The sequence below is a fragment of the Pseudorhodoplanes sp. genome (genome assembly GCF_046289595.1).
Taxonomy (GTDB): domain Bacteria; phylum Pseudomonadota; class Alphaproteobacteria; order Rhizobiales; family Xanthobacteraceae; genus Pseudorhodoplanes.
Map to the genome: position 1 here is coordinate 1 of NZ_JBKBVB010000004.1, position 54,557 is coordinate 54,557.

Genomic DNA, 54,557 nt, shown 5'->3' on the forward strand with positions numbered 1-54,557 from the left:
CGGCACCGGGCGTCGAGAAGATTTACAAGCTGTCGTCGAACGAAAGCCCGCTCGGCGCGAGCCCACAGGCCATCGAGGCCTACAAGTCGGTCGCCAACGAGCTTCAGGATTACCCCGACGGCGCCGCGACCGCCTTGCGCGAAGCCATCGGCAAGGCCTATGGCCTCGATCCAGACCGCATCATCTGCGGCGCGGGCTCCGACGATCTGATCAACCTCCTGGCGCGCGGCTACCTCCAGGACGGCGACGAGGCGATCCACACCACGCATGGCTTCCTGATGTATCCGATCGCGACGCTCGGCGCCGGCGCAAAGCCCGTCGTCGCCGCGGAGAAGAATTTCACCGCTGATGTCGACGCGATCCTCAAGGCGGTGACGCCGAAGACCAAGATGGTGTTTCTCGCCAATCCGAACAATCCGACCGGCACCTACATCCCGTTCGACGAGGTGAAGCGCCTGCAGGCCGGCCTGCCGCCGCATGTGCTGCTCGTGCTTGACGCGGCCTATGCCGAATATGTCAGGCGCAACGATTACGAGGCCGGGATCGAACTGGTCGCCACCACCGAGAACGTGGTGATGCTGCGCACCTTCTCGAAAATCCACGGACTTGCGGCCTTGCGGCTCGGCTGGATCTATGGACCTGCGCATATCATCGATGCGCTGAACCGGATCCGCGGGCCGTTCAACGTCAATGCGCCCGCGATTGCGGCGGGCATCGCCTCCATCAACGACAGCGCACACATCGAGAGGGCGCGTGCGCATAACGAGAAGTGGCTGGCCTGGCTCACCGAAGAGATCGAGACGCTCGGCATCAGGGTGACACCGAGCGTCGGCAATTTCATCCTGCTGCATTTCCCGGAAACGCCGGGCAAGACCGCGGCCGAGGCCGACAAGCTCCTCACCTCGCGCGGCGTCATCATGCGCGCGGTGCGGGCCTACAAGCTGCCGAATGCGTTACGCATGACCGTCGGCAGCGAGGACGCCAACCGGCTGACGGTGAAGACGCTCGCCGAATTCATGGGCAAGTAAGTCACGGCCATGGCCGAAGCTTGCGTTATCTCTCGCCTTGCCGTCATCGGCGCCGGCCTGATCGGCGGATCGGTGGCGCGTGCGGCGAAGGCGGCCGCTGCGGCACAAACGGTCGTGGTGACGGACGCGTCGGCCGAGGCGCGAAAACGGGTGCGCGAAATCGGGCCGAGCTTCGCCGACATCGTCGCCGAGACCAGCGCCGATGCGGTGCAGGATGCGGACCTTGTTGTGATTGCAGTTCCGGTTGGCGCCTGCGGCGCGGTGGCCGAGGAGATCGCGGCCAGCCTCAAGCCCGGCGCGATCCTGTCGGATGTCGGCTCGGTCAAGGCTTCGGTCGCGCGCGACATGGCCCCGTTCGTGCCCAAGGGCGTGCATTTCATTCCCGCGCATCCGGTTGCAGGCACCGAGAATTCCGGGCCGGATGCCGGCTTTGCGGAGCTGTTCGTCAATCGCTGGTGCATTCTGACTCCGGTCCAGAACACCGATCCGGCCGCAACCGAAACGCTGCAGGCGTTCTGGGAGAAGATCGGCGCCAATGTCGCGGTGATGACGCCCGAGCACCACGATCTCGTGCTCGCCATCACCAGCCACCTGCCACATCTGATCGCCTACACCATCGTCGGCACAGCCAATGAACTCGGCGACGTCACGGAATCCGAAGTGCTGAAATTTTCTGCCGGCGGCTTTCGCGACTTCACCCGCATCGCGGCCTCCGATCCGACGATGTGGCGCGACGTATTCCTGCACAACAAGGACGCCGTTCTGGAAATGCTCGGCACCTTCAACGAGGATCTCTCCAAGCTGACCCGCGCGATCCGCCGCGGCGACGGCGAGGCGCTGTTCGAGCATTTCAGCCGGACGCGCGCGATCCGCCGCGGCATCGTCAATATCGGTCAGGACTCGGCTGCGCCGGATTTCGGCCGCCCGCATGGGCCGCTGCCAATCGCGCCGATCGCACGGCCCTACGCGTCGGACGATGATTGATTTGTCCGGACGCTCCGTTCATCCTCGCCAATGCGGGGCTCAATCGTCTCAAGCATTGGATTCCTGCGTGCGGGGGAATGGACGGCGTACGAGGCCGCTGTCGAAATCTAAAACAATGGCGGGGTCTGGCCGAGCTTGACCGGGCCGAGCGTTGCCACGCCGTCCTTGAAACGTAACGGTATCTTCGTGGCGCGGCGGCCCTCCAGCTCCACCTGTTCACCGAGCAACTGCACCGCGCTCGCAACCGCGCCAGGCGCCATCTGGTCGAGCAGATTGAGCGCTGCGCCCAGCCGCTGATTGCGGCTGCCGCCCTGCCGCGCCAGGGCTTCGACCCCGAGCGCCGGCAGGATTTTCTCGATACCGACCGCGGTGACGGTCAGGTCGCCATCGAGATAGCCCTGCTTCGTCAGCTTGAGACTGCCGGAGGCGACCGCAAGCGCGTCACCCTGTTTCAGGCGCACATTGCGCACCTCGATACGGCCGTCGGCCTGCTGGATTTCGCGAAAGCGCGCCGACCACGGCTTCGGCTGGAAATTGCGCAAGCCCACCAGCCGGGTATCGCCGTCAAAATCGAATGGCTTTGCCGCCAGTGGATGCCAGGACGGCGCGGTAGCGGCCTTCAGCGATCCGGCGATATCGATCACCGGATTGTCCTGCGCCGAGCCGGACGCCATGCGGCCGTGCAATTGCGCCTGATCGGCGGAGAAAATCCGTTCCGGCTTGCCGGAGGCGGCGCCGTTGCGGTCGAGCGTCATTTTGTCGACGGCGAAGGAGACGCGCTGCGGATTGCGCGGGGTGCCGCGCAGGCTGACGCGGCCGAGCGACCAGTTCGCCGTCATTGCAGGCGGCTGGCCCGGATCGGCGACCGTCAGAGGCGCCTGAATCTCCGCGATCACCAGCGTCGGCTGATAGACCTGCACCGCGGCCAGAATATTCGCCGCCGACAGCTGGAGCGGCGGCTGCGTCTTGGCGAGTTCCGCACCCGCCTTGTTGCAGCGGAATTCGATCCGGAACGGAAAGCCGCCCAGCGACTGAGAGCCGCATGCATAAACCCGGCCGCTGCGCGCCTCGCGCTCCATCCAGCCGGCAATGGTGGTGCGGGCGCGGTCGGCCGCGTAAAACCAGAATCCGCTCCAGCCGGCCGCAACAATCACCACGAGTAGCGCGGGAACGAGCCATCCGAGCGAACTGACGCGCCTCTGCGGCGGGGGATATGCATCCATGAGTCTTGTCCTGCCCCCTTATAGGCGGTCTCAAAGGCGCCGAATACGGCGTTTCGATGTTCCAGATGCCGTGCTAATTGCAGTCTATACACGCCAATGAAGCTGACCCTCGATCAAATCCCTGAAGATTTATGGGTGTTCGGCTACGGCTCGCTGCTGTGGCGGCCGGGCTTCGCCTTTATCGAGAAGGTGCCGGCGCGGGTGACCGGCCTGCACCGCTCGCTCTGTGTCTATTCCTTCGTTCATCGCGGGACGCCGGAAAGGCCCGGCCTCGTGCTCGGGCTTGATCGCGGCGGGGCCTGTCGCGGCCTCGCCTACCGGGTCGCCGCCGCCGATCGCGAGGCGACCGTCGCCTATCTCCGCGAACGGGAGCAAACCACCGCGGTCTATCTCGAGGTGCTGCGCGACGTCACGTTGCTCGGCAATCCCGAACGCAGGGTCGAGGCGCTGACCTATGTGGTCGATCGCGGCCATCCGCAATATGCCGGCAAGCTGTCGCTCGATCAGCGGCTGCATCTGATCCGGCAGGGACATGGACGCTCGGGTCCGAACCCGGAATACGTACTGGCCACGGTGGCCGAACTTGAGCGGCTGGGTTGCCGCGATGCGGAGTTGCATGCGCTGGCGGAGCGGCTGAAGGGAGTGGGACATTCCGCAGAGCCTGGGACTGCTCATTCCCGCGAAGGCGGAAATCCAGACCGGCCAAAATAGGCCGCTCAAGTTTCCATCATCGCGCCGGGTCTTCGCTTCCACGGGGACGGGGACGAGCGGAGCGTGATGATTCGCCCGACGCGCGCTTTCCCATCGCCACGAGCTCCGCTGTCCTGGTCTCGATCGCGTCCTGCAGCCGGTTGTAGAAAGTCTGACGGTCGAGCCCTGTCTCGATCGGCGGCAGAAACTCGACCCGCACCACGCCCGGATAGCGCCGGAAGGAGCGGCGCGGCCAGAACAGGCCCGAATTCAGCGCCACCGGCACGCAGGGCACGCCAAGCTCCGTATAGAGAAAGGCGACGCCGAATTTATAGTTCGGCTCGGCGCCGGGCGCGCGCCGCGTGCCCTCCGGAAAGATGATAATTTCACGCCCCCTCGCCGTTTCCTTCTTTGCGCGCTCGGTCATCGCCGCCAGCGCCTGCGAGCGCTTGCCGCGGTCGACCGGGATCATTTGCGCCTTGGCGGCGTACCAGCCGAAGAATGGAATCCAGAGAAGCTCGCGTTTGAGGATATAGGCCGGATCCTTCAACACGGTGATCAGCGCGAAAGTCTCCCACATCGACTGGTGCTTGGACGCAATCAGCGCCGCGCCTTGCGGGATATTCTCAAGACCGCGGAATTCGCAGCCGATATTGCAGACCGCCTTGAGCAGAAAGAGGTTCACCCGGCTCCAGCTCCGCACCATCGTGAGCAAAGCGCGGCGCGGCAGGACGAGCGTCGGCAGCGCCGCGACAAAATAAGCGAACAGCACCAGGTAGAAGAGCGCGTTGAAGAGAACGGAGCGGAGAATGATCACAAGCACAGTCCGGGATGGGTCACGCAATAAACCGCTCGAATAGCGGCATATGGATGCGCGCCAGGGCGGCGACATACTTCACATATTCGGTGAACAACAGGCGCAAGGTCGGCCCATGCGTCCAACCCGCCTTCAATTGATCGCTGACCACCGGGAATTCGATCAGTTCGATCTCAGGGAGCTGGTTCGACAATTCGGTCATCGCGCGCGGCATATGGTAGTTCGAGGTGACGACGATCAGCGACTTGAACCCGCGATCCATGACCCAGCGCCGCGTCTCTGTGGCGTTGGTAATGGTATTCACCGCGGCATGATCGAGATCGACGCAGCAGGCGATGATCGTCTCGTGCTCGGGACGCAGCCGCGCAATCTCGCGTTCGCTGGTCATCGGGTTGACCCCGGAGATCAGGAGGCGCTGGCCGCTGCCCCGCGCCAGAAGATCGATCGCATCCTCAATCCGCGACGCGCCGCCGGTCAGAACCACGATCCCGTCGGCCTTGTCGGACCAGGCGGCCTCGGACGTGGGCAGCCGGTAGACGAACCAGGCAAATCCCGCCCCAAACAGGAGCGAGGCCGTCGACCCAAGAATCAGCAGCCAGCCTGCCGCCCGGACCAGCCATCCCGGACGGGACTGGGTTCGCACAGATCTCGAATGTGATTCGGCTGACGGCATCGGTCTCCACCCCATACCAGAATAATGCCAATTGGGGCTCCGCGATGAAGGTGAAGCCTCAGATCGACGCAATCGTCTGGTTGACGGTGCGTCGCGAAGCTTCGGAGGCCACAGCGGCGATCACCACGATCTGGACAAGGATCACCAGATAGCCGGTCGTTCCGAGCGAAATCGAGCCGAATAGCGCCGCAAACTGGTCCGCCCCGGCCGTGCCGCGAATGATGGCTTCGAACGGCCGCAACAGGGCAAACAGCAGGATCGCGGCGGCGCCGCCGATCAGCCCGCCCTTCAGGCCCAGCCACAGGAAATGCCGCTGAAACTGGCCGGCGATGAAGCGGTCCTGCGCGCCAATGAAATGCAGCACCTCGATGACCGGCCGGTTCGCGGCCATGGCGCCGCGGGTCGCGAAATTGACGCACAGGATCGTCACCGCGATGACAAGACCAAGCACGATGATACCGCCAACCATGATGAAATCGGCAAAGGCGCGCATGCGGTCGATCCAGCCGCGATGATCGTCGACCGATACCCCATCGACTTTCTCGGCCAAAATCTGGCGCAAAGCCGCCGCGTCGAAATCGGCGCCGGAGGCGAGCTTGACCACGATGACGCGCGGAACCGGCAATTCATCGAGCGATAGGGCACTGCCGAGCCACGGCTCCAAAAGGCGCGCGGATTCGGTCTGCGAATAGGGGCGGACGTCCGAGACACCCCTGAAATTTCGGGCGATCGCAACGGCTTCCCGCACCGCCGCCTCCAAGTCGCGGCCCTGCACCGGTCGGATCTGAATGGTGACTTCGCGCAAAATCTCGGTCTGCCAGTCGGCGGCGTTCATGCGCACCAGCATGACGGCGCCGGTGGTCAGCGATGCCAAGAATGTCATGATCGCCACCACCGCCACCAATGCCCGCCCGCCGATCGACTGATGCGGCACGATCGGCGATTCCATCCTGGGGAGCGGCACGCCAGGCGCCGCCGGCGAATCTCGGCCCGGATCTGCGCCGGTCTTGTGCGCGCGTGCCATATGGCCTCAATCGTAGAGATGCAGACGCCCGCCATGCAGCACCAGGCGACGGGCGTCAAACTGATCCATCAGTGCAATATCGTGGGTCGCGATCACGATCGAGGTTCCCGACCGGTTCAGTTCCTGAAACAGATGCAGCAGCCGTTTGCCAAGGCTCGGATCCACATTGCCGGTCGGCTCGTCGGCCAAAAGCAGGTGCGGCCGTGCCACCACCGCGCGCGCGATCGCCGCGCGCTGCTTCTCGCCTCCGGACAGCACCGGCGGCAGGGCAAACATCCGATCGCCAAGGCCGACCCACTGCAGAAGCTCAATCACCTCGTGGCGATAGCTTCGCTCCTCGCGCCCCATGATGCGGAACGGCAGCGCCACATTCTCGTAGGTGGTCATGTGATCGAGCAGACGGAAATCCTGGAACACGATGCCGATCCGGCGGCGCAGTGCCGCAAGGCGGTCGCTGTCGAGCGTTGAGGTGTCCTGCCCGAACACCGTGATCAGGCCCCGGGTCGGCTTGAGCGACAGGAACAGCAGCTTGAGCAGGGAGGTCTTGCCTGCGCCGGAAGGTCCGGTCAGGAACTGGAATGAATTCGGCTCGATGCGGAAGGTCAGGTCGCGCAGGATTTCCTGGCCCATTCCATACCGCAATCCGACATTCTCGAAACGGACCACGCCGCTCTCCGATGATTCAAGACCGCCGCTCCGCTGCGCGCGGGGCAGCGGCCCCGAAGATACGCCCGTCGAGCACAGACCGGTATGGTTTCCAATCCGTTAACGAACCGCTGCTAGCGTCGCGCCTTGGAAAACCAGGCGATCCGAATCAGCGATGCTCATAGTTTGCCCGCATTGCGCGACGTCCTACCGGGTTAGGCCGGAAAGCGTCGGCGAAAACGGCCGCAAGGTCCGTTGCGTCAGCTGCCACAATGTATGGTTCGAGGAGCCGCGCCAGGCTGCGGCGCAGGCCGCGGGCATCGCCGAACCCGAAGCCTTTGAGGTACCGCAGATCCGCCCGCCGCTCGACGATGTCGTCGACATTGGCGATCCAGATCGCGGAGCGTCCGCCGACCCGCACGACCCCGGCGCCGGCAGCGTTCCATACGAAAACGCCCCTCCGATCGCTCCGGGGCAGGCCGACGCCGAATCGCCGGTACCGGATTCGCCAAACAACGTCGAAAAGCTTGCAGCCAGGCGCTCCGCCAAACAGCAGGTCATGCGGGGGAAAGCGAATCTATCGCGTCACACCCTGCCGGCCCTGATCTGCGCGATGGGCCTCCTTTTGCTGTGCCTGGTCGCCGCGAGGCAGCAAATCGTGCGTTACCTGCCGCAAACCGCTTCGCTGTATGCGAGCATCGGCCTGCCGGTCAATCTGCGTGGACTCGCATTCGCAAATATCAGGACGGCCCGCGAGGTCGAGGACGGCGTGCCGCTTTTGATCGTCGAAGGCGACATCGTTGGGACCACGGGCCGGCACACCGAAGTTCCGCGGCTGCGCTTCGCCGTCACCGATGCCGGTGGCAAGGAAATCTACGCCTGGACCGCGCGCCCGGCGCGCAACCTGCTACCGCCTGGCGAGACATTGCCGTTCCGCTCGCGGCTGGCTTCGCCGCCGGCAGAAGCCAGCGGCATCACTGTCCGATTTTTCAACCGGCGCGACGCCCAAGCCGGATTCATGTGAGGGAAGAATGGCCCGCATCCTGCTCGCGGAAGACGAAGAATCACTGCGCGACCTGGTGGCGCGCGCGCTCATTCAGGACGGGCATGAGGTCGTGGCCAATTGCGACGGTGCGGCGGCGCTCGACGCCTTGCTGCGCGATGAGGGCCGCTACGACCTGCTGCTCACCGACATCAAGATGCCGATCATGGACGGCATCGCCCTCGCACTCGCCGCCAGCCGCGATTATCCGGCGTTGCCGATCCTGTTAATGACCGGCTATGCCGACCAGCGCGAACGCGCCTACGGCCTCGAACTTCTCATCCGCGACGTCATCCAGAAACCGTTCACGCTGGCGACGATCTGCGGCGCGGTGCGGGACGCGCTCGCGGTACCGCAGATGCATTGACACAAGATTGCCGGCATGCGCGACGGCTGCTGCTCTGCAGAAGGCCAAGAAAACGCTCAGAACCCCTTCAGCAGACGCTCGATGTAATCCAGCTCAAGCTGCGGCCGCATCGGATCGGCAAAGCGGCGGCGCAGTTCATCGAGGATGCGGCGGGCGCGCTGAATGTCGATCTCGCCCGGCACCTTGACGGTTTGATCGTCGCTGTAATCGCGGCCCTGGCGTAGCGGCCGCCCGAGCGGATCGGTGTCCTGCTGGGCCCGCGCCGGACCCTGGCGTCCCGGCTGGCCCGGCCCTGGCCCCATGCCAGGCTGCTGCATGGCCTGCGCCATACCTTGAGCGCCGCGCCGCAGCGCCTCCAGCGCGCGGCCCTGCGATCCTACCGCACCCTCCGAGTCGCCGTCGCCAAGCTGGCCTTCAGCCTCGCCCATGGCCTCACCGGCCTTGCCGAGCTGATCCATCCCGTTCTGGCCCTGTTCGCCCTGCTGGCCCATGCCGCGCTGACGCAATTGCTCCAGCAATTTCTGCAGCTGCTCGCGCAGCGCCTGCTGGTTCTGACGCAACTCGCCCATGCCCTGCTGGTTCTGCTGCTGGCCCTGCTGGCCGCGCTGGCGGTCGCGGCGCTGATCCTGACCCTGCCGGAAGGTCCGGTCGCGCAATTGCTGCTGTTCGCGGATCATGTTGCCGAGTTCATCCAGCGCCGACATCATGTCGTCGGAATCCTGATCGCCCTGCTGGCCCGGACGCGCCATCTGCAGATTTTCGAGCATCTGCTGCAATTCCTGCAGCAGCCGCTGCGCGGCGTCTTTGGCGCCGGACCGGGACAATTGCTCGATCCGGTCGAGCATATTTTTCAGATCCTGCGAGCGCAGCTGGCGCGCATTCGGGTCCATCGGACGCGCCATCTGCTGCTGCGGATTCTTGCGCATCTCCTCGGCGAGCGCCTGCAGGAATCTATCGAGGGCGGCGCGCAGGTCGTCGGTCAGCTTCTTTATTTCTTCGTCGCTCGCGCCGCGTTCCAGCGCCTCACGCAATGCCTCCTGCGCTGCTCGCAATGCGGCCTCGACATCGGAGATATTGCCGTCCTCGATCTTCGTCGCCATGTCCCACAGACGCGCCACAACCTCGCGCAGTGAATCGTCGGACTTGGCGCGCGTCAGCTGCCAGTAGATCGAGCGCAAACCGAGATAGACTGACGCCTCGATCTTGAACACTTCGGGCGCCATCGCGAGCGCATCGAGCGCGGTCAGCACATGGGGCTTGGCTTCGGCGTCGAGCGCGAGCGTTCGCCGCTGCTCGATCAGCGCGCGCGCCATCGGCTTGGTGAAAACCCGTTCCGGAAGCCGCATGTCGAAAGGCTCGGACCGTCCCTCGTTGCCTCCCTCGTCCATCGCCCGCAATGTCAGCGCCACCTCGGCGCCCGCCCAGGGATGGCCGGACAGATCGCGAAGCGTCTGTCCGATGCCGCTTCGGGTACGGGCCTGCGGCAGCGTCAGCGGCATGTCGGGCGCATCAAACAAGGGACGCGCCGGCTTGAAGCCGCCGGGTTTGACGCCAAACGAGTCAAATTTCTGCGGCTTCAGTGCGAACAGGGCGCGCGCATCCACCACGCCATAATCGTCCTCGACCCGGTAATTCAGCATGAGCGAACCGCGCGCTTGCGGCTCCGGATCCCTAGTAAGCGCGATGCTGGGCGCGCGGTCGGGCACGGCGACAAAAGTCCAGGTCACAGGATCGCCAATACCGCGCAACGTCACCTCGCCCTGTTCGGCGATCACATAGCGGAATTCCTCAGTGCCGGCCGCTGCCGGCTGGGCGTGAGCCTGAGCCTCGCCCTTGTCCTCAACTTTGACGCCGCCATTCGCGGTCACATTGAGTCCGCTGGCTCCGCTGACCCTGATAACCAGGATCGAGTTTGCCGGAACGGTGACCGGCTGGGCGGCCCGCACCGGCTCGCCCCGCCGTAATCCCGGCAAGATGACCGGTGGGCGCTGCGTATAAGGCGGCGGCGCCACCCAGGCATCGACCCGGTAATTCGGCGGTGTCACCGCACCGTACCAGTTGAAGGCCGCAGCGACCCGACGATCGCGATCGCCCCCCGCGGCAAAGAAAGTAGCGACACACGCCAGCAGCACCAGCGCCCGGACGGCGACCGGATCGCGGGCCGAGAGCTTCGGCATCGGCCATCCGGCGCGCAGCTGCCGCGCCGCGGCAAGCGCGCGCTCGACATGCGCGCGCCACAGCGCCTGGGTCAACGGGTCGCTGGAGGAGGCCGCCAGACGATCTGTCATGGCGACTGCGGGCCGGTGCGGCAGGCCGCTGCGGCGGTCGAGGCGCTGCAGGCCGTCGGCCAAAGTGGGGATTCGCACAAAAATCAGCGGCGAAAGCGCTGCAAGCGCCAGGAGCCCGAAAATGGCGACGCCGATGGCTCGCGCCAGCGGCGGCAGCCACAGCCACAGGCCAAGCCAGGAAAGCGCCAGAAACAGGCCGCAGACTGTCAGAAAAGCCGCGAGTGGCGGCCAGACCTGCTCCCACAACAGCGATAGGCGGGCGCGAGCAACACCCCGCGTCAACAACCGGTCCGCCTCGCGCTGGGACGAAAGCGCCGTGTAATCAGAACCCTGCGTCGGCTTTTCGGTCAACGGCCTGTTCCTTTGGGAATCTGCGGTCGTTTAAGCTTATCACGCCTCTGCCGGCTACCTAGTCACGAAACGCCGGCTACCTAGTCACGAAACCAGGAAGTACGAAGCAAGGAGCAGGCCATCGTCGCCTGCTTGGCCTGCCGTTACTTCGGCTCCGCCTGGAGCCAGGGCGGCGACCGATCGAGCCCGATCAATGCGTCGGCTTCGAGGCGCGGCCGGACCAGCGACCAGGCGTCTCCCCGGACCAGCACCTCCGGGATCAGCGGACGGGTATTGTAGGTTCCGGCCTGAACCGCGCCGTACGCGCCGGCGGTCATCACGGCAAGCAGGTCGCCGGCCTTGGGTTCCGGCAGATCGCGATTGAGCGCGAGATAGTCGCCGGTCTCGCAGACCGGGCCGACCACATCGGCGCGGATCCAGGGCGCACCGGGGAGCGGCCGCACCGGGATGACATCGTGATGGGCTTCGTACAACGTCGGGCGGATCAGATCGTTCATCGCCGCATCGACGATAACGAAAGTCTTGGCCTCGCCGTGCTTCACGTAGATCACGCGGGTCACCAGGATGCCGGCATTGCCGACGATCAGCCGGCCGGGCTCAAAGATCAGCTTGCAATCGAGCCCGCGCGTCGCGTCCTTGACCACTTTCGCATAGGCTGCGGGATCGGGCGGCGTCTCCCCGCCCTCGCGATAGGGAATGCCAAGACCACCGCCGAGATCGACATGGGCAATGGTGTGCCCGTCAGCACGCAATTGCCGCACGAAATCGGACAGCAGCGCGAAGGCATCGGCGAAGGGCGACAATTCCGTGATCTGGCTGCCGATATGCATGTCGACCCCCGCCACGCGAATGCCGGGCAGATCCGCGGCATGACGATAGACCTCGCGGGCACGGCTGATCGGGATGCCGAACTTGTTCTCGGCCTTGCCGGTCGCGATCTTGGCATGAGTCTTTGCGTCGACGTCGGGATTGACCCGGATCGAAATGTCGACGCTTGCGCCCTTGCCGCTCGCGACCTGCGACAGCAGTTGCAGCTCCGGCTCGGATTCCACGTTGACACAGAGGATGCCGGCATCGACGGCAGCGGCGAGTTCGGCTGCGGTCTTGCCGATACCGGAAAACATGATTTTCTCCGGCGGGATGCCGGCTGCCAAAGCGCGCTTGAGCTCGCCGCCCGATACCACATCGGCGCCGGCGCCGAGACGCGCCAGCGTTGCGATCACCGCCTGGTTGGAATTGGCCTTGACCGCGTAGCAGACCAGCGACGGCACATCGGCGAAGGCATCGGCAAAAACCCGGTAATGCCGCTCCAGCGTCGCGGTCGAATAGCAATAGAATGGCGTGCCGACGGCCTCGGCGAGGGCGGCAAGGTCTACCGCCTCGGCGTGCAGCCCGCCGTTGCGATAGGCGAAATGGTGCATGGCGCCAGCTAGTTTAACAGAACGTCGAGCGGGATCGGCCGGTCCGGTCCCCGGATGATTGGCAAGCCGCGCGCCGAACCGCGGCGCACCACCGTGCCGCCCTCTTCGGTCTCTTCGTCGAGCGAACCGGTGGGGTTCGCAGCAAGTCCGCCCGGCGGCGCATCGAGCGCGCCTTTGCGGCCGCAGGCCGAAAGGCCCAGCGCAGCGGCAAGGATAACAACCGCTGCCAGGCGGTAAGATACGGCAGTCAATCCACGGATCACGAAAAACGGGCTCCCCCGAACGGCGCGGACCATATCAGACGCCCCGAAGATGGCGAAATCCCCGATCGCCGGGCTTTCCCGCCAAAAATTCCGGGCTGCGGCCGAAAAACCTCACTGTGCATCCCTGCCCAGCCGCTTCAGCCAGCGCTTGGCCTGAAGCCTCACATTTTTCGGCGCGGTGCCGCCATAGCTCACCCGGCTCTGCACCGAGCGCTCGACCGACAGCACCTTGAACACATCCTCGCTGATGCGCGGCTCAATCGACTGCATCGCGGCGAGCGGTACCCGGTGCAGCGGCAATCCATCCTTCGCCGCCAGCGCCACGATGCTGCCAGTGATGTGATGGGCCTGCCGGAACGGGATATTCAACGCGCGCACCAGCCAGTCGGCGAGATCGGTCGCTGTGGCATAGCCCTCGCCCGCCGCCTTCTTCATGCGCGCGACGTCGGGCTCGATGTCGCGCACCATGCCGGTCATCGCCGCGATGCAGAGAGACAGCGCACCGAGTGCGTCCATGGCGCCTTCCTTGTCCTCCTGCATGTCCTTCTGATAGGCGAGCGGCAATCCCTTCATGACCACCACGATGGCCTGGAACGCTGCGGCGATCCGTGCGGCTTTCGCGCGCACCAGTTCCGCCGCATCGGGGTTTCGCTTCTGCGGCATGATCGAGGAGCCGGTGGTGAATTTGTCGGACAGCCGCATCAGCCCGGTCAGCGGCGAGGTCCAGATCACGATTTCCTCGGCAAGACGTGACAGATGCACGGCGCAGATGGTGGCCGCGGCAAGCGTCTCCATCACAAAATCGCGGTCGGACACGGCATCGAGCGAATTCGCCGTCGGCCGGTCGAAGCCGAGCGCCTTTGCGGTCCTCTCGCGGTCGAGCGGAAACGATGTCCCTGCGAGCGCCGCCGAACCAAGCGGGGATTCGTTCAGCCGCTTGCGGGCATCCTTGAAGCGGCCGCGATCGCGATCGGCCATCTCCACGAACGCGAGCAGATGGTGTCCAAACGTCACGGGCTGAGCGGTCTGTAGATGGGTGAGGCCCGGCATCACGGTTCCGGCATGCTCGAAGGCGCGCTCGGCCAGCGCCGTCTGAAAATCGGCCAGCGCCGCATCGAGTGCGTCGATGGTGTCGCGGACCCAGAGTTTGAAATCGGTGGCGACCTGGTCGTTTCGGGAGCGCGCGGTGTGCAGCCGTCCGGCCGCCGGGCCGATCAATTCCGCGAGCCGCGATTCCACATTCATGTGCACGTCTTCCAGCGCGCGCTGGAAGTTAAAATTGCCGGCCTCGATCTCTGACAAAATCGTGTCCAGCCCGGACGCGATCTTGGTTGCGTCCTCCGCCGCGATGATGCCTTGCTCGGCCAACATTGCCGCATGGGCCTTGCTCGCAGCGATGTCCTGGCGGTAGAGGTGCCGGTCGACGTCGATCGAGGCGTTGATCGCCTCCATGATCGCATCGGGGCTCGACGAGAACCGTCCGCCCCACATCTTGTTGCTCATGACCGTGACCTGACGTGACCTGAAGAGTGTTCCGAAAGAGTGTTCCGAACCATGCCGTCCGATAGCCCCGATTTCGCAAAAAGGCGTCTGCTGGTGATGATTCTCGGCGGGCTTGCGGGAGTGGCCGTGGCGCTGACGGGGATATACGGGATGGGCGCGCTGGTGCGCAAATCGGCCGTGCCGGAAGCCTGCCGCCCGGCGGCGCAGCTCGCCCAGACCCTGCAGCCGCTTGCAAGGGGCGAGGTCGCGGCACTCGCCCCCGCGAAAAGCCCGATTCCGCTCTCCATGATCGCTTTCCGCGATGACGCCGGCAAGGAACACACGCTCGCCGACTGGAAGGGCAGGACCGTGCTGCTGAACCTCTGGGCCACCTGGTGCGCGCCCTGCAAGAAGGAGATGCCGGCGCTGGACGAATTGCAGGTGAAGCTCGGTGGACCGGAATTCGAGGTCGTGGCGGTCAATATCGACACCCGCAATCCGGAAAAGGCCAAGGCCTGGCTGACCGAAAATGGCATCAGGGCGCTCGGCTATTACGCCGACAACAGCGCCCGGATCTTCCAGGAGCTGAAGGAAAAGGGCCGCGCCTTCGGCATGCCGACCACGATCCTGATCGACAAGAATGGCTGCGAGGTCGCGACGCTGGCCGGTCCCGCCGAATGGGCGAGCCCGGATGCGGTGAAGTTCATCGAGGCGGCGCTGGGGCGGTCGTCGTAACGGCCGACCGGGCGGTCGCCTAAACCGAAATATCGAGATTGCCGCCGATGCCTTCGGCGACCAGCGCCTTCATGTTGTCCTGTGCGGTCTCGAGCACCTGAGCCACCGACGCCGCCGCATCGGCATTCATCTTCATGATCTTTGCGGCGGCCGCCATTTGCAGCCTCGCGGTCGATGCGCCCGCGAACGCGGCCGCCAGAGCTCCGACATCCATGACCGTTACACTGTCACGTTGACCCGGACGCCGGTCTTCAGATCGACCACCGTGCCGTCGCTATGGGTGATCGTGTTGGCGGAAAGATTGATCGTGGCGCCGCCGCCCACAGTGACCGAGTCCGAATAGCTGAAGGACGATTCCTTTGGCGCCGTGACCAGATTGTCCTGGGCCGCCAGTTGCGCAAGCGCCTTGTCGCGTTTGGCCTGGGCCTCGTCGGCTATCCGCTTCAGCGCCTTGTTCGCAGCAATCTCGCCGATATTGTAGCCGACATCGGCCCACGCGGTCTGCAGCGAGGCGATGGCGTTCTGCATATTGGCTTCGTATTTCTGCTGGAACGCCTTTCGCTTCTCGCGCCACGCAGTCATGTTCTCGTATGCGGACTGGGTCCGCGTCCAGTTCATCTTCTTGATGCCGCCGACTGACATGCTGCGCTCCGCCGCCGAATATCGCGCAAAGCGGTTACGAAGCGCCTAACGCCGGGTTAACGCGACCACCGGTCGCAGGCGCCCCCGGGCACCCGGAAATTTCTGGAATTCGCACTTGACGCGGCGCCGTGGCGGGTTAACACTTAACCATATGGTTTACTATCGACATGACAGCCTCGACGCGACCTTCGCGGCCCTGTCCGACCCGACGCGGCGTGCGATCCTCGCGCGGCTCGCGGAACAGGACGGCATGTCGGTCAGCGATATCGCCAAACCGTTTGCTGTGTCGCTGCCTGCCGTCATCAAGCATCTCGACGTGCTTGAGAGCGCCAAGCTGATCCGCCGCTCGAAAACGGGCCGGGTCGTGTCCTGCGAACTGACGGCCGCGCCCATGGAGGACGCCATGCTGTGGCTGAACCGGTATGCGCAGTTCTGGTCGAAACAGCTCGATCGCCTTGCTGCCTTTGTGGAGGAAACATCATGTCCCTCGCCCGCGCCGACATCGTCCAAAAGCCAAGCCTCACCCTCAAACGTCGTTTCAATGCGCCGGCGGAAAAGGTCTACGCCGCCTGGACCGACCCCGAAAAAATCGTGAAATGGTTCGGGCCGGATTCCGGTCCGGTGACCAAGGCTGAGATCGACCTGCGCGTCGGCGGCCGCTTCGACATCGGCTTCCACACCGAGGACGGCGAATACCATCAGGTCGGCGGCGTCTATCGCGAGGTGGTTCCGAACGAGAAGCTCGCCTTCACCTGGGCCTGGCACACCATGAAGGAGCGCGAGTCGTTCGTCACCATCACCATCAAGCGCGACGGCGACGGCTCGATTCTGACCTTGCATCACGAGAAATTCGCCGACGAGGCGGCGCGCGACGGTCACAGCCGCGGCTGGACCGGCTCGCTCGACAAGCTGGAAACGCTTTTGGGCTGAAGCACAGGCGCAAGCGGCCTGAATCGACCCCGATCGCACGGAGCGCACGATGTCCGCACACGGCACTTTTCACTGGAACGAGTTGCTGACGCGCGATGTCGCGCACGCGAAGCAGTTCTATGCCGAAACCATCGGCTGGCGGTTCGAGGGCATGCCGATGGTCCATGAAGGCGGCCGCACTTATTGGTGCGCGTTCATGAAAGACCATCCGGTGGCTGGCATGTTCGAACTGGCCTCGCCGGATTTTGACGACGTACCGGAGGGCTGGATGTCCTATCTTGCTGTCGACGATGTTGACGCACGCGTCGAAAAGGCGGTCAGCGCCGGTGCGACGCTGATGCGTCCGATCTTCGATGTGCCCGATGTCGGGGCGCATCGCCATCCTGCGCGAGCCGGGCGGCGCCGGCATCGGCTGGATGACGCCTGTCGCCCGCTGATCGGCGTGACGCACCTTTGCAAAAATCCAAGCGCATCGAAACGCCCCAAGGGAAAGCCTGATGATAACGATTTCCGCCTTCAGGTGGGTTCCGGATTTCGCTCACGGCCAGGTGCGCGACCTGCGCGCGCGCTGGGCGCTGGAGGAAGCCGGCCTTCCCTACCGCACGCGCCTTCTCGAACAGGGCGACCAGGACAAGCCGGATTACCGCGCATTGCAGCCGTTCGGACAGGTGCCGGTTCTTGAGGACGACGGCTTCGTACTGTTCGAGACTGGCGCGATCGTGCTGCATATCGGCGAACGGAGCGAAGCGCTGCTGCCGAGGGATCCGCAAGCCCGCGCGCGGGCGACGCAATGGATGTTCGCCGCGCTCAACTCGCTCGAGCCGTTCATCATCAATGTCGCCCTGATCGACCTGTTCTACGCGGATCAGGAATGGGCCAGGCTGCGGCGGCCCGGCGCGGTTGAATTCGCGCAGCGGCGCCTCACCGCGCTCTCAAACGCGCTCGTTGACAGGCCCTATCTCGACGGCGAGCGCTTCACCGCGGGCGATCTGATGATGACCACTGTCTTGAGAATCCTCGATTACACCGATATCGTCACGCGCGACCAGCGCCTTGCGGCCTATATCGCGCGCTGCACCGCGCGGCCCGCCTTCAAGCGCGCGCTCAATGCACAGATTGCCGACTTCAAGATGACGGCGTGAACCGCCGAACGCGGCCGATTGCTGCCATTCACGCTGAGCGGCAAGCACCGCCGGACACAAGAAAGGAAAACCGACCATGCCTTACGTCGACGGATTCATCATCCCGGTGCCGAAGAAAAAACTGAAGGACTATGAGCGCATCGCCATGCTCGCCGGCAAGGTGTGGAAGGAATACGGCGCGATCGATTACCACGAATGCGTCGCCGACGACGTCAAACCCGGCAAGTGGACCTCGTTCCCGCAGGCCGTGAAGCTGAAGAAAGGCGAGGTCGTGGTGTTCTCCTGGATCACCTACAAGTCGCGCAAGCAGCGCGATTCCATCATGAAGAAGGTGATGAAGGACAAGCGCCTCACCGATATGATGAACGACCCGAAGAAGATGCCGTTCGATACCCGGCGCATGATCTGGGGCGGCTTCAAGAGCTTCGTCGATCTTTGAGCACCCGCCGCACGCTCGGCGCGAAGGGAGCGCTCGAGTCGATTTCGTACCTCCGCATCGGCGGGCACAGCAAACCCGTTCGCAGACCACTCACCGGAGAAATTGGTTCGCATGACCCTGACCGACACCGAACAGGATTTCGTCGTGACCCGCATCGTGAAAGCGCCGCGCGCACGGGTCTGGGAGGCCTACAGCCAAGCCGATCAGCTTGCACGATGGTGGGGACCGAAAGGTGCAACGATCCGCGTGCTCAAACTCGATTTCCGTCCGGGCGGACTGTTCCACTACGCGATGGAATTCCAGCCCGGCCATCCGATCTACGGCCGCTTCATCTACGGCCTGATCGATGAGCCGCATAGGCTGGAATATATCAGCGGTTTTTCCGACGAGAATGGCGGCCTCACCCGCGCACCGTTTCCGCAGCTCGAAGGCCGCTTCCCGCTCGAGATCCATAACGCCGTTACCGTCGAGGAGAAGAATGGGGCAACGCTGGTAACCGGTCGCTCGACCCCGATCAATGCAACGCGCGCCGAGATTGAGACCTTCGTCGGCATGTTCGATTCCATGCGCGGAGGGTTCGATGGCACCTTCGACAAACTCGATACCCTTCTCGCGAACCGATAGTGGGGTACCGATATGCTGAAAGTCCTGCTCATTGTCGTGTTGGTTGCGGCTCTCGGCATCGGTGGCGTTATCGCCTATGCTGCCGTGGGCCAGCCCGACACGTTCCGGATCGAGCGCTCTGCAACCATCAATGCGCCCCCGGAGAAGCTGGCCGGCATTCTCACCGATCTGCGCCGCGGCGCGGAATGGTCGCCGTATGAGAAGAAAGACCCAGGCATGAAGAAGACCTTCAGCGGTCCTGCGTCCGGTCCGGGCGCGACGCTCTCTTGGGACGGCAACGGCGATGTCGGGGCGGGTTCGCTGACGGTTGCCGCCGTAACGCCGTCCAAAGTGACGCTGAACCTGGCGATGACGCGGCCGATGAACGCCAGCAATGTCGTGGAATATACATTCGCGCCGCAGGGCAATGCCACCCAGATGACCTGGGCAATGCACGGACCGATGCCGCTCATATCCAAGGTGATCTGCATATTCATGGACTTCGACAGGATGATCGGAGCCGACATGGAGCGCGGCCTGAAGGACCTCAAGGCGCTCGCCGAGCGCTGAACTATTTCAAGCAGAGAGAAGGAGGAGAGACCATGTCCGTTGCCGAGAAGACCGACACCAATCAGGACAACTGCCCGATGATGGCGGAGCCGACCAAGGAGCATCGCTGGCTGCTGCGGATGGTGGGCGAGTGGAGCTTCGAGGGCGAATGCATCATGGGCCCCGACCAGCCGCCGATGAAATCGACCGGCAATTGCGTCACGCGCTCGCTCGGCGAGCTGTGGACGCTGAATGAAGGTTCGGGTGAAATGCCCGGCGGCGGCGAGATGAAGAGCATCATCACGCTCGGCTACGATCCCGCCAAAGGAAAATTCGTCGGCACCTTCATCGCGTCGATGATGACGCATCTGTGGCTCTATGAAGGGTCGCTCGATGCAGCCGGCAAGGTGCTGACGCTCGACGCCGAAGGCCCGAGCATGATGGGCGATGGCGGCCTGGCGAAATACCAGGACATCGTCACGGTCGAAAGCGACGACCACTGGATTCTGTCGTCGCAGATGCTTGGCCCGGACGGCCAATGGCACAAGTTCATGACCGCGCATTACCGGCGCAAGAAATAGCGCCGCGATCCCGCAAATCAGCAATGAACGGGATAACCGTCCCTCGCCTCCCCCCTGCGCGGATAAGGAACTCAGTTACCGCGTCGGGACCGGCTTCTCGCCGCGATAATCGTAGAAGCCGCGCTGCGTCTTGCGGCCAAGCCAGCCGGCCTCGACATATTTTACGAGGAGCGGGCACGGGCGATATTTCGTGTCCGCCAGTCCCTCGTGCAGCACCTGCATCACCGACAGGCAGGTATCGAGCCCGATGAAATCGGCGAGCTCCAGCGGTCCCATCGGATGGTGCGCGCCGAGCTTCATCGCGGTGTCGATCGCCTCCACCGTACCGACGCCCTCGTAGAGCGTGTAGATCGCCTCGTTGATCATCGGCAGCAGGATGCGGTTGACGATGAAGGCGGGAAAATCCTCCGCCATCGCCACCGTCTTGTGCAGCTTGCCGACGAACGCCTTGGACGTCTCGAAAGTCTGGTCGTCGGTGGCGATGCCGCGGATGATCTCCACGAGCTCCATCAGCGGCACCGGATTCATGAAATGAATGCCGATGAATTTTTCCGGCCGGTCGGTCGCTGCCGCGAGCCGCGTGATCGACAGCGACGAGGTATTGGTGGCGAGAATCGCCTCCGGTCTCAGCACCGGGCAGAGATCGGCATAGATCTTCTTTTTGATATCTTCCTTTTCGACCGCGGACTCGATCACCAGGTCGACATCCGCCAGCGCATCCATCGCATCGGCCGGCGCGATTTTGGCAAGCCCGGCCTGCCGCTGCTCTTCGGTGATTGCCTTCTTGGCCACCTGCCGCGCCATATTGCCGTTGATCGTGGCGAGCGCCTGCTTGACGCGGTCTGCGGAAACGTCGTGCAGCTTCACGTCGAATCCCGCCAGCGCGCAGACATGGGCGATCCCGGAGCCCATCTGTCCCGCACCGATCACCCCGACCTTGCGAATGTCCTGCGCCCGAATGTCCTGCGCCATTGTGTCCTTCACTCCTCCCCGGCCGGGGAGCCTTGCGTTCAGCGCTTGATCTTGCCGAGTTCGGCGTCGAGTTCCGGCAGCGCCTGATAAAGATCGGCGACGAGGCCGTAATCGGCGACCTGGAAGATTGGTGCTTCCTCATCCTTGTTAATGGCGACGATCACCTTGGAATCCTTCATTCCCGCGAGATGCTGGATCGCGCCGGAAATGCCGACCGCGATGTAAAGCTCCGGCGCCACCACCTTGCCGGTCTGACCGACCTGCCAGTCGTTCGGAGCATAGCCCGCATCGACCGCCGCACGCGACGCGCCCATCGCCGCGCCAAGCTTGTCGGCAACCGGCTCAATATATTTGGTGAAGTTCTCGCGGTTCTGCATCGCCCGGCCGCCGGAAATGATGATCTTCGCGGAGGTCAGTTCAGGCCGGTCGGACTTCGACAATTCCTCCCCGACGAATGTCGAAATGCCGGGATCGTCAACAGCGGCAACGGTCTCGACCGGGGCCGGAGCGCCCTCGCCCGCCGCCTGGAAGGTCGAGGTGCGGACCGTGATCACCTTTTTCGGATCGGTGGACCTCACCGTTTGCATCGCGTTGCCGGCATAGATCGGCCGCACGAAGGTATCAGGCGCTTCGACCTTCACGATGTCGGAAACCTGCATGACATCGAGCAGGGCCGCGACCCGCGGCATGAAGTTCTTGCCGGTGGTGGTGGCGGGTGCGACGATCGCGTCATAGTCCTTGGCGAGCGAGACCACCAGGGCGGCCAGCGGCTCGGCGAGCTGATGCGCGTAGGCATCGGCCTCCGCGAGCAGCACCTTCTTCGCGCCGTCGAGCTTCGCCGCGGCATCCGCCACGGCTTTGGCATTCTTGCCGGCGACCAGAATATGCACATCGCCGCCCAGCGCCTTGGCGGCAGTCATCGCCTTGGCGGTCGCGTCCTTGAGATGAGCGTTGTCGTGCTCGGCGATCAGAAGGGTGGTCATTGCAGCACGCCCGCTTCGTTCTTCAGTTTATCGACCAGTTCGGCGACCGAGGCGACTTTCACGCCGGCCTTGCGGCCGCCCGGTTCCACGGTCTTGAGCACTTCGAGCCGCGGCTTAACGTCAACGCCGTAATCGCCTGGCGCCTTCTCGTCGATCGGCTTCTTCTTCGCCTTCATGATGTTCGGCAGGCTGGCATAACGCGGCTCGTTCAGCCGCAGGTCCGTGGTGACGATGGCCGGACCCTTCAGCTTCACGGTCTGCAGGCCGCCATCGACTTCGCGTGTCACCGCGATGCCGTCATCCTCGATTGCGATCTTGGAGGCGAAGGTGCCCTGCGGCCAGTTCAGCAGCGCGGCCAGCATCTGGCCGGTCTGGTTGCAATCGTCGTCGATCGCCTGCTTGCCCATGATGACAAGGCCGGGTTGCTCGGCCTCGACGATGCCTTTGAGAATCTTGGCCACCGCGAGCGGCTCGGGCATCGCGTCCACCTTGACCAAGATGCCGCGGTCGGCGCCCATGGCGAGCGCAGTGCGGATGGTCTCGGAGGCCTGGGCCGGGCCGATCGAAATGGCGACGATCTCGGTCGCCTTCCCGGCTTCCTTCAGACGGATCGCCTCTTCGACCGCGATCTCGTCGAACGGGTTCATCGACATTTTGACGTTGGCGAGCTCGACACCGGAGCCGTCCGCCTTCACCCGCACTTTGACGTTGTAATCGATAACCCGTTTGACGGGCACGAGAATTTTCATGATTGTGGCCTTCGCAGATGCGAAATCAGGCGGCTACCTAAGAGTGGGACGGCGCAGGTGTCAACGGCATGTGTGGCAGACGAACCACGCGCCCCTTGGCACAGCGTTAGTAAGGTTTTGCCGGGCGGGCAAGGGTCTGCGATCTGCGCCAGACACGGTCAGCGATTCTGTCCGGGCTGCCAGAGGACATCCTTTACGCCGCGGTCGTTGGCATGGCGGCCCGCGACGAACAGGAAGTCGGAGAGCCGGTTGACGTACTGGATGGCCTCCGGTGTGACGTCCTCGCCCGGCTGATCGCGCAGCGCCACCATCACGCGCTCGGCGCGCCGGCACATGGTTCGCGCCAGATGCAGATAGGCCGCGGCCGGCGTGCCGCCCGGCAGGATGAAGGAGCGCAGCGGCGGCAGGTCCGCATTCAGTGTGTCGATCTGCTCCTCGATCCAGCGCACCTGCTTTTCGGTGACGTTGAGCTTCAGGCCGCCCGGCCCCTTGCCCTTGGTGGCGTCGAGAATGCAGAGATCCGCCTCGACGTCGAAAATATCGTTCTGGATATGCGCCAGCATGGCATCGAGCCGGGAGTCGCCTTCGGTATGAAGCCGCACGATGCCGAGCGCGGCATTGACCTCGTCCAGCGTGCCATAGGCATCGACGCGCAAATCGTATTTCTTGCGCCGTTCGCCGGAACCCAGCGATGTCGTGCCGTCGTCGCCGGTGCGTGTGTAGATGCGGTTCAGGACGACCATCTGCGCCTCACCGGCCCATCATCCAGATCGCCAGCATGATGATGACGAGCGCGATCGCCTGCAACAGCACCCGCAGCCGCATCAGTTTCTGCGACAGATAGGGGGAACCGCCACGCATCATATTGACGAGGCCGAACACGAGGACGATCGCTACCGCGGCAATGGCGAACGGGATAAGACTATAGAACGGGTTGGACATCGGAGCCTTCTAACACCGGACCGGCGGCGCGACCACCGGTCCGGCAGGGCGATCGGCCCGTTACGCGGCGAGATGCTTCTCGATCTCGTAGACCGGCATCTTTACATAGTCTTTCTGTATCTCCTCGCGCACCGCCTGCTTGAGCGCATGGGTATAATACTGGCGCAGCACCCCGATGGCGCGGGGCGGGGCGACCAGGATGATCGACTTCATCTCCCCGGCCTGCGCAGCACTATCGAGCTTGGCCATGATCTGGCGCAGGAATTCTTCCTCCTGCTGGGTATGGAAATCCGTCTGCTGCACGGCAGAACGGCCCGGGCCGACCGACGAATGCGAGCGGCCGGGCTTGTCGGTGCCGAGTTCGCTGGTCGCCGGCACCGTCTGCTCCATCACTTCGCGGGTCTGGAGGTTCGGGAATTTGGCGTCGCCCGCATTCTGCAAAAACAGCGCCTTGCTGCCGTCGCATACAATGACCCACTCGTCCTGATCGATCTTGACGGATTTCGCTGACATTCATGCTCTCCTTCTGGGATGCCCATGCCATTGCATGGATATGGGCAACGCCTTGCGGCAGGTCAACGCGCGGGGCCCGAGTTGGTTTGAGCCCGGTCCCCGCGGCATCACCGTCAGGAAGGAAGCGGGGATCGCCTAGTTGCTCCCATCAAGCAGCCGCTTGGCGATCACCTGCGCCTGGATTTCAGCGGCGCCCTCGAAAATATTGAGGATGCGGGCGTCGCACAGGATGCGCGAGGCCGGGAATTCCAATGCAAAACCGTTGCCGCCGTGGATCTGCACCGCATTGTCGGCGGCGGCCCAGGCAACGCGCGCGGCGAGGAGCTTCGCCATCCCGGCCTCGAGATCGCAGCGGCGGCCGGAATCCTTCTGGCGCGCGGCGAAATAAGTGAGCTGGCGCGCGATCAGGATTTCCACCGCCATCATCGCGATCTTGTCGGCGACCCGCGGGAATTCCAGGATCGGACGGCCGAACTGTGACCGCTGCTGCGCATAAGCGAGCCCCTGATCCATCGCCGCCTGTGCGACGCCGATAGCGCGCGCCGCGGTCTGGATACGGGCCGCCTCGAAGGTCTGCATGAGCTGCTTGAATCCCGCCCCCTCGATGCCGCCGAGCAGGTTTTCGGTTGAGACTTCAAAGCCGTCGAAGGCGATCTCGTATTCCTTCATGCCGCGATAGCCGAGCACCTCGATCTCGGTGCCCGACATGCCGGACGCCGGGAACGGATTCTTGTCGTCCCCGCGCGGCTTCTCCGCAAGCAGCATCGACAGGCCGCGATAGCCGCTTTCTTTCGGGTCGGTCCGTACCAGGAGCGTCATCAGGTCGGCGCGCACCGGGTGCGTGATCCAGGTCTTGTTGCCGTATATTTTGTAAACATTGCCGTCGCGCACCGCGCGCGTCTTGAGCGAGGCGAGGTCCGACCCCGTATTCGGCTCGGTGAACACCGCGGTCGGAAGAATTTCGCCCGACGCGATCAAAGGCAGCCATTTGCGCTTTTGTTCCTCTGTACCGCTGCCGAGAATGAGTTCCGCCGCGATTTCAGAACGGGTACCGAGCGAGCCCACGCCGATATAGCCGCGCGACAATTCCTCCGAGACGACGCACATGGATTCCTTGCCGAGGCCCATGCCGCCGAACTCGTCCGGTAGCGTCAAGCCGAATACACCCAGTTCGGACATCTGACCGATGACCTCGAGCGGAATGTATTCGTTCTTCAAATGCCAGCGTTGCGCATGCGGCACCACTTCGCTTGCCGAGAACTTGCGCATCTCTTCGCGGATCGCTTCCAGCGTCTCGTCGAGCCCGGCATTGCCGTAGGTCGGCTCGGTGTGATGGTCGACGATCTCGACGAGGCGCGCCCGGCGCGATGCTGTATTGCCGGTCTCGATCAGGTGGTCCACCGCAGGCGTCATCCGCGCCGCCACATCCGCGCGTGACAGCCCGAGATCGGACAGCCGCACGGTTTCGCCCTGGCTCATGGGGATGCCGCCGAGAATCTGTGCGAGATATTCGCCGAGGCCGATGCGGACCTGAAGCTCCTCGATCTCGCCGAACTTGCCCTCGGCCTGCATCCGCGCGGCATAGGCCACGAGCTGGCGTAAGGCCTCGACATAGGTGGCAAGCCAGGCGAGCCCATGGGTCGCGCGCTGCTCCCGGTCGAACACCCGGCCCATGGTGTCGCCGCCCTCGATGGCAACCCGTTTACGAACGGCGATCGCCGCGTCCTGCAGGAGCGCCTGCATCGCAGAAACCGCCTCCTCGGCATGGGGGATCAACGGGTCGGAACTCTCGGACCGGTGCGGCACGGCTGGCATCGGCAATCCCCTGTTAACCAGTACAGTTCAGCGCAGATTAATGGTGCAACGCACAAAAGCCAACAGCGCGCTGCCATACCTTTGGTTGCTGGATATTTAACCATTTCGGGCTTTGCTGCCGGGTGCTGACACCGGGAGCACCGATGCCGTCCGCACCACCTGCCAATTCGAGCGCCCGCCGGCCGGACCTGCCCGGCCGCTTCCGCCCATCGCGCCTCATCGGCGCGCTATCGGTCCGCACACGGATTTTTCTCATCGCGCTGCTTCCGGTCGCAGGCTTCGCTGCCAACGGCATGTCCTTTCTGTCCGGCGAGAAGGCGGTCGCGGACGCCTTCGAGCGCTACCGGCGCGCCGACGCCACAGCCGATGCCAGCCAAAGCCTCAAGGAGGCGATCGACAAGATGCGGATCGCCGTGCGCGATTTTGCCACCGAGCCCAGCGAGGAGCCGATCACCGACTTTGAGAAGGCGACGGCAGTTGCGTACGAAAAAATCGCCCTGATCGAAAACGCGCTTGGCGCCGCCGACCGCAAGAGCATCGCCCCCATGCGGGACCGCCTGAACGAGATCGGCCGGCGCTTCTCCGACGTTGTCGCCGATCAGCGCACTCTGGGCTTTTCCGAGAGCGACGGGTTGCGGCGTCAGCTCCACGACACCGGCATTGCCGTCGAGCGCGTCATCAATCAGGGCATGGCGTTGATCGGCGACGCCGAAGCACGGCAGCTTATGGTGTCGCTGCTGCTGATGCGGCGCTTCGAGGCGGAACAACGCATCCGATCCTCTAACATGTCGCATACGTTATTCTTCGCGGAATATCAGAATTTCGCGAATACCATGGAAGCCTCTCAGCTCGACCCCGAACAGCGCGCCGACATCGAGAAGCGAGTGAAGGCCTTCGCCGACACGTTTTCGGCCTGGTCGGCCCTTGCCGACAAGGTGCGGCCGAACCTGAAGGTCATCGACCTCGACACGCAACAGCTCGGACCGGCCGCAGACCGCATCATCGAAAAGGCAATGGCGGGCGCAAACCTGGCGGCCGCACAATTGTCAGCTGCGCAGAGCCGTACCCGCTCGCTGATTCTGCTGGTCGGTTTCGCCGCGGTTATTCTCGGTTTCGCGCTGTGTCTTATGATCGGACTGAGCATCACACAACCTCTGCAGGGGCTGGCACACGCAATGTCTGAGCTTGCGCGGGGCAACACCGCAGCGCTCATTCCAGGTACGCAAGCGCGCGATGAGATCGGAGACATGGCCCGCACGGTGATCGTGTTCCGCGACACCATGCTGGAGCGCGAGCGGCTTGCCTCGGCCCAGAACGAGACCGCGAAATCGCGCGAAATGCGCAACCAGACCATCGCCGCGCAGATTGCCGCTTTCGAGCGCACCGTCGACGGCATGCTCGGTCGGGTTCGCGACGCGGCGCACCGCCTCGAGACCGCATCCACAAGGCTGAATGCGTCGGCCGACGACATGTCCGCGGAAGCCAGCGCAGCCGAGCAGCGCGTGCTCGCTGCCTCGGGCAACGTTACCGCGGCCGCAAGCTCGGTCGAGGAACTTGCGGCATCGATCGGCCAGATTGCCGGTCAGGCGCAGAAATCCACGCAAGTCGCAGGACGCGCGGTCGCCGAAGCGCGCCGCACCGGCGCCACCATGGCGGAACTTGGCAATGCAGCGACGCGCATCGGCGAGGTCATCAGCCTGATCCAGTCGATCGCGGCGCAGACCAATCTGCTCGCGTTGAATGCGACCATCGAGGCGGCGCGCGCAGGCGATGCCGGCCGCGGCTTTGGGGTCGTCGCCTCGGAGGTGAAGTCGCTTGCCAATCAGACCGCCCGCGCCACAGAAGAGATCGCGGGCCAGATCGGTGCGATCCAGTCGGCGGCCGCGGATGCGGCCATGGCCATCGATCAGGTCAACGGTATCATTGAGGATATGTCTGCGATCGCCTCCACCGTTTCGATAACCGTGGAACAGCAGAATTCCGCGGTCTCTCTGATCGCCGAAGGAGTCAGCAGCGCCTCGGGCGAGGCCCGCACCGGCGCGGAAGCGATGAGCCGTGTTTCCGCGGCCACTGCGCAAGCGCGCACGACCGCGGCCGACGTCAAGGCGCTTGCCGATGTGCTGGCGCTTGAGGCCGAGGGGCTCGATGCGCAGGTCCGCCAGTTCCTGACCGCAGTGCAGGCGGCCTAATCTCTCTCCTGATACGCGATTGAGCGGGACGGCAACAGCGCACTTGAGGCTGAGGCCGGCTTTGCTTATGTCGCTGTTGCGCGACCTCTACCGGGATCCGGCCTTTTGAGACTGCTTAAAAAAACATATCGCGCCGCAATGGATGCCTTCTGGCAATTCAACGCCGACGATGGCTGGGCGATTGCCAGCCACATCGCGCTATCCAGCCTGATGGCGATGTTCCCGTTCTTTCTGGTGCTCACCGCGCTCGCCGGCGTCTTCGGCTCGCAATATCTCGCAGACGAGGCCGCCAATCTGCTGCTTGAGGCATGGCCGGAGGAAGTGGCCGGTCCGATCTCGCGCGAAATTCACAATGTGCTGATGGGCGCGCATGGACAGGTGCTGACGGTCGGCGTCGTGCTGGCGCTGTATTTCGCATCGAGCGGGATCGAAAGCCTGCGGATCGGCCTGAACCGCGCCTATCTGGTGGCGGAGACGCGGTCGATGTGGCTGCTGCGGCTGGAATCGATCGGCTATGTCATCCTCGCCGCCATCGGCATGCTTGCGCTGTCTTTCCTGGTGTTGCTGGCGCCGCTGATCTGGGCGACGCTGGTGCGCAAGTTTCCTGCGCTGGAACCGTTTCGTGACGTCGTCACCCTGGTGCGCCTCACCGTCGCCTCGGTGCTCCTGATCGTGCCGCTGATCGTCGTGCATAAATGGCTGCCGGCCGGACGCCGCTCATGGCGCGAGATCATGCCCGGCATTCTGGCGACGCTGATCCTGTGGCTGGTCTGCGGCATGGTGTTCGGCCGCTATCTCGCCGACTTCGCCTTCACCTACTCGATCTATTATGCCGGCCTTGCCTCGCCGATGATCGCGCTCGTGTTTTTGTACATCACCGCCTCGATCTTCCTCTATGGCGGCAATCTGAATGCGATCATCGCCAAATTACGGGCGGAGAAAAAAGCGGCAAAGCAACGCGCGAATGCGGCCAAGACGGCCGCAGGTGCTGAATGCGGTCGCGATTGACGCGCACCCGCCTACCCGCCCACCGCTTCCAGCGTATCCTCGAGATTACGCAAACCCGTGCGCGGCGCCGACACTAGCACCGCCATGTTGCCGGGCTTGTGCTGGTTCTTCCACATCAGCTCATGCGCGGCCGGAATCTTGTCCCACGGAAAGACTTCGCCCATGCACGGATCGATGCGGCGATCCATCACGAACTGGTTGGCCGAGCTCGCCTGCTTCAAATGCGCAAAGTGAGACCCCTGAATGCGCTTCTGCCGCATCCAGACATAGCGCGCATCGAAGGTGATGTTGAACCCGGACGTGCCGGCGCAGAACACCACCATGCCGCCGCGCTTCACGACAAGGCACGAGACCGGAAACGTCGCCTCGCCCGGATGTTCGAAAACGATGTCGACGTCCCGCTTGCCGGTGATGTCCCAGATCGCCTTGCCGAACTTGCGCGCCTCCTTCACCCACTCGTTATATTCGGGCGTGTTGACGGTCGGCATCTGACCCCAGCAACTGAAATCCTTGCGGTTGATGACGCCCTTGGCGCCGAGCCCCAGCACATAATCGCGCTTGCTCTCGTCCGAGATCACGCCAATCGCATTCGCTCCGGACGCTGCGCAGAGCTGCACGCCGAACACGCCGAGGCCGCCCGACGCGCCCCAGACCAGCACATTGTCGCCGGGCTTCAGGGTGTGCGGCGGATGACCGAACAGCATACGATAAGCGGTGGCGAGCGTGAGCGTGTAACAGGCCGCTTCTTCCCAGGTGAGATGGGAGGGCTTCTGCATCAACTGCCGCGACTGCACCCTGCAGAATTGCGCGAAGGAGCCGTCCGGCGTCTCGTAGCCCCAGATGCGCTGCGAGGTGGAGAACATCGGATCGCCGCCGTTGCACTCCTCGTCGTCGCCGTCGTCCTGATTGCAATGGACGATGACTTCGTCGCCAACCTTCCAGCGCTTGACCTTGGAGCCGACCGCCCAGATCACGCCCGACGCATCCGAGCCTGCGATGTGATAAGGATGCTTGTGGACATTGAACGGCGAAATCGGCTGGCCGAGCCCCGCCCAGATGCCGTTGTAATTCACGCCCGCCGCCATCACGAGCACCAGCACGTCGTTCTCGCCGATCGGCCAGGTTGGCAGCACCTCGATCTGCATGGACTGTTCCGGCGGGCCGTGCCGCTCCTGCCGGATCGCCCAGGCATTCATCTCGTCCGGCACATGCCCGAGCGGGGGAATTTCTCCGACCGCGTAAAGTTTCTTAACCATCTGGAGCTTGGGGGCGGCTGTCATCGTCTGGGGCCTCCGGCTTGGTCCTGATGGAAGTTTGAACCAGTCCATATTGCGCCGCAACAGAGTTACGCACACCAAATAGTTGAACGGAAGCCGGCGCAGCAGGCCCGCCCGGCAGCGGGATTGCGGCAGACTGTCGCGCTGCACGCATTTTTTAGGCTTTTTTCCATCCTGACGGCGCAGAACACCGGCTTTATCCGCAGGTCCGGACCACCAGGCATGCTGCGCCCGATCGGATTTCAATCGTTGGACGAAGCCCTGCCGATCCTCGTACGCGGGTTCCCGGCATTCGGGGCGCAGCGATGGGCGGCCGCCCTCGCACGTCTGCGCCGGTGCGGCGCCGCGGACCCGTCGGCGCGCGCCGGATTTCTGTTGGAAGACGGAGGACGCCCTGTTGGCGTCATACTGACGATTCCGAGCACGCGGCGAGGAGCCCTGGATACGCAGCGTGTCGTCAATCTGTCGAGCTGGTATGTGGAGCCCAAACACCGCTGGCGGGCAGCCCGTATGCTGCAGACCGCGGTCGCCTGCGAGGCCACTCTGTTTACCGACCTCACGCCGACCCCCGCAGTCTGCGAGGTGATCGGCCGCCTCGGCTTCCGGGAACTCACGGGCGGCACGATGATCGTCCCGCTTCCGCTGTTGGCGATCAGGTCCGCGCGGGATGCGCATGTCATCCCGCTGGCCGATCTGCCGGCGGACGCCTGCGACGCCCCGACCCGAAAGATGCTGGAGGAGCATGCGGCGCTCGATTGCATCGTCTGTGGATTGTGGGATGGCGCGGCGCTGCATCCCCTGATCTTTTCGCGAAAGGCCGGTCGCGGCCTCGGTATGGCGCGGGCGATTTTCGCCGGCGATCGCAGGGCGCTGTTCGACCACATGCCGGCGATCGCGCGCTTCCTCTTGCGCGAGCGCATCCTGGTTCTGGCCGTCAACGCCGACCGCTCCGACCGTATTCGGGGCACAGTTTTCATGCGCCGCCCCACACCGACCTTCTACAAAGGCCCCGCCACACCGAGGCCCTGCGACTTCGCCTATTCGGAATTCGTCTTTCTGCAGATTTGATTCACGAAGCAACACCGGGGGCTCATGTGCTGTCGCCACAACCAACAGATGTCAGGTCGATTGTCGCGGACTTTCTCAAGCAGAGATTTCCGGCCTTCGCCGGCCAGCCGATCGACGATGCGACGGTGCTCCTTGCCGGCGGGGCGATCGATTCGCTTGGCATCCTCGACCTGACTGCCTTCCTGACCGAACAATTCGGAATTGAGGTGTCCGATGACGACTTCGATCCGGACAATTTCGAGACATTCGGCCGGCTCATTGCGTTTGTGGAGCGCAAGCGGACGTGACCGAAACACCGCTCCTGCTGCACGATCTGCTTGGCGAGGATGACGACGCGACCCGGCTCGCGTTGATCCACGACAAGCGTTCGCTCAATTACGCCGACTTTCGCACGCTGGTTCGCGGCTACGCCTCGGCGTTGCACACGGCCGGATTGCGCCGCAGCGACCGCGTCGCGATCCTGCTGCCAAAATCGATCGAGGAATGTGCCGCGATCTTTGCAATCAGCCGGGCCGGCGGGGTGGTCGTCCCCGTCAATCCGCTGCTCAAGCCGCGGCAGGTCCGCCATATCGTTGCCGATTGCGAAGCGCGCATCATGCTCACCGATGCCGCACTCGCCGCGAGTCACGGCGCGGCCCTGGCGGATCTGTCCGGGCTTCAGATTGTCGATGTTTCAGCCCTGCCGGCGGCGCGCGACAACCCCCTTCCGCCCTCGCCGGCGATTGGCGAAGACCTCGCCGCAATCCTGTATACGTCCGGCTCAACCGGTCAGCCCAAGGGCGTGATGCTGAGCCACCGCAACCTGCTTGCAGGTACGCGCATCGTGCGCCGCTATCTCGGCATCACCCGTGAAGACCGGATACTCTCAATTCTGCCGCTCAGTTTTGATTACGGGCTGAACCAGCTTCTGACCGCAATCGAACAGCGCGCCGCTTTGGTCCTGCTGACCTTCCGGTTCGGCGACGAGATCGTTCGCGCGATCCGCGACCATGCCTGCACCGGGCTTGCCGGCGTACCGACGGTCTGGTCGATCCTGACGCGCGCCGCCCCGCTCCTGCCAAGAACCAAGCTTCCGACGCTGCGCTACATCACCAATTCCGGCGGCGCAGTGCCGTCGGCCACCACCGCGCGTCTGCGCCAACTCCTGCCCGATACCCGCATCTTCCTGATGTATGGGCTGACCGAGGCTTTCCGCTCGACCTATCTTCCACCCGACGAAATCGACCGCCGTCCGACATCGATCGGCAAAGCCATTCCCGAATGCGAGGTTTTCGCCGTGACCGCGGACGGACGGCGCGCCGCGCCGGGCGAACCAGGTATCCTTGTGCATCGCGGCCCCACCGTCTCGCTCGGCTATTGGAAACGCCCCGAGGACACCGCGCGCGTGCTGCGCCGCAATCCGCTGATCCCGGACGCTTGCGGCGCCGATATTGTCTGCTGGTCCGGCGATCTGGTCACGCAGGACGAAGACGGCTTCTTCTATTTCGTCGGCCGTGACGACGCCATGATCAAATCGTCCGGCTATCGCATCAGCCCGACCGAAGTCGAGGAGGTGCTGATGGCGACCGGCCAGTTCCGGCAGATCGCCGTCATCGGCCTGCCCGACGCGGTCATCGGACAGCGGGTCCATGCGGTCGCGGTGGGGCGCGGCGAACCGATCGATGTCGGCGCTGCATTGAGCACTGCGTCGCAACAGCTCGCACCCTTCATGATCCCGCGCGAGATCGAGATCGTCCCGGAACTGCCGACCACGCCGAACGGCAAGGTCGACTACAAGGCGCTGGTGGCGGAGCGGTCGTCGCATGCAGGCCAATGAGGCGGGCGCCCCGGATCTCGCGCATCGGCTGGTCACGGAGCATTACGCCATCCGCGGCAAGGATCTGATCGCCGGAGGCCTGACTGTCGAAGCGCTGGCCGATCGCTTCGGTACGCCGCTCTATATCTACGACGCCGACGTCATGCGGCGCTCGTTCAACGCGCTGAAGGACGCTCTGACCGGCTTTGCCGATATCGTCTATTCGATCAAGGCCAATCCCAATCCCGCTATTGCACGGATTTTCGTCGGTCTTGGCGCGGGCATCGAAATCGCATCGCTCGGCGAATACGAGCGCGCACGCGAGGCGGGCGCCGCGCCGCAAGACATCCTGTTTGCCGGACCCGGCAAGCGCGACGCCGAGCTTGCGCGCGTCATCGGCGAGGGCATCGGCGAAATTCATCTGGAGAGTTTTGAGGAGATTGCGCGCACCAATGCGATTGCCGCGCGCGCGGACAAGCGCGTTGCGGTCTCACTGCGGATCAATCCCGTCGAATCCGTCCAGGGCGGCGCGATGCGGATGGGCGGCAAGCCGTCGCCATTCGGCTTCGACGAGGAACACATCCCGGATGTTCTCTCGGCCATTTCTGCAACAACGCATCTCGATCTGTGCGGTGTGCATCTGTTCACGGGCACCCAAATCCTGGATGCAACGGTCCTGCTCGCGCAATGGCGGCACGGACTCGATGTTGCCGCGCGCGTGGCGCAGGCGATCGGCCGGCCGCTGCGCAGCATCGATCTCGGCGGCGGGCTCGGCATTCCCTATTATGCTGGCGATCGCGCGCTCGATCTCGCCGCCGTAAGACGCGGCGCAATGACGCTGACGCAGATGAAACTTGCCGAACCGCTCCTGCGCGACGCCCGCGTCATCGTCGAACCCGGCCGTTATCTCGCCGGTCCCGGCGGGCTCTATGTTGTGCGCGCGATTGTCAGCAAGGTCTCGCGCGGATCGCGCTTCCTCGTCACCGATGGCGGCATGCATCATCACCTCGCGGCCTCCGGCAATCTCGGACAGATCATCAAGCGCGACTATCCGGTGATCGCACCGGCGCGGATGGATGAATTTGCTGAGTCGGCCTGCATCGTGACCGGTCCGCTTTGCACACCGCTCGATACGCTGGCCCGCGCTGCGCGCCTGCCGACGTTGAAGGCCGGCGACCTCGTGGCTGTGATGCAGTCCGGGGCCTATGGCCTGACCGCAAGCCCCGCCGGCTTTCTGAGCCATCCGCGAGCCGCTGAAGTGCTGGTCGACCAAGGCCGCGCTGTCGCGATCGGCTGACCGGTGCGGCAAATCTGTTGCACGCAACGCACAACTGGATATGCTGCAGCGCAATAGGCACATTTGGCGCTTGATAGGTCGGCCGCGGCCGCTGACTTGGCGTCGGAGCGGCACTACGATGGTTCCCGCTGCAATCAAAGCCGTGGGGGCGAGGCGACAGCAGCGGCCCCCGCGCAGTTCGGGGAGACAAAGCTATGTTGGGTGACCTTATCGTTTGGTTGATCGTCGGCGGCGTGGCGGGCTGGCTCGCCGGTCTGATCGTGAAGGGCTATGGCTTCGGCCTCATCGGCAACATCGTGGTCGGCATTGTCGGCGCCTTCATTGCCGGCTGGCTGCTGCCGCGGCTCGGCATCGTGATCGGCGGCGGCATTATCGCTGCCATCATCAACGCCGTGATCGGCGCGGTGATCCTGCTGGTCATTATCGGCTTCTTCAAGCGTTAGGCAGACACGGAGCGGAGATCGAATGGGCGACAGCGCAGACGACAAGCCAAAGCGGGACAGACCCTGGATTTTCCGGACCTATGCCGGGCATTCGACAGCCGCAAAGTCGAATGCCCTGTACCGGCAGAATCTCGCCAAAGGCCAGACCGGCCTGTCCATCGCTTTCGATCTCCCGACGCAAACCGGCTACGATTCCGATCACGTCCTGGCGGCAGGCGAGGTCGGCAAGGTCGGCGTTCCGGTCTCCCATCTCGGCGATATGCGGACCCTGCTCGAGGGCATTCCGCTCGCCGAGATGAACACGTCGATGACCATCAACGCGCCGGCCGCATGGCTGCTGTCGCTCTATATCGCGGTCGCTGACGAGACCGGCGCGCCGCGCGCGAAACTGACCGGCACCACCCAGAACGACATCATCAAGGAATATCTGTCCCGCGGCACCTACGTGTTTCCGCCCGGCCCATCCATGCGTCTGATTAAGGACACGATCCTGTTCACGACGAAGGAAATGCCGAAATGGAACCCGATGAATGTGTGCTCGTATCACCTGCAGGAAGCCGGCGCGACGCCGGTTCAGGAACTGGCTTACGCGCTTGCGACCGCGATTTCGGTTCTCGACATGGTGAAGGCGTCCGGTGAAGTCGCCGACGGACAGATGGGCGAGGTGGTCGGGCGCATTTCGTTCTTCGTCAATGCCGGCATGCGCTTCATCACCGAAATCTGCAAGATGCGCGCCTTTGTCGAGATGTGGGACGAGATTACGGCGCAGCGCTATGGCGTCACCGATCCAAAGCAGCGCCTCTTCCGCTATGGCGTGCAGGTCAATTCGCTTGGGCTGACCGAGCCGCAGTCCGAGAACAACGTCTACCGCATCTTCCTCGAAATGCTCGCGGTCACGCTGTCGAAAAAGGCACGTGCCCGCGCGGTACAGCTTCCCGCCTGGAACGAGGCGCTCGGTCTGCCGCGCCCGTTCGACCAGCAATGGTCGCTGCGCGCACAGCAGATCCTCGCCTATGAATCGGACCTCCTGGAATACGGCGACATTTTCGACGGTTCGGTCGAAATCCAGAAAAAAGTCGATACGCTGATCCGCCAAGCCAAGGAGGAGCTGTCCACTATCGAACGGCTGGGCGGCGCGGTCGCGGCCGTCGAAATGGGCTACATGAAACAGCAGCTTGTGGAGAGCAACACCCGGCGGCTGGAAGCCATTGAAAGCGGCGAGAGCATCGTGGTCGGCGTCAACAAATTCACCGAGAGCGAACCGTCGCCTCTGACCGGCGGCCTCGACGCCATCATGACTGTTCCGCCCGAGGTGGAAGCCGAACAGATTGCGCGGCTTAATGAATGGCGCTCATCGCGCGACGCCAGGGCGGTCGATACCGCGCTGAACGAGTTGCGCCGCGCCGCCAAGGAGGGCGTCAACGTGATGCCCGCCTCGATCGCCTGCGCCAAGGCCGGCGTCACCACCGGCGAATGGGGTGCGGTCTTCCGCGAGGTGTTTGGCGAATATCGCGCGCCGACCGGTGTGCCGAAGGCGGCGCGCCAGGTTGGCGGCGAACAGCTTGAGCCGGTCCGCGCCGAGGTCGAACGCGTATCGCAGAAGATCGGACGCCGGGTGAAATTCCTGGTGGGGAAACCCGGCCTTGACGGACATTCCAACGGCGCCGAGCAGATTGCAGTGCGCGCGCGCGATGTGGGCATGGACGTGATCTATGCCGGCATCCGTTTCACCCCGGCGGAACTGGTCAAGACCGCGAAGGACGAAGGCGTCGACGTGATCGGGCTTTCGATCCTCTCCGGCAGCCACGTGCCTCTGGTGCGCGATGTGGTCGAGCGCATGCGCGCGGAAGGGCTTGACGATGTGCCGGTCGTGGTCGGCGGCATCGTGCCGCCCGAAGATGCGGAGACACTGAAGCGCGCCGGCGTCGCCGCCGTCTACACGCCGAAGGATTTTCAGATCAACCAGATCATGTCGGACGTGGTGCGGATCGTGGCAGGCGCGGCCGGGAAAGCAGCATAGCGCCCCCGGCCGCAGTCCGTGCTATTGCTGGTTGCCGCTTTGCCGCTTCAGCGCGTCCTTGCATTGTGGCGACAGCCGATCGGCATTCTCCATCATGCATTGGCGGATGCGGCACCGCCGGGCTGCAGATTGGCACAAAACTTCTGGTAATCGGCACGGCACGCTTCGCGCATCGCGCCGCTGACCTGCGCCTCAGCTGGCTGCGCAACCGCAGTGAGCGCAAGCAGTCCCCCGAGCACAACTTTCACCGACCGGCGGCATGCGGCCCGGGCATTTCGAATGTCTTCCATCTTTCACCTCATGCGGATTCACAAGTGGACGTTCTGAACGCGGCATCGCGCCGCGGCCCTTCATTGCAAGCCGATTCCTCCGATCAGTTTCTTCCGGCCTTCCGGTGACATCTGCGAGACCGCTTCGAGAAACGTCTCAAGGGCGAGATCGCCGATTTTCACACGCGAGTCGCGCGATTCCTTCACCGCCTTGCGCAACTCCGTTGCATCGAGCTTGTCTTCGCCGAGAAGCCGGGCTGGTTTCGCCAAAGCTCCGAAATAATCGGCTCGCGCCGCTGTAAACTCGTCCTGTTTGCTCCGATAGACGCGCCAGAGAATATCGGCGTCGGCGCGTGGGAGCCGAGAAGCGACGCGCTCGATCACTCTCGGCACCGTGAGAGCTTCAAGCGGACGCTCCGGTCGCGCCCATAGCGAGACGACATAGCCGGCAAGTACGGCATTGGCGCAAAGCGACACCAGCAAAAGGCCGTTTCGCAAAACGCGTCCCGAAAGCCATGATCTCATTGAAATCCCCATAGCGGCGCAAAGCCTGTATCAAGAATGAGGTCGAGCGAAGTCCGGGGCGGGTCCGCAATTCCCGACGGCGGGACAAATGCGCCAAGCGACAGACCGAGCAACAGCGATCCGGCAAGGCTCACCGCAGGCAGTGCCCAAGGACGAGAAAAAGGGCGCGGGCGCGACGAGGCACGCAACCACGCAAGGGGCCGATACAGCGAGGTCCGAAGCCCGACGGATCGCGGCGCGCCGGCCGGCCGGCTTTCAAACGCGATCCGCTGCATGACCGTGGATGACACCGCCTCCGACCGTGCCGGGTCGACAGGCGGCGCCAGAGAAATCACCCGGTCGAGACGCCGCGCCCGTTCCAGAATTCGCTCGCCTCCTCCGGTCAAGGCATAATCCGCGGCCGTCTCCTGAAACTGCGGCGGCCAACGCGAAACATCCCCGCCCCAGGATTCCGAAAGCCGGATGAATTCTTCACGGGTCATGCAAGGCTCCTTGGGTCATCCTCAAGATGCTCTATTTGCTGCTTCAGGCTATGCCGGGCCCGCGAGAGCAGTGATTCGAAGGCCTTTTCTGACATACCCATAGCGTTCGCCGCTTCACGTCCGCTCAGTCCTTCCATATGAAACAACGCAATGGCCGCGCGCTGCCTCTCGGTCAGGTGATTGATCGCCGCGCTCAGCAGCGCCTCTTGCTCGCGTGCGATCATGGCGTCGACCGGAGCAGGCGCTGGGATCGCGACATTCGCGGCATCGTCGATCGGCCGATGACGGGGATCGCGCGAGCGATCCAGCGCAAGATTGACCACAATTCTGTAAAGCCAGGTCGTGAAGCGCGCCTTCCCCGGATCGAAGGCCGGCGCATGATTCCAAACCCGCACGAACGCTTCCTGGCCGACGTCGTCAGCATCTGCCGGATCATTGAGGATGCGTTGCGCAAGCCGGATCGCCCGCGGCATATGGCGCCGCATGAGCACACGAAAGGAACGCTGGTCATGCGCGGCGGCCAGCCGGACAAGCGTCTCGTCCGAATCCGCAATATCCTCGCCTGTGGGAGTTGCATTGTCGGCCTGCATATACGCTGTCCTGCCACCGGCTCCGGCCGACGCGACAACTAGCAGACGACCCAGCGGCCATTGGTCCAGCATCTCCGCCGCGGCACCGGCGCCACATACACCGGCGGCGCAACATAGACCGAAGGCGCAACATAGACCGGCGGCGCGACATAGGCCGGCGCCGGATAGCAGCCGGGATACACGCGCCATCCATAGCGTCCGTAACGCCAGCACGCGACTTTTTCCGCGACCGGATATTCCCCGAGCGCTGCACGTAGATTGCTGACCGGAGCTGCAGCACCAGCGAACGCTGCAGCGGGCAGAAACATCGTGGCCGCCACCGCGGATGCAGCGAGGAACAGGCTTCTCATCGGATTGTACCTCCGTAGCGCGATCGACTGGCATCGGCGCCGTGCGGGCGTTTGCCGGCGCGCCAATCAATCGCTGTTTGATGTGATACGCAGGTCCGGGCGAAATCCTTCGGTCCACGTGCTGAAATTTTGTGCCGCCCGACCTTCGGCCAAAGTTTAGTGGCCCCGGCGCAAGGAAATATTTGGCCCGATCATGGCCGATGCGGTGCAGATGACGGAAACAGCAAGTCCGAAGAGCGCTCGCCTGATTTCTCGTCAGGCGGCACTGTCAGTGCAGCCGACCCAACGCCGCGACCAGTAGCGCCGGACCGACCGGCTTTTCCAGGTAATCGGTCATGCCGGCCTCGCAGGCACTCTGGCGATCGCGTTCCGTCGAGCGCCCCGACATGCCGATGACCGGCACCCGGCCGGCCTCGCCCGGCAAGGCGCGGATGCGCCGCGTCGCCTCGAGCCCGTCGATGTCCGGCAGGGTCACGTCCATCAATACGAGATCGTAGCCGCCGCGCGAGGCCGCATTCACCGCACGCTCGCCTGTACCTGCAAAATCCACGCTGTGGCCAAGCGCGGTCAGCATCGTATTCAACACCACGCGTGCGAAAGGATTGTCCTCGGCACAGAGGATGCGCAGCGGCGGGCCGGTTGCCGTGCCGCCCACCTCGGACGCAGAGCGATCGGCCTGTTTCGCGGCCGCTTTCACGGTGACGGCGAGCGTAAAAATCGAACCTTCGCCCTTCTTGCTTGCGACGGCCAGATCGCCGCCCATTGCTTTCGCCAGCCGCCGGACCAGCACAAGCCCGAGGCCGGTTCCGCCGAAGCGCGACGATACGTTCTTGTTTGCCTGCGCAAAGGGACGAAACAGCTTGGCGATTTCCGTTCTGGTCAGACCGATGCCGGTGTCGGCGATTGTGAAGGTCAGGCCAATACGGCCGCGCGGCTGCTCTGAGGCCGACACGGCAAAGCGAACCTGCCCGCGTGCGGTGAACTTCACGGCATTGTCGATCAGGTTTTCCAGCGCCGCGCGCAGCCGCACCGGGTCGCCGATTGCCTGCGCCGGAACGTCGTCGGCAATGGCGATGTTGGCGGCCAGACCGCCCGCGCCGGCGCGCGCTGTCAGCGATGTCGCGATCGCCTGCGCCAGCATCCGCGGCGAAAACGCATCCTGGCGCAAGGCGAGGCCGGCACGATCCGCCTTGACCGCGTCGAGCACCAGCGAAGTCTGCTGCGCCAGGTGATCGGCGGCGCTGCGGATCGACCGCGCCCAGGCGCGCTCGGGCTCGGGAATCTCGGAGGCAGCCAGCAAATCGGCAAGCGCAAGGATACCGGTCAGCGGCGTGCGGATATCGTGCGCCAGCGCCGCCAGGGCCGCCTCGACCGCGCGGCGAGTCGACGCAAGGCGTTTATGCGCCGGCGCGGCCTTGCGCGCACGCTTTGCGGCCTTTCGCTTTGGTCCGATCCGCCCCATGATTCGCCCGGACAAAACCTTGGCACGGCGGCTTTGGAGCGGCCATTCACGGTTCCGGCAGGCCGACCATCCGCCGGATGTCGAGAGGGGGCGCGCCGCCCGCGCGCAGGGCGCGCAAGGCGGTGGCCTGCGTCGATTTCGAAAGCTTTCGGCCGTCGGCATCCAGGATCAGCCGGTGATGGCGGTAGACCGGCGCGGGCAGTCCAAGCAGCGCCTGCAACAGCCGGTGCACGCTCGTTGACCAGAACAGATCCTGCCCGCGGACCACATGGGTGACGCCCTGCAAGGCATCGTCCACCACGACCGAGAGATGGTAGCTGGTCGGCATCTCCTTGCGGGCCAGGATCACATCGCCCCAGGCGAGCGGTTTCGCGACTAGCTCACCTGTTTCACCGCCGGGCCCCTGTCCCGCTTCGCGCCAGACGAGGTCGCCGGCGCGCGCAACCGCCGCCGCCATGTCGAGCCGCAGGGCATAGGGCTCGCCTGCCTCCATCCGCGCTCGCCGCTCCGCATCACGCATGCTGTCGCGGCCGCCCGGATAGATCGGCGTGCCGTCCGGATCGCGCGGCCACGTGTCGCCGCGCTCGGTGAGCATCTGCGCGATCTCGCCGCGGCTCTCGAAACTCGCATAGACGAGACCGCGCGCCTTAAGCCGCGCCAGCGCATCGCGATACGCATGGAAATGCTCCGATTGCCGGCGCACCGGCCGCTCCCAATCAATACCAAGCCAGGCGAGATCGTCGTAGATCGCCTGCTCGAATTGCGGCTTGCAGCGGGTACGGTCGATATCCTCGATCCGCAGTAGCAGCCGGCCCGCGCTTTCGCGCGCCAGATCGGCATTGAGCAGCGCGGAGAGCGCATGGCCGAGATGCAGATAGCCGTTCGGCGACGGCGCGAAGCGGAAAACGGGTGGCGTCATGACAGGCTTTTGGTCATTGCCGGGCTTGACCCGGCAATCCATCAAACGCTTGATCGGTCTTTGCACAAGAGACCGATGCCCGGGTCAAGCCCGGGCATGACGACAGAGAGAATGGTCCAGTTCCTTCACACCCAGGCCGATCTCGCTCTGGCGCTCGCGCGGCTTGTGCAGGCCGACCCGCGTCTTGTTCCGGTCCTGGAGAAGGCCGGCGAGCCTGCGCTGCGCCGCGGCCAGCCTGGCTTTCCCGGCCTGGCCCGCATCATCTGCGGCCAGCAACTGTCCACCGCGAGCGCACGCGCCATCTGGACGCGGCTCGAAGCCGCTTTCGATCCCTTCCATCACGAGGCGCTGCGTCGCGCGCGCGCCGATCGACTCGGGCGGCTGGGACTGTCCGCAGCGAAGATCAAATCGATCAAGGCGATCGCCCATGCCCTCGCCAAAGGCGAACTCGACCTCGAACGGATCGCGCAAAGCGATGCCGACACCGCGCATGCGGCGCTGATCGAGATGCACGGGATCGGTCCATGGACCGCGGACATCTATCTTCTGTTCTGCCTTGGCCATGCCGATGCGTGGCCGGCCGGCGACCTCGCCTTGCAGGAATCCGCGCGCATCGCGCTCGGGCTGAAGGCAAGGCCGAGCGCGAAGGAGTTGTCGGCCATCGCGGACGCATGGCGGCCATGGCGCGGCGTGGCGGCGCATTTGCTCTGGGGCTATTATCATGTGGTGAAGCGGCGCGAAGGCGTCGCCGTCGAAGCCAAACCGGAAGCCGCTCAGCCGGCCGCACGGACCTCAACAGGGAAAGCAAGACGCAATGGCCGGACCCAACGTCCCAGTGCTGTCGGGACCAAGCCTCGAGCCGCGAAGCGGTAATGCCAAGCGGCTCGTCGTCTTCCTGCACGGCTATGGCGCTGACGGCAACGACCTGATCGATATCGGCCGGGCCTGGGAACCGCTTCTGCCCGACACCGCCTTCGTGTCGCCGCACGCGCCGGAACCCTGCGGCCAGGCGCCGGTCGGACGGCAATGGTTCGGCCTGACTTTCCGCGATCCGGACGAACGCTGGCGCGGCGTTAACCAGGCGGCGCCTGCTCTTCAGGCCTTTCTCGATTCCGAATTGCAGCGCCGCCAGTTGCCGCCATCGGCGCTGGCTCTGGTCGGCTTCAGCCAGGGAACGATGATGTCGCTGCATGCAGGCTTGCGCCGGCCGGTGCCGCCGGCGGCAATCGTCGGCTATTCGGGCATGTTCATCATGCCGGGCGACGGCCCCCCAGAGACGGTCGAGGGCGAGATTACGTCGCGCCCGCCGATCCTGCTGGTCCATGGCGACCGCGACGAGTTGATCCCGGTCCAGGCGCTGTTCCATGCCTCCTCGGCATTGTCCGCGCTGGATGTGCCCGTGGAATGGCACATTTCGCAAGGGGTCGGTCACGGCATCGATCAGGAGGGCCTGCGTCATGGCGGCGAGTTCCTGGCGCGGCGATTCGGACTGTAATTCCCGTCCGTCCGGCCAGTCTGCATACCCAAAGACGCAACCGCGGTAAGCCTTAGCAGTACCTTCACATTTCCGTCACGCTCGCCTATACATTAGGAGCTATCTTCGCGGTGCTTTGAAAGGAGCGCCATCGCTTGAACGTCCACGTTTCGCCTGGTGGATTTCCGGCACTGGTTCTGAACGCCGACTTCCGGCCACTGAGCTATTACCCGCTGTCGCTGTGGTCCTGGCAGGACGCGATCAAGGCGGTGTTTCTCGAACGCGTGAACATTGTCGCCAATTACGATCGCGCTGTGCGCTCTCCGAGCTTTGAAATGAAGCTCCCCAGCGTGGTTTCGCTCAAGACCTTCATCAAGCCGTCGACCTATCCTGCCTTTACGCGGTTCAACGTATTCCTGCGGGACCGCTTCGTGTGTCAGTATTGCGGGGCCGACGACGACCTGACCTTCGATCACCTGATCCCGCGTTCGCGCGGCGGCCTCACGACCTGGGACAACGTTGTCGCCGCCTGCTCGCCCTGCAATCTCAGGAAGGGCAGCAAGACGATGGCGGAAGCGAACATGCATCCCTCGCAGATGCCATTCCAGCCGACGGTGCAGCACCTGCACCGCAACGGACGGCTGTTCCCGCCGAACTATCTTCACGAAAGCTGGATGGACTATCTCTACTGGGACACCGAACTGGAGCCGTAACTGACGCCGGCGGGCCCTTTACCATTCTCCCAAGGACATCGGCAGTGCCTGGCCGGATCAAGACAATGCTCTTTAGCGTCTCGTTTTTGCTTTTGCCTTCCTCTTCTTTCGCGCCGGCGCGGCTGGCCTGCTTTTGCTCGAGGCCCGCTTGGTGGTGCCGCTCTTCGGCTGCTGGTTCATTTGGTCGAGCGTAGCTCGTAGAGCCTTCGGAACGCTTCTTCGCGCGTCCCAACGAACATCTCGTTGCTCTTCGTGACGCGACGGGTTGCCATTTCCCACCAACAAACCGGCAAGGAAAAGGCGGTGGTCGGATATCAGCTTGACGTAGTCGGGAATCCGCTGGTCGGCTGCAACAATGAAGAAGTCCTTGGAGCCGTATTGCCTGGCAAGGTTCGGTGAAAGATAGATGTGATCGATAAGGGATTTGAAGCGGCCCTTCACGTAGGTGATAGCCCCATTGCCCTCATCCTCGGCGCTCATCGCCACAAAATCCTTGTAGGCAAGCGGGGCGAAATCGCCCGAGCTTATCTCCGCATTGTAATCGCCGCCGACGATCCAGTCGCTGTCATATTCCTTTTCGATCATCCAATGGATGGCAGCGGCGAGGATCTTCGAGGCCATGTTCCGGCGCAGGGAGCCTTCATCCATTGCTTTCAGGTGCAAGGGGACGAGGAAAAAATCGAAAGGCTTGGCCGAATTTTTGACTTTGAACGAGAACAAGCCGGGATAGCGGTCGAACACGCGGCCGTGCACAGCTTCCAGCATGCTGTCGTCGAAGTCGCGACTGTTGACTGTGAACCAGTCCTTGATTTCGGCGGGCCATTCTTCCCGCTTTCCGGTGACGGTCTTGATGTTCCATAATACGCTGGTCGTTTGCTTTCCGGTGCTCGCTCCGGGCTCCGAATGCGCGACGGCGAAGTCGAGACCGTATTGCCGCTTGAGCACCTTCACCAGCTCTTCAGCGGCGGCCGGGGAGGATTCGGACAGAGCCCATATGTCGAGATTGAAATCAGCGACAATCGTAGCGACGTCGTTGACCTTTTCGCGGTAGCGATTCGAGAACCATTCCACGTTCCAGAAGGCGACATCGATATCGGATTCGGTGCCCTTGTACAGATCGACGACGATCTCTGGTCCCGACTGCGCAGCGGATCCTGACACCCGCCCCAGCGTTCCAAAAAAGCCCGAAATCGAATTGATGCCTTTGAATTCCTTCAAGACCTGCGACGCAGCGCCGGCCAATCCCTCTCTTGAGGCACGCTGTTCGAGGTCGGTCGCGATCGTGGAAATCTTTATTCCTTCGTTAAGAAAACGCGGCGGCTGGTTCTGATCGATGCGAAGCCCGTTCTTGTTCGGTGCTCTTGCATGATGCAGGGCCACAAGCCTCCACGTGTTGTCGAATACCGGGCTGCCCGAACTTCCGTAATCGGTGTCGGACAAGTAGTGGAGCAAGGTTCCGTCGTCCGAGACAATTTCGTTGTCATGAATGACGATCTCTTGCGGCCTGCCGTCGGGGTGCTGGATGATGTTGGCAAACGTGCCGGGATGGGCGACATAGGCGGCTCGCTCGAGCTCGACCGTCCCGAAGTTTTGGGCAGCTCCAGGCTCTATCGCGACAAAGGTGTAGTCGAGTCCGTTCTTGTATGGACTGGTCAGGTAGAGCTCGTCGGCCGCGAGACGAAACTCCATGTGCGCCTCGGCCTTTCCATTCGGACCAACCAGGTAATTGAACTGGCAAACCGACTCGCGAGCCACCTCGATCGAGTTGAGCACGTGATTGTTGGTCAGAAGAAGCCTCGGACCAACAAGGAAGCCAGTGCCTTTCCAGCCGTCGGGCCGGCTCACGCCGTCATAGTCGATGCCGCGCGCAATAATGATGCGGCACACAGCCAGTGACCGCTTATAGCCGAGCCGTAGAAACACGGACGGCAGGAAATTCGGCTTGTCGATGACGACTTCCGGAATCGTATCGTTCGTCGCTCTTTGTTGAAACAGTTCGACTGCGACCGGATCACCGAGGAAATTGCGAAACGCATTTCCCGCATAAAGCGGGTCCGGAGACTTCCCGTCCACGAGCTTGGTGAAATCTCTCAATCCTTGCACCGCACTTGGCTCGGAATAGAGTTTGCTTGATGCCCCCGCCGGGCCGCGCCCGTCTTCGAATCTTTCAGCCGCTCCCGCCATCTGAACCCTCCCAAAAAAGACATGGCCCGCAAGTGCATTGCGCGCAAATTCTATCACAGGTAGAGTTCGTGCATAGTGGGCGTAAAGTATTGGGGAGCGGGGGCTAAGATGGACAAACTGCCATATGCAGAGCTCAAGGTGATGTTGATGGACCCGGATATCCCGGATTCCGAGATCGCCCGCTATCTCACGGCTGTGCCGCAGGACAGCGGACCGTTCGAGCCGATGGTCAAACCCGATCCAGCCCTAGTCGACATGACCCCGGAAGGCGAGTTTGACGTCGAGAGCGCCATTCGATGGGGAAACGCCACTTCAAGATGGCGGCGGCAAAATCGGTTCATCAACCGTCTTGCGCATGGCGTGGACAAGCCCGTGCTCGTCTCGGAAGGAGACTCGTGGTTTCAATTTCCATTCCTCATCGAGGAGGTGATTGACCACCTCGATGCGGATTTTCTCATCTGGAGTCTCGATGCAGCCGGCGATACCGCCGAGAACATGATCAACAGCCGGCCGGAATACAAGGCTGCGCTCGATGCGCAAAAGCCGAACCGCGTTAAGGGGTTTTTGTTTTCCGCCGCCGGCAACGACGTCATAGGCGAGGACTTGCAAGGCGATCCGGTCCTGTCAAAGCTTATCAAGCAGCACAATCCGCAGAAAGACGCCGCCTGGCACATCGATCAGGCTCAACTCGCTTCGGTGCTGATGCGTCTCGAAACGGGTTACCGCAAAGTGGTTGCGACCATCAGGGCCGATACGGATTTTGCGAAACTGCCCATCTTTGTCCATGGCTATGACTACGCCATCCCCGGCGGCTATCCCGGCGACACGCGCCGTCCGATCTATGCAAAGCAGAATGAATGGCTGGGCGGACCGATGGTGGCCAAAGGCATCACGGACGTGTCGCTGCAGCGGGCCATCATTCGGCTTCTGATCGACGCCCTCTACGACATGCTGAACCGGGTTGCGGGTTCGAGTTCAACCAGCCGTGTCTATGTTGTGGATGTGCGCGGTACGCTGGCCGAGGGAGAATGGGCCGATGAAATCCACGGCTCTTCGGCGGGCTTCAAAAAGGTTGCCAGACTCTTCAAGAATACGATTTCGGCGGCGATCCAATAACCGATGTCAGCGGTCTGATCGGCTAAGTCAGCTTCTCTTTCGGCGGCAGCGTCTGCCACGCGCGAAAGGCGCCCCATCCGGCAATCAGCGCCAGCATCAGCGAGATGATCGCGTTATAACCGGCGAGCGAAAGGCCAAGGAAGCTCCAGGGAATTTCGTCGCAGCGCACCACGCGGATGTCTTTCAGCTTCTCAAGCAGGCCGCCGGCGGTGCCAAGATCGGTGAGACCGCCCCCGGCGCAATCGCGCGGTCCTTCCCAGAGCTTCCACTCGACACCGGCATGATAGGCGCCGAGCCCGGCATTCCACAGCATGCCCAGCGCGATGACAACGAGCGCGGCGACCAGCACGCGTTGCGACGCGCCATGCGACACGCCAAGCAACACCAGGCCCGCGAGCGGAATCGAAAAGTAATAGGCATAGCGTTGTTCCAGGCAGAGCGGGCATGGCGGCAGCCCGACCACCACCTGGAAGAACCAGGCCCCGATAATGGTCAGAAGACCGAGCACAGCGACCGCAGCGGCGGCGAGCCAGATCGGCTCATCCCGCTTCAGGCGGCCGAAAGCTGCGACAAGATCGTTCATTCCGGTTCCCGCAAAGTTCGGAGCATTATCCAAGCCCCGCATTCCCGCAAAAGCCCCGTACCCGTCAAGACACAGGGCTGCGAGCCCCGCCGGACCTCCACTGTCCCCTGCAGGACCAAATCTGCTTGATCGGCTGGAGCGATCCCCTTATGTCTGCCGCCGGGATGGCTTTCGCACTCCCCGCGCCCGAATGGCGTCTTGTCGCGGCGTTGCCCCTGTGGCGGAACTGGTAGACGCGCCTGACTCAAAATCAGGTGGCCGCAAGGTCGTGCTGGTTCGATTCCGGCCAGGGGCACCACCACTTCCAGCGCGTCCGGACGCACCGCCGGTTTCGGGCTTTTTGCCAGACCTCAATCGGCCGGACGGCGATGGCGATACATCGCGCCTCACCGCGCCAGATCGTCCAGCGCCGCGACCTTTTCGTACAGCGCCACGCAATGCCGTTCGATGGCGTCCCGCTCCGCGTCGCCGAGAAGCTTTTCCCGCTTCAACGGCGCAGCCGACACACCCGCACCCTGCACTTCGAAGCTCGAATTGGCGACCATGCTCCGTCCATTGAAGGTCGGCACCAGCAGCGACGGTTCGAAGTTGATGCCGAGCTGACGGGCCATGGCGCGGAGCGCAGATTCAGTATCGCTCACCAGGCGCTCGAATGTCAGCACGATCACCTTGTCGCCAAAGCGCTGCTTGTTTGTCAGGATCGAATTCGCGGAAGAAAGCCACAGATCGAGCAAGCCCTGAATATCGTCGGGATTGGCGCGCTTCTTGTTGCTGTTATGATGCTTCGCCGACGGATACCAGGTTCGCGGATCGCGGACGATCTGGATCAGTCTTCCATCGCCATAGGCCGCAAAGAAACCCGCCACGCTCGCCTCATATTGCGCAAACCGGGGCGCAAAGGCGGTGATCCATTTTTTCTGGGAGAGATCGCCCTGGTAATTGAGCCAGGCATGAAAGTACGCGGTGAAGTAAAGATCGATGACGTCTCTCTGGCTGCGCGGCGAAGTGGCCTCGAACAGCGATCTGAAGATCCGGTAATGGAGCGATGGCACGCTGAAGAAAGGCAGATTGACCTCGCCGCGCTCGCCCTTTGAATAGCCCTTGCGCAGAAAGCGGATATCGCGCGGCTCATACAGCATGTGGAAACATGCCTCGGCGCCCTCCTCAGGCCTGATCGGCGGCCAGTTTTCCGGAGTCGGATGCCCGATCTTCAGTTCGTTCGGATAGGCCGCCAGCATCGGATGACCATCGAAGAGCTGGCTCAGAAGCGTGCCGCCGGACCGATGAACCTGCGAGATCAACACCAGCGGCGCGCGCATCGGCGTCAGATGACCGACGATGAATTTGCCGATATCGTTCAGATTGGCGCTCTCGCCGCGCAGCGCCGAAGCAAGGTCATCGGGGGGGCGCTGACCACTGAATGCCGCCATGGCGCGGCGCGTCAAAGCATTGCGCTTCGACCACTCGATCAGTTGCGAATACATCTCCACTCCGGATCATCTCTTGCTGCCGAGCGGCCTTAAGCTGGGACAGCCTGTTAGAGCGGTCTCTAAAGCATTAGCCGTGACCGGCTGCAACCCGGCCACATTCCGGTTTGCGCAGCCTGGCCGCTCACCTGCTGCTATTGCACGACCTCAAATATCAGAAAACTCTGCCGCGGCAGGAAGTCGAACGACGCCGCAGGCTTATAGCCCGCGGCCGCCATCTCTGCCGTGATTTGCGCGGCCGGAAGCCGCATGTGCTTCGGCGGACCGGCCGGCGCATCGGGCCGGTAGTCGACGATTGCGACGCGCCCTCCGGGTTTGAGCGAGTTGCGCAGCCGTTTGAAATAGCCGGTCCGGTTGTCGATGTGGTGATAGGTATTGAGCAGGAACGCCACATCTACAGGTTCGGGAAGATTGGGCGACGTCGCGCTGCCCTTAACCGCGCGTAGATTGCCGAGCGCTTCGGACTTGGCGCGGCCCGCCAGATGCTTGACCATGTTCGGCTCGATGTCGACCGCGAACACCAGGCCTTCCGGAACGGCACGCGCGAGCCGCACGGCCATATAGCCGGTGCCGGCGCCGATATCGGCGACGCTGTCCGCCTTGCGCAGCGCGAGCGAGCTGACGATGCGGTCGGGCATTTGCCATTTGTCGCGCTCCGGATTGTCGAAGCGCTCCGACCATTTCTTCGGATCGTCGAAGCGGGGATGATGGTGGTGCCCGCCTTGTCCCGCCTGATTCTGTGCGGCAAGCGGGGCGGTGGCAAGCAGGACCGCGATTGCGGCAAACGCACTCACTTGCACCGTTCGGCGCATCATGGTTGCTCCTCGATTTTCGCCGGACGCGGCTTGACCTCTGCACGCCAGTGCATCGCGATCATGCGGAACGAGCCGGACGATTTCGTGACGGTTTCCCCGGCCTGGCCGATCCTCAATACAGTTTCGAGGGCAGCCACAAGGCCAGCGCCGGGAACATGATCAGCAGCAGCACCAGCGCCAGATGCGCGAACAGGAACGGCACGATGCCGCGGAAAATGTCGCCAAGCGCAATGTCCGGCATCTGCGCCCGGATGATAAAAATGTTGAGCCCGACCGGCGGGGTGATCATGCCGATCTCGACCGCCACCAGCACGAGGATGCCGAACCAGACCGGATCATAGCCGGCCGACACGGCAAGCGGCAGGAACACCGGCACGGTGATCAGGATCATGCTGATGGCGTCGAGGAAACAGCCGAGCACCAGATAGAAGCCGACCAGCAGCAGCATCACGCCCCAGGGCGCGATGCCGAGCCCCTGGACCCAGGCGGTCAGCGCGTTCGGCAACTGTGTCAGCACGACGAAATACGAGAACAGGAAGGCGCCGACAATGATGAAGAACAGGATCGAGGTGGTCCACACCGTTTCGAGCAGCGCATCGAGCAGACCGCGCAATGTGAGCGAGCGGGTGGCGAAGGCGATGACGATAGCAACGAAAGCCGCCACCGCCGCCGCCTCGGTCGGGCTCATGAAGCCGGAATAGATGCCCCCGACCGCGATTCCGAACAGGATGACAAGCTTCCACAACGTGAGGAGTTCGCGCAGCCGTTGCGTGACGCTCATGCCCGGCGTCTGCGGCAACCGCTCCGGCTGCCACCAGCCGATCGCCGCAATCACCACAAGATGCAGAAAGGCGCAAAGGAGGCCCGGAAACAGCGCCGCGGCGAAGAGCTGCGGCACGCCCTGCTCGGCAATGATGGCATAGACCACGATCACCACCGACGGCGGGATGAGGACGCCCAGAATGCCGGCCGACGCCACGACGCCGGTCGCGATCCGCTCGTCATAGCCGAAGCGGCGCATTTCCGGGATCGCGACCCGCGTCATGGTGGCCGCAGTGGCAAGCGAGGAGCCGCAGATCGCGCCGAAGCCAGCGCAGGCGCCGACCGTGCCCATGGCGAGCGCGCCGCGGAAGCCGCTGAACAGCGCGTTGGCGGCGCGGTACAATTCCTGAGACATGCCCGAGCGCGAGGCGACCACGCCCATCAGCACGAAGAGCGGCACGACCGTCAGCGAATATTGGTTGGCGAGGTCATAGGGCGTCTGCCCGGCTGCGATCAGCGCGCGCGGCCAGCCGTCGATCGCCGCATAGCCGACAAGACCGACGAGGCCCATAGCGATCGCTACCGGCACGCGCAGCACGATCAGCACGAACAGCGCCGCAAGCGCGAACAGACCGATGACTTGCGGGCTCATCGCCTCTGCGCTCCGCGCCGTGACATCGCTATTCGACCGGATCGCGGTCCAGATTCGGATCGCGCGGCACGCCATAACGCCAATAATACAGGATCACCCAGACCGTTGCCGCCACCGAACAGGCCATACCGAACAGAATCGGCGACCAGTGCCAGGAGCGGTGGATACCAAGCGTCATGGTGACTTCGAAGCTCTCGAAGCTGTAGAGCGCCGCAGGGACAACCTGCCGCAGCACAATCACGAGCAGGATCAGCGTCAGAAAAAGTCCGAAAAAGCGCAGCGCCACGCGCACCTTGCGCGGCACGAACTGGTCGATCACATCGATCGCCACATGCTCGTCGCGCAGGAATGTGCCGGGCAGCGCAAGGAAAATCATGGCGACCAGCGCCAGCTCCATCACGTCGACGACGCCAAGCACAGGAATGCCGAGGCCCTGCCGCATCAGCACGGTCCCGGTGGTGTACAGCATCATGAAGGTCAGGAATGCGGCGCCGGCAAGCCCGAAAGGCCATGCCGCGCGCCGCAAGATGGTATCGCCCTTCAAAGATTCGTCCCTTCCTCGCAGGGATCCGGACGCAGGCTCACTGCGTCCAGAAATTCCGTGAATCTTTCTCGTGCTTCTGGGCCAGCGACTTCATCATGTCGTAGACCTGCTTGGCGGGAAGACCTTTTTTCTCCAGCGCCGCGATTTCGGCTTCGGCCACCTTGGCGCCGACCGCGCGGAACTTGGCGTCCTCTTCCTTGGACAGCTTGATCGGAGTCATGCCGTCCTTGACCATGATCGCCTTGCCGATGTCGTCCAGCTTATCCCATTCCATGCCGACTTCCTTTTCGACGCCCACGAAGGAATCGTCGATCAGCTTCTTCAGGTCGGGCGGCAGCTTGTCATAGGCGGCCTGGTTCATGCAGATGCAGAACGAGGTGACGTAGGAGTACATTTCGGTGGTGTATTTGGTCACCGGCCCGATCTTGAAGGCGATGCCGCCGCCGCCGTAATCGATCACGGCGCCGTCGATCGTGCCCTTCTGCATGCTTTCCACCATCTGGGTCGGCGGCAGGCCGACCGGGGTGCCGCCGAGCGCGGCGATGAATTCCTTGATGGTGGCGGAGGCGAAGCGCAGCCGCTTGCCCTTCATATCGTCCACCGTACGGATCGGATCTTTGGCGGTGTGGATATTACCGGGCTGGTGCGTCATCAGCAGCAAGGGCTTCACGCCCTTATGCTCGGCATCGAGATATTTCTTGCGCAGCTCCGGATCGTTCAGAACCTTGGCGCCGATCTCCGCGCTGCCCATCAGGTAAGGCAGGTTCGACACTTCGGTCAGCGGGAACAATCCCGGCGTAAACCCATGCGCCATCCAGGTGATGTCGGCCTGGCCGGAACGCGCCATCTCGTAGTAACGCGGCGGCGGGCCGAGCTGCGAGCCCGGGAAAATCGTGAACTTGAGCTGGCCCTTGGACTTCTCTTCCATGCTCTTGGCCCATCGCTCGATCCATTGCGAGACCGAATGCCCGGCCGGCACGAAATGCGCGATCTTGAGTTCGTAGGTCTGTTGCGCGGCGGCCGGCTGCGTGTGCAGCAGGAACGCCGACGCAGCGGCCATCACTCCAGCGTAAAGCGGTGATCTCATCATTTTCCTCCGGATGGCAGGCCGGCTAAGTGCCGGTTCTGGTGCCCTTCGCAACAGGTTATACGGAAGCCCAAGGCGTTCACAAGCCGCGTCATGCGACACTTGCGGCTCACCGCCCCCACAATTCCCGGCTTGCCAGCGCAGCGCCCTGCGACAGCGCCTCGAGCTTGGCCCACATGATCGAGGGATGCACGCGCTGCGTGAAAGACGCCTGGGCAAAACCGCAATCGGTCGAACCGATCACGTTTTCGCGGCCAACCAGCTTGGCCAGCCGCACCAGCCGCTCGGCCACCAGTTCCGGATGTTCGACCACATTGGTCGCATGGCTGATGACGCCGGGAAGCAGCACCTTCTCGGGCGGCAGCTTCACCGACTCGAACACCCGCCATTCGTGCTCGTGCCGCGGATTGGCCATTTCCAGCGAATAGCTGCCGGCTTTGGTCTTGAGGATCAGATGGATGATGGTTTTCAGCGGCACGTCGGTGGTGTGCGGCCCGTTCCAGCTCCCCCAGCACACGTGATAGCGGATGCGGCCCTCCGGCAGGCCGCGCAGCGCATGATTGAGCACATCGGTGCGGATTTCGGCCCAGCGCAGATAATCGGCGTCGGTCCCCGGCGGCACGATGATGTCGTACATCGAGGCGAGATAGGCGTCGTCGACCTGCAGCATCAGGCCGGATTCGACGATGGCCTTGTATTCCTCGTGCAGCGCATCGGCGAGCGCGTGCAGATAATCCTCGTCCGATTTGTGAACCTCGTCCTTGCGCTCCGGCGCGACGCTCGATGGCGCCACCGCCGGAAGGAACGCGCCGGCGACGCCCGCCTCGGCAGCCGCCGCCTTCAGCCGCGCAATATCGCGGCCGACCGCCTCATACCCGATATATTTTAGCGGCTGCGAAACCACCCAGCCGCCCATGCCGTGGAATTTCTGAGTCGGATCGTATTCCGCGTAGAACTCGGCAAAGTCGCGCCGGTCTTTCCCAACGATCGATTGCGGCATGCCGGACCCGCTGAACGCGCGGCGCTCGAAGCCCTCGATCCGCTCCAGCACATAGCGCGACCAGGAAATCGATTTGCCGAACTCGCCGTCGCTGACAATGTCGATACCCGCTTGCTTCTGGCGTTTCACCACGTCCCGTACCGAGCGGTCGACGCAGGCGAGATAGGCTTGCTCGTCGACCGTCCTGCCGTCGACCTTGTCGCGCAGGAAGGCGACCAGTTCGGGCGGCCGGACCAGGCTGCCGACATGGGTGGTCAGAATCCGGTCGATCGAATGCATGATGGCGTTCTCCCTCGCAATGGTTCTGCCCACCTTTTCCGGTTGGGCCGCCGCGATCGAGCCGCGGCGCCTTGGACAGCGCAACACGCCGCCCAGCATCGACGATGCCTACAGATTGACCGACCATCAAGCCGCCGATAGCCTTTCGGATAACATGAAGCCCTGGAACAAAGCCGGGCAACGGGAGCACAGCATGAGGAGGACAGCATGATCAGGTCCGCTCTCGCCTTCGTGATTTTCGCCGCCTTCGCTCTTGCATCGCCCGCGCACGCTC

General features: G+C 63.5%; 60 protein-coding genes, 1 tRNA gene and 1 pseudogene (1 of these 62 running past the window's edge). 29 read left to right on the forward strand and 33 right to left on the reverse strand.

Annotated elements, in window-relative coordinates; genetic code table 11:
• The coding region (gene hisC, locus ACK41X_RS01820) for a histidinol-phosphate transaminase (RefSeq protein ID WP_409718585.1) at nt 1–1,028 on the forward strand (1,028 nt) is incomplete at its 5' end.
• A 9-nt stretch (nt 1,029–1,037) separates the two neighbouring features.
• Nucleotides 1,038–2,012, forward strand: coding sequence for a prephenate/arogenate dehydrogenase family protein (locus tag ACK41X_RS01825; protein ID WP_409718588.1), 975 nt, complete (start codon nt 1,038–1,040; stop codon nt 2,010–2,012).
• Between the two features lie 107 nt (nt 2,013–2,119).
• On the opposite strand, the gene ACK41X_RS01830 is transcribed toward ACK41X_RS01825, so the two are convergent.
• On the reverse strand, nt 2,120–3,235 hold the full coding sequence (locus ACK41X_RS01830; RefSeq protein ID WP_409718592.1) for a DUF2125 domain-containing protein: 1,116 nt from the start codon (nt 3,233–3,235) through the stop codon (nt 2,120–2,122).
• A gap of 96 nt (nt 3,236–3,331) precedes the next feature.
• On the opposite strand from ACK41X_RS01830, the gene ACK41X_RS01835 reads away from it, so the two are divergent.
• Nucleotides 3,332–3,946: a gamma-glutamylcyclotransferase gene (locus ACK41X_RS01835; RefSeq protein WP_409718595.1), complete on the forward strand. Its 615-nt coding sequence runs from the start codon at nt 3,332–3,334 to the stop codon at nt 3,944–3,946.
• A 16-nt stretch (nt 3,947–3,962) separates the two neighbouring features.
• Here ACK41X_RS01835 and ACK41X_RS01840 read toward each other — a convergent pair whose 3' ends face one another.
• The 4 genes from ACK41X_RS01840 to ftsE all read right to left on the reverse strand — a co-directional run bounded on the left by ACK41X_RS01840 (nt 3,963) and on the right by ftsE (nt 7,105).
• A complete protein-coding gene (locus tag ACK41X_RS01840) occupies nt 3,963–4,742 on the reverse strand; it encodes a lysophospholipid acyltransferase family protein (protein ID WP_409718598.1) in 780 nt (259 codons plus the stop codon).
• A gap of 19 nt (nt 4,743–4,761) precedes the next feature.
• Nucleotides 4,762–5,385, reverse strand: a complete 624-nt coding sequence (locus ACK41X_RS01845; protein WP_409718601.1) for a YdcF family protein — start codon at nt 5,383–5,385, stop codon at nt 4,762–4,764.
• Nucleotides 5,386–5,473: 88 nt separating this feature from the next.
• Nucleotides 5,474–6,439 (reverse strand): cell division protein FtsX, encoded by a 966-nt coding sequence (locus ACK41X_RS01850; protein WP_409718603.1) that lies wholly within the window; start codon nt 6,437–6,439, stop codon nt 5,474–5,476.
• A gap of 6 nt (nt 6,440–6,445) precedes the next feature.
• The gene (gene ftsE, locus ACK41X_RS01855; RefSeq protein ID WP_409718606.1) at nt 6,446–7,105 is read right to left on the reverse strand and encodes a cell division ATP-binding protein FtsE; all 660 of its coding nucleotides are present in this window, start codon (nt 7,103–7,105) and stop codon (nt 6,446–6,448) included.
• Nucleotides 7,106–7,259: 154 nt separating this feature from the next.
• On the opposite strand from ftsE, the gene ACK41X_RS01860 reads away from it, so the two are divergent.
• Together ACK41X_RS01860 and ACK41X_RS01865 are read left to right on the forward strand one after the other, a co-directional pair.
• Nucleotides 7,260–8,108, forward strand: coding sequence for an MJ0042-type zinc finger domain-containing protein (locus ACK41X_RS01860; RefSeq protein ID WP_409718609.1), 849 nt, complete (start codon nt 7,260–7,262; stop codon nt 8,106–8,108).
• A gap of 7 nt (nt 8,109–8,115) precedes the next feature.
• A complete protein-coding gene (locus ACK41X_RS01865; RefSeq protein WP_409718612.1) occupies nt 8,116–8,493 on the forward strand; it encodes a response regulator in 378 nt (125 codons plus the stop codon).
• A gap of 56 nt (nt 8,494–8,549) precedes the next feature.
• Here ACK41X_RS01865 and ACK41X_RS01870 read toward each other — a convergent pair whose 3' ends face one another.
• The 4 genes from ACK41X_RS01870 to argH form a co-directional block, all read right to left on the reverse strand.
• The gene (locus tag ACK41X_RS01870; protein WP_409718615.1) at nt 8,550–11,132 is read right to left on the reverse strand and encodes a TIGR02302 family protein; all 2,583 of its coding nucleotides are present in this window, start codon (nt 11,130–11,132) and stop codon (nt 8,550–8,552) included.
• Nucleotides 11,133–11,275: 143 nt separating this feature from the next.
• The gene (gene lysA / locus ACK41X_RS01875; protein WP_409718618.1) at nt 11,276–12,553 is read right to left on the reverse strand and encodes a diaminopimelate decarboxylase; all 1,278 of its coding nucleotides are present in this window, start codon (nt 12,551–12,553) and stop codon (nt 11,276–11,278) included.
• Between the two features lie 8 nt (nt 12,554–12,561).
• Nucleotides 12,562–12,804 carry an LPS translocon maturation chaperone LptM gene (gene lptM / locus ACK41X_RS01880; protein WP_409718621.1) on the reverse strand — a complete coding sequence of 81 codons (243 nt, stop codon included), beginning with the start codon at nt 12,802–12,804 and terminating at the stop codon, nt 12,562–12,564.
• Nucleotides 12,805–12,927: 123 nt separating this feature from the next.
• On the reverse strand, nt 12,928–14,319 hold the full coding sequence (gene argH, locus ACK41X_RS01885) for an argininosuccinate lyase (protein WP_409718624.1): 1,392 nt from the start codon (nt 14,317–14,319) through the stop codon (nt 12,928–12,930).
• 51 nt (nt 14,320–14,370) lie between these two features.
• Here argH and tlpA point away from each other — a divergent pair, with 51 nt between their 5' ends.
• Nucleotides 14,371–15,033, forward strand: a complete 663-nt coding sequence (gene tlpA, locus ACK41X_RS01890) for a thiol:disulfide interchange protein TlpA (RefSeq protein ID WP_409718627.1) — start codon at nt 14,371–14,373, stop codon at nt 15,031–15,033.
• A gap of 19 nt (nt 15,034–15,052) precedes the next feature.
• Here the strand turns inward: tlpA and ACK41X_RS01895 are convergent, their stop codons facing one another.
• On the reverse strand, nt 15,053–15,190 hold the full coding sequence (locus tag ACK41X_RS01895) for a hypothetical protein (protein ID WP_409718630.1): 138 nt from the start codon (nt 15,188–15,190) through the stop codon (nt 15,053–15,055).
• Between the two features lie 62 nt (nt 15,191–15,252).
• Nucleotides 15,253–15,675, reverse strand: coding sequence for a hypothetical protein (locus ACK41X_RS01900; protein WP_409718633.1), 423 nt, complete (start codon nt 15,673–15,675; stop codon nt 15,253–15,255).
• A 151-nt stretch (nt 15,676–15,826) separates the two neighbouring features.
• On the opposite strand from ACK41X_RS01900, the gene ACK41X_RS01905 reads away from it, so the two are divergent.
• The 8 genes and pseudogenes from ACK41X_RS01905 (at nt 15,827) to ACK41X_RS01940 (ending at nt 19,919) form a co-directional block, all read left to right on the forward strand.
• Nucleotides 15,827–16,270: an ArsR/SmtB family transcription factor gene (locus tag ACK41X_RS01905; protein WP_409718636.1), complete on the forward strand. Its 444-nt coding sequence runs from the start codon at nt 15,827–15,829 to the stop codon at nt 16,268–16,270.
• The gene (locus ACK41X_RS01910) at nt 16,156–16,605 is read left to right on the forward strand and encodes an SRPBCC domain-containing protein (protein WP_409718639.1); all 450 of its coding nucleotides are present in this window, start codon (nt 16,156–16,158) and stop codon (nt 16,603–16,605) included. The genes ACK41X_RS01905 and ACK41X_RS01910 overlap by 115 nt, the downstream gene beginning before the upstream one ends.
• A 49-nt stretch (nt 16,606–16,654) precedes the next feature.
• A pseudogene (locus ACK41X_RS01915) lies at nt 16,655–16,906 on the forward strand (VOC family protein); the annotation flags it as partial.
• A 196-nt stretch (nt 16,907–17,102) separates the two neighbouring features.
• Nucleotides 17,103–17,747, forward strand: a complete 645-nt coding sequence (locus ACK41X_RS01920) for a glutathione S-transferase family protein (protein WP_409718642.1) — start codon at nt 17,103–17,105, stop codon at nt 17,745–17,747.
• A gap of 76 nt (nt 17,748–17,823) precedes the next feature.
• A complete protein-coding gene (locus ACK41X_RS01925; protein ID WP_409718645.1) occupies nt 17,824–18,186 on the forward strand; it encodes a DUF1428 domain-containing protein in 363 nt (120 codons plus the stop codon).
• 111 nt (nt 18,187–18,297) lie between these two features.
• Complete coding sequence (locus tag ACK41X_RS01930) at nt 18,298–18,810, forward strand: SRPBCC domain-containing protein (protein ID WP_409718648.1); 513 nt, start codon at nt 18,298–18,300, stop codon at nt 18,808–18,810.
• Nucleotides 18,811–18,822: 12 nt separating this feature from the next.
• Entirely contained in the window at nt 18,823–19,359 is a 537-nt protein-coding gene (locus ACK41X_RS01935; protein WP_409718651.1) for an SRPBCC family protein, read from the forward strand.
• 32 nt (nt 19,360–19,391) lie between these two features.
• Nucleotides 19,392–19,919 (forward strand): DUF1579 domain-containing protein, encoded by a 528-nt coding sequence (locus ACK41X_RS01940; protein WP_409718654.1) that lies wholly within the window; start codon nt 19,392–19,394, stop codon nt 19,917–19,919.
• 75 nt (nt 19,920–19,994) lie between these two features.
• Here the strand turns inward: ACK41X_RS01940 and ACK41X_RS01945 are convergent, their stop codons facing one another.
• From ACK41X_RS01945 to ACK41X_RS01975, 7 genes are all read right to left on the reverse strand, one after another.
• The gene (locus tag ACK41X_RS01945) at nt 19,995–20,891 is read right to left on the reverse strand and encodes a 3-hydroxybutyryl-CoA dehydrogenase (RefSeq protein ID WP_409718657.1); all 897 of its coding nucleotides are present in this window, start codon (nt 20,889–20,891) and stop codon (nt 19,995–19,997) included.
• Between the two features lie 38 nt (nt 20,892–20,929).
• On the reverse strand, nt 20,930–21,874 hold the full coding sequence (locus ACK41X_RS01950) for an electron transfer flavoprotein subunit alpha/FixB family protein (protein WP_409718660.1): 945 nt from the start codon (nt 21,872–21,874) through the stop codon (nt 20,930–20,932).
• On the reverse strand, nt 21,871–22,623 hold the full coding sequence (locus ACK41X_RS01955; RefSeq protein ID WP_409718663.1) for an electron transfer flavoprotein subunit beta/FixA family protein: 753 nt from the start codon (nt 22,621–22,623) through the stop codon (nt 21,871–21,873). The genes ACK41X_RS01950 and ACK41X_RS01955 overlap by 4 nt, the downstream gene beginning before the upstream one ends.
• 158 nt (nt 22,624–22,781) lie before the next feature.
• The gene (locus ACK41X_RS01960) at nt 22,782–23,366 is read right to left on the reverse strand and encodes a cob(I)yrinic acid a,c-diamide adenosyltransferase (RefSeq protein WP_409718666.1); all 585 of its coding nucleotides are present in this window, start codon (nt 23,364–23,366) and stop codon (nt 22,782–22,784) included.
• Between the two features lie 7 nt (nt 23,367–23,373).
• Entirely contained in the window at nt 23,374–23,565 is a 192-nt protein-coding gene (locus ACK41X_RS01965; RefSeq protein WP_409718668.1) for a twin transmembrane helix small protein, read from the reverse strand.
• Nucleotides 23,566–23,625: 60 nt separating this feature from the next.
• Nucleotides 23,626–24,078: a host attachment protein gene (locus ACK41X_RS01970; protein WP_409718670.1), complete on the reverse strand. Its 453-nt coding sequence runs from the start codon at nt 24,076–24,078 to the stop codon at nt 23,626–23,628.
• Between the two features lie 135 nt (nt 24,079–24,213).
• On the reverse strand, nt 24,214–25,893 hold the full coding sequence (locus ACK41X_RS01975; protein ID WP_409718674.1) for an acyl-CoA dehydrogenase family protein: 1,680 nt from the start codon (nt 25,891–25,893) through the stop codon (nt 24,214–24,216).
• A gap of 143 nt (nt 25,894–26,036) precedes the next feature.
• Here ACK41X_RS01975 and ACK41X_RS01980 point away from each other — a divergent pair, with 143 nt between their 5' ends.
• Complete coding sequence (locus tag ACK41X_RS01980) at nt 26,037–28,082, forward strand: methyl-accepting chemotaxis protein (RefSeq protein WP_409718677.1); 2,046 nt, start codon at nt 26,037–26,039, stop codon at nt 28,080–28,082.
• Between the two features lie 105 nt (nt 28,083–28,187).
• Nucleotides 28,188–29,090 (forward strand): YihY/virulence factor BrkB family protein, encoded by a 903-nt coding sequence (locus ACK41X_RS01985; protein ID WP_409718679.1) that lies wholly within the window; start codon nt 28,188–28,190, stop codon nt 29,088–29,090.
• Between the two features lie 11 nt (nt 29,091–29,101).
• On the opposite strand, the gene ccrA is transcribed toward ACK41X_RS01985, so the two are convergent.
• On the reverse strand, nt 29,102–30,370 hold the full coding sequence (gene ccrA / locus ACK41X_RS01990; RefSeq protein WP_409718682.1) for a crotonyl-CoA carboxylase/reductase: 1,269 nt from the start codon (nt 30,368–30,370) through the stop codon (nt 29,102–29,104).
• A gap of 507 nt (nt 30,371–30,877) precedes the next feature.
• Between ccrA and ACK41X_RS01995 the strand changes: the two genes are divergently transcribed.
• The 6 genes from ACK41X_RS01995 to ACK41X_RS02020 all read left to right on the forward strand — a co-directional run bounded on the left by ACK41X_RS01995 (nt 30,878) and on the right by ACK41X_RS02020 (nt 36,990).
• Entirely contained in the window at nt 30,878–31,435 is a 558-nt protein-coding gene (locus ACK41X_RS01995) for a hypothetical protein (RefSeq protein WP_409718684.1), read from the forward strand.
• Nucleotides 31,436–31,461: 26 nt separating this feature from the next.
• On the forward strand, nt 31,462–31,722 hold the full coding sequence (locus ACK41X_RS02000) for an acyl carrier protein (protein ID WP_409718686.1): 261 nt from the start codon (nt 31,462–31,464) through the stop codon (nt 31,720–31,722).
• Nucleotides 31,719–33,251, forward strand: a complete 1,533-nt coding sequence (locus tag ACK41X_RS02005) for an AMP-binding protein (RefSeq protein WP_409718689.1) — start codon at nt 31,719–31,721, stop codon at nt 33,249–33,251. The genes ACK41X_RS02000 and ACK41X_RS02005 overlap by 4 nt, the downstream gene beginning before the upstream one ends.
• Entirely contained in the window at nt 33,238–34,527 is a 1,290-nt protein-coding gene (locus ACK41X_RS02010; RefSeq protein ID WP_409718691.1) for a type III PLP-dependent enzyme, read from the forward strand. Before ACK41X_RS02005 ends, ACK41X_RS02010 begins: the two co-directional genes overlap by 14 nt.
• A gap of 194 nt (nt 34,528–34,721) precedes the next feature.
• Nucleotides 34,722–34,970, forward strand: coding sequence for a GlsB/YeaQ/YmgE family stress response membrane protein (locus ACK41X_RS02015; protein ID WP_409718693.1), 249 nt, complete (start codon nt 34,722–34,724; stop codon nt 34,968–34,970).
• Between the two features lie 22 nt (nt 34,971–34,992).
• On the forward strand, nt 34,993–36,990 hold the full coding sequence (locus ACK41X_RS02020) for a methylmalonyl-CoA mutase family protein (RefSeq protein WP_409718695.1): 1,998 nt from the start codon (nt 34,993–34,995) through the stop codon (nt 36,988–36,990).
• A 350-nt stretch (nt 36,991–37,340) separates the two neighbouring features.
• Here the strand turns inward: ACK41X_RS02020 and ACK41X_RS02025 are convergent, their stop codons facing one another.
• From ACK41X_RS02025 to gluQRS, 6 genes are all read right to left on the reverse strand, one after another.
• Nucleotides 37,341–37,784, reverse strand: coding sequence for a periplasmic heavy metal sensor (locus ACK41X_RS02025; protein ID WP_409718698.1), 444 nt, complete (start codon nt 37,782–37,784; stop codon nt 37,341–37,343).
• The gene (locus ACK41X_RS02030; RefSeq protein WP_409718701.1) at nt 37,781–38,266 is read right to left on the reverse strand and encodes a hypothetical protein; all 486 of its coding nucleotides are present in this window, start codon (nt 38,264–38,266) and stop codon (nt 37,781–37,783) included. Before ACK41X_RS02030 ends, ACK41X_RS02025 begins: the two co-directional genes overlap by 4 nt.
• Entirely contained in the window at nt 38,263–38,856 is a 594-nt protein-coding gene (locus ACK41X_RS02035) for an RNA polymerase sigma factor (RefSeq protein ID WP_409718704.1), read from the reverse strand. Before ACK41X_RS02035 ends, ACK41X_RS02030 begins: the two co-directional genes overlap by 4 nt.
• 38 nt (nt 38,857–38,894) lie before the next feature.
• Nucleotides 38,895–39,206, reverse strand: coding sequence for a hypothetical protein (locus ACK41X_RS02040; RefSeq protein ID WP_409718707.1), 312 nt, complete (start codon nt 39,204–39,206; stop codon nt 38,895–38,897).
• Nucleotides 39,207–39,474: 268 nt separating this feature from the next.
• The gene (locus ACK41X_RS02045) at nt 39,475–40,668 is read right to left on the reverse strand and encodes an ATP-binding protein (RefSeq protein ID WP_409718710.1); all 1,194 of its coding nucleotides are present in this window, start codon (nt 40,666–40,668) and stop codon (nt 39,475–39,477) included.
• Nucleotides 40,669–40,714: 46 nt separating this feature from the next.
• Nucleotides 40,715–41,587 (reverse strand): tRNA glutamyl-Q(34) synthetase GluQRS, encoded by an 873-nt coding sequence (gene gluQRS, locus ACK41X_RS02050; protein ID WP_409718713.1) that lies wholly within the window; start codon nt 41,585–41,587, stop codon nt 40,715–40,717.
• Nucleotides 41,588–41,698: 111 nt separating this feature from the next.
• On the opposite strand from gluQRS, the gene ACK41X_RS02055 reads away from it, so the two are divergent.
• The 3 genes from ACK41X_RS02055 to ACK41X_RS02065 all read left to right on the forward strand — a co-directional run bounded on the left by ACK41X_RS02055 (nt 41,699) and on the right by ACK41X_RS02065 (nt 43,774).
• Complete coding sequence (locus ACK41X_RS02055; protein ID WP_409718716.1) at nt 41,699–42,460, forward strand: DNA-3-methyladenine glycosylase family protein; 762 nt, start codon at nt 41,699–41,701, stop codon at nt 42,458–42,460.
• The gene (locus ACK41X_RS02060; RefSeq protein WP_409718719.1) at nt 42,402–43,082 is read left to right on the forward strand and encodes an alpha/beta hydrolase; all 681 of its coding nucleotides are present in this window, start codon (nt 42,402–42,404) and stop codon (nt 43,080–43,082) included. Before ACK41X_RS02055 ends, ACK41X_RS02060 begins: the two co-directional genes overlap by 59 nt.
• A 134-nt stretch (nt 43,083–43,216) precedes the next feature.
• Complete coding sequence (locus ACK41X_RS02065) at nt 43,217–43,774, forward strand: HNH endonuclease (protein WP_409718722.1); 558 nt, start codon at nt 43,217–43,219, stop codon at nt 43,772–43,774.
• Nucleotides 43,775–43,846: 72 nt separating this feature from the next.
• Here the strand turns inward: ACK41X_RS02065 and ACK41X_RS02070 are convergent, their stop codons facing one another.
• Nucleotides 43,847–45,958: a trypsin-like peptidase domain-containing protein gene (locus ACK41X_RS02070; RefSeq protein ID WP_409718725.1), complete on the reverse strand. Its 2,112-nt coding sequence runs from the start codon at nt 45,956–45,958 to the stop codon at nt 43,847–43,849.
• A 108-nt stretch (nt 45,959–46,066) separates the two neighbouring features.
• Here ACK41X_RS02070 and ACK41X_RS02075 point away from each other — a divergent pair, with 108 nt between their 5' ends.
• Complete coding sequence (locus ACK41X_RS02075; RefSeq protein ID WP_409718727.1) at nt 46,067–47,074, forward strand: hypothetical protein; 1,008 nt, start codon at nt 46,067–46,069, stop codon at nt 47,072–47,074.
• Nucleotides 47,075–47,096: 22 nt separating this feature from the next.
• Here the strand turns inward: ACK41X_RS02075 and ACK41X_RS02080 are convergent, their stop codons facing one another.
• Nucleotides 47,097–47,657, reverse strand: a complete 561-nt coding sequence (locus tag ACK41X_RS02080) for a disulfide bond formation protein B (RefSeq protein WP_409718730.1) — start codon at nt 47,655–47,657, stop codon at nt 47,097–47,099.
• A gap of 211 nt (nt 47,658–47,868) precedes the next feature.
• Here ACK41X_RS02080 and ACK41X_RS02085 point away from each other — a divergent pair.
• A tRNA-Leu gene (locus ACK41X_RS02085) sits at nt 47,869–47,955 on the forward strand.
• A gap of 88 nt (nt 47,956–48,043) precedes the next feature.
• Here ACK41X_RS02085 and ACK41X_RS02090 read toward each other — a convergent pair.
• The 6 genes from ACK41X_RS02090 to ACK41X_RS02115 form a co-directional block, all read right to left on the reverse strand.
• On the reverse strand, nt 48,044–49,141 hold the full coding sequence (locus ACK41X_RS02090; RefSeq protein ID WP_409718733.1) for a sulfotransferase: 1,098 nt from the start codon (nt 49,139–49,141) through the stop codon (nt 48,044–48,046).
• 137 nt (nt 49,142–49,278) lie between these two features.
• Entirely contained in the window at nt 49,279–49,959 is a 681-nt protein-coding gene (locus ACK41X_RS02095; RefSeq protein ID WP_409718736.1) for a class I SAM-dependent methyltransferase, read from the reverse strand.
• Between the two features lie 112 nt (nt 49,960–50,071).
• Nucleotides 50,072–51,373 carry a TRAP transporter large permease gene (locus ACK41X_RS02100; RefSeq protein WP_409718739.1) on the reverse strand — a complete coding sequence of 434 codons (1,302 nt, stop codon included), beginning with the start codon at nt 51,371–51,373 and terminating at the stop codon, nt 50,072–50,074.
• 28 nt (nt 51,374–51,401) lie between these two features.
• The gene (locus ACK41X_RS02105; RefSeq protein WP_409718742.1) at nt 51,402–51,917 is read right to left on the reverse strand and encodes a TRAP transporter small permease; all 516 of its coding nucleotides are present in this window, start codon (nt 51,915–51,917) and stop codon (nt 51,402–51,404) included.
• A gap of 37 nt (nt 51,918–51,954) precedes the next feature.
• Nucleotides 51,955–53,004, reverse strand: coding sequence for a TRAP transporter substrate-binding protein (locus ACK41X_RS02110; RefSeq protein WP_409718745.1), 1,050 nt, complete (start codon nt 53,002–53,004; stop codon nt 51,955–51,957).
• A gap of 109 nt (nt 53,005–53,113) precedes the next feature.
• A complete protein-coding gene (locus tag ACK41X_RS02115) occupies nt 53,114–54,283 on the reverse strand; it encodes a cobalamin-independent methionine synthase II family protein (protein WP_409718748.1) in 1,170 nt (389 codons plus the stop codon).
• Here ACK41X_RS02115 and ACK41X_RS02120 point away from each other — a divergent pair.
• Nucleotides 54,282–54,494 carry a hypothetical protein gene (locus tag ACK41X_RS02120; RefSeq protein WP_409718751.1) on the forward strand — a complete coding sequence of 71 codons (213 nt, stop codon included), beginning with the start codon at nt 54,282–54,284 and terminating at the stop codon, nt 54,492–54,494. The two genes, ACK41X_RS02115 and ACK41X_RS02120, sit on opposite strands and share 2 nt — an antisense overlap.
• Nucleotides 54,491–54,557, forward strand: the start of a protein-coding gene (locus ACK41X_RS02125; RefSeq protein WP_409718754.1) for an ester cyclase. Its footprint extends 407 nt past the window's final position; 67 of the gene's 474 nt are visible here — the first part of the coding sequence; the start codon lies at nt 54,491–54,493; its stop codon lies beyond the right edge, outside the window. Before ACK41X_RS02120 ends, ACK41X_RS02125 begins: the two co-directional genes overlap by 4 nt.

Excerpts from the sequence above, each read along its gene's own strand:
- ACK41X_RS02030 (WP_409718701.1), bottom strand. The coding sequence starts at position 38,266 with ATGACCCGTGAAGAATTCATCCGGCTTTCGGAATCCTGGGGCGGGGAT.
- ACK41X_RS01920 (WP_409718642.1), top strand. The coding sequence starts at position 17,103 with ATGATAACGATTTCCGCCTTCAGGTGGGTTCCGGATTTCGCTCACGGC.
- ACK41X_RS02015 (WP_409718693.1), top strand. The coding sequence starts at position 34,722 with ATGTTGGGTGACCTTATCGTTTGGTTGATCGTCGGCGGCGTGGCGGGC.
- ACK41X_RS01825 (WP_409718588.1), top strand. The coding sequence starts at position 1,038 with ATGGCCGAAGCTTGCGTTATCTCTCGCCTTGCCGTCATCGGCGCCGGC.
- ACK41X_RS01925 (WP_409718645.1), top strand. The coding sequence starts at position 17,824 with ATGCCTTACGTCGACGGATTCATCATCCCGGTGCCGAAGAAAAAACTG.
- ACK41X_RS01975 (WP_409718674.1), bottom strand. The coding sequence starts at position 25,893 with ATGCCAGCCGTGCCGCACCGGTCCGAGAGTTCCGACCCGTTGATCCCC.
- ACK41X_RS01860 (WP_409718609.1), top strand. The coding sequence starts at position 7,260 with ATGCTCATAGTTTGCCCGCATTGCGCGACGTCCTACCGGGTTAGGCCG.
- ACK41X_RS01930 (WP_409718648.1), top strand. The coding sequence starts at position 18,298 with ATGACCCTGACCGACACCGAACAGGATTTCGTCGTGACCCGCATCGTG.
- ACK41X_RS02110 (WP_409718745.1), bottom strand. The coding sequence starts at position 53,004 with ATGAGATCACCGCTTTACGCTGGAGTGATGGCCGCTGCGTCGGCGTTC.
- ACK41X_RS02090 (WP_409718733.1), bottom strand. The coding sequence starts at position 49,141 with ATGTATTCGCAACTGATCGAGTGGTCGAAGCGCAATGCTTTGACGCGC.
- ACK41X_RS01895 (WP_409718630.1), bottom strand. The coding sequence starts at position 15,190 with ATGGCGGCCGCCGCAAAGATCATGAAGATGAATGCCGATGCGGCGGCG.
- ACK41X_RS01835 (WP_409718595.1), top strand. The coding sequence starts at position 3,332 with ATGAAGCTGACCCTCGATCAAATCCCTGAAGATTTATGGGTGTTCGGC.
- ACK41X_RS01910 (WP_409718639.1), top strand. The coding sequence starts at position 16,156 with ATGTCCCTCGCCCGCGCCGACATCGTCCAAAAGCCAAGCCTCACCCTC.
- ACK41X_RS02075 (WP_409718727.1), top strand. The coding sequence starts at position 46,067 with ATGGACAAACTGCCATATGCAGAGCTCAAGGTGATGTTGATGGACCCG.
- ACK41X_RS01905 (WP_409718636.1), top strand. The coding sequence starts at position 15,827 with ATGGTTTACTATCGACATGACAGCCTCGACGCGACCTTCGCGGCCCTG.
- ACK41X_RS02055 (WP_409718716.1), top strand. The coding sequence starts at position 41,699 with ATGGTCCAGTTCCTTCACACCCAGGCCGATCTCGCTCTGGCGCTCGCG.
- ACK41X_RS01945 (WP_409718657.1), bottom strand. The coding sequence starts at position 20,891 with ATGGCGCAGGACATTCGGGCGCAGGACATTCGCAAGGTCGGGGTGATC.
- ACK41X_RS01935 (WP_409718651.1), top strand. The coding sequence starts at position 18,823 with ATGCTGAAAGTCCTGCTCATTGTCGTGTTGGTTGCGGCTCTCGGCATC.
- ACK41X_RS02100 (WP_409718739.1), bottom strand. The coding sequence starts at position 51,373 with ATGAGCCCGCAAGTCATCGGTCTGTTCGCGCTTGCGGCGCTGTTCGTG.
- ACK41X_RS01900 (WP_409718633.1), bottom strand. The coding sequence starts at position 15,675 with ATGTCAGTCGGCGGCATCAAGAAGATGAACTGGACGCGGACCCAGTCC.
- ACK41X_RS01830 (WP_409718592.1), bottom strand. The coding sequence starts at position 3,235 with ATGGATGCATATCCCCCGCCGCAGAGGCGCGTCAGTTCGCTCGGATGG.
- gluQRS (WP_409718713.1), bottom strand. The coding sequence starts at position 41,587 with ATGACGCCACCCGTTTTCCGCTTCGCGCCGTCGCCGAACGGCTATCTG.
- ACK41X_RS01960 (WP_409718666.1), bottom strand. The coding sequence starts at position 23,366 with ATGGTCGTCCTGAACCGCATCTACACACGCACCGGCGACGACGGCACG.
- argH (WP_409718624.1), bottom strand. The coding sequence starts at position 14,319 with ATGAGCAACAAGATGTGGGGCGGACGGTTCTCGTCGAGCCCCGATGCG.
- ACK41X_RS02010 (WP_409718691.1), top strand. The coding sequence starts at position 33,238 with ATGCAGGCCAATGAGGCGGGCGCCCCGGATCTCGCGCATCGGCTGGTC.
- ACK41X_RS02070 (WP_409718725.1), bottom strand. The coding sequence starts at position 45,958 with ATGGCGGGAGCGGCTGAAAGATTCGAAGACGGGCGCGGCCCGGCGGGG.
- lysA (WP_409718618.1), bottom strand. The coding sequence starts at position 12,553 with ATGCACCATTTCGCCTATCGCAACGGCGGGCTGCACGCCGAGGCGGTA.
- tlpA (WP_409718627.1), top strand. The coding sequence starts at position 14,371 with ATGCCGTCCGATAGCCCCGATTTCGCAAAAAGGCGTCTGCTGGTGATG.
- ACK41X_RS01950 (WP_409718660.1), bottom strand. The coding sequence starts at position 21,874 with ATGACCACCCTTCTGATCGCCGAGCACGACAACGCTCATCTCAAGGAC.
- ACK41X_RS01955 (WP_409718663.1), bottom strand. The coding sequence starts at position 22,623 with ATGAAAATTCTCGTGCCCGTCAAACGGGTTATCGATTACAACGTCAAA.
- ACK41X_RS02095 (WP_409718736.1), bottom strand. The coding sequence starts at position 49,959 with ATGATGCGCCGAACGGTGCAAGTGAGTGCGTTTGCCGCAATCGCGGTC.
- ACK41X_RS02040 (WP_409718707.1), bottom strand. The coding sequence starts at position 39,206 with ATGAGAAGCCTGTTCCTCGCTGCATCCGCGGTGGCGGCCACGATGTTT.
- ccrA (WP_409718682.1), bottom strand. The coding sequence starts at position 30,370 with ATGACAGCCGCCCCCAAGCTCCAGATGGTTAAGAAACTTTACGCGGTC.
- ACK41X_RS02035 (WP_409718704.1), bottom strand. The coding sequence starts at position 38,856 with ATGCAGGCCGACAATGCAACTCCCACAGGCGAGGATATTGCGGATTCG.
- ACK41X_RS01850 (WP_409718603.1), bottom strand. The coding sequence starts at position 6,439 with ATGGCACGCGCGCACAAGACCGGCGCAGATCCGGGCCGAGATTCGCCG.
- ACK41X_RS02020 (WP_409718695.1), top strand. The coding sequence starts at position 34,993 with ATGGGCGACAGCGCAGACGACAAGCCAAAGCGGGACAGACCCTGGATT.
- ACK41X_RS02080 (WP_409718730.1), bottom strand. The coding sequence starts at position 47,657 with ATGAACGATCTTGTCGCAGCTTTCGGCCGCCTGAAGCGGGATGAGCCG.
- ACK41X_RS01965 (WP_409718668.1), bottom strand. The coding sequence starts at position 23,565 with ATGTCCAACCCGTTCTATAGTCTTATCCCGTTCGCCATTGCCGCGGTA.
- ACK41X_RS02120 (WP_409718751.1), top strand. The coding sequence starts at position 54,282 with ATGATGGCGTTCTCCCTCGCAATGGTTCTGCCCACCTTTTCCGGTTGG.
- ACK41X_RS02025 (WP_409718698.1), bottom strand. The coding sequence starts at position 37,784 with ATGAGATCATGGCTTTCGGGACGCGTTTTGCGAAACGGCCTTTTGCTG.
- ACK41X_RS01995 (WP_409718684.1), top strand. The coding sequence starts at position 30,878 with ATGCTGCAGACCGCGGTCGCCTGCGAGGCCACTCTGTTTACCGACCTC.
- ACK41X_RS01940 (WP_409718654.1), top strand. The coding sequence starts at position 19,392 with ATGTCCGTTGCCGAGAAGACCGACACCAATCAGGACAACTGCCCGATG.
- ACK41X_RS01865 (WP_409718612.1), top strand. The coding sequence starts at position 8,116 with ATGGCCCGCATCCTGCTCGCGGAAGACGAAGAATCACTGCGCGACCTG.
- ACK41X_RS02045 (WP_409718710.1), bottom strand. The coding sequence starts at position 40,668 with ATGGGGCGGATCGGACCAAAGCGAAAGGCCGCAAAGCGTGCGCGCAAG.
- ACK41X_RS01980 (WP_409718677.1), top strand. The coding sequence starts at position 26,037 with ATGCCGTCCGCACCACCTGCCAATTCGAGCGCCCGCCGGCCGGACCTG.
- ACK41X_RS02115 (WP_409718748.1), bottom strand. The coding sequence starts at position 54,283 with ATGCATTCGATCGACCGGATTCTGACCACCCATGTCGGCAGCCTGGTC.
- ACK41X_RS01970 (WP_409718670.1), bottom strand. The coding sequence starts at position 24,078 with ATGTCAGCGAAATCCGTCAAGATCGATCAGGACGAGTGGGTCATTGTA.
- ACK41X_RS02060 (WP_409718719.1), top strand. The coding sequence starts at position 42,402 with ATGGCCGGACCCAACGTCCCAGTGCTGTCGGGACCAAGCCTCGAGCCG.